We start from the raw sequence: 56,764 nt of genomic DNA, 5'->3' as shown, positions 1-56,764 counted from the left end.
TTGATCTCCTGCTCGCCCACGACGGTGAGCGGGCTGTTGCTGGTGAGGTCCGGGCGCTGGATACGCGTTCCGGTAACGGTGATCGAGCCCGTGTCGGCTTCGTCCGGCGGCGCCGTCTCGGCGACCGTCGGTCCGATGGTCTGCGCATTCGCGTACGACGCAGCCGTCAGCCCCGACGCGATGGCGATGATCGAGACGTACCTCGTGAAAACCTTGTGGCGCATGATCGTGTCCCCTCCAGGCGATATCGGCAGACGCCAAAAAGGCCGGAAACGAAAGCGTATGTCAAATACGTTATACGATTATGTGCTTAGGATGAGCTTTTCCGAGCGACTGTTGCGCTGGTGTTACAGGCTGTGCGGGGGAAGAGGCGCCTCGTCAGGTGTTGCGGGTGATGAGAAAACCGAGCCCGACCAAGGCGAACCCGCCGAGTTCGGTGGCACCGATGCGCTCGTGCAGCAGCGGCACGGCGAGCAGCGTGCCGAACACCGGCATCAGGTAGAAGAACACCGCCGCACGGGCGGAGCCGACCAGTTCGACTCCGCGGTTGAACAGGAAGAAGGCGAGGATCGACGGCCCGACCGCCAGATACAACAGGGCGGCCATGCCGCGCGCGTCCGCGACCGGCAGCGGCGTGCCGGGGGCGATCTGGAACGGCAGCAGCAGCAATGCGGCAAGGGCGAAGGTCGCGAACAGGAAGCTGGTGGGATGGAGGGTCGGGCGTTCGCGCAGCAGCGCCGCGTACAGCGCCTGGGCGAGCATCGCCGCGCCGGCGAGGAGCGTCCCGCCGTTGAGCGCGCCGCCCGCGCCGGGCTTTGCCAGGATCACGCAAAGCACCCCGGCGGTGGCGAGCAGCATCGCCCCGACCTGTCGCAGCCGCGGTCGCTCACCGAAGAGCAGCAGCCCGAACAGCAGGATCGCCATCGGCAGCGCCGACTGCACCAGCAGGGCCGAGGTGGCGGTGGTGGCGCGCAACGCCATGTAGGCGAGGGTGTTGCTGCCGGCGAGCCCTGCGGCGGCGAGCGCAGCGAGAAGCGGCAGGCTGCGGCGGATGGCGGGCCAATCGCGGCGCAGGTGCGGCGCCGCCATCGGCAACACGAACGGCAACGCGAGAACCCAGCGCCAGAAGCACAGGCTGATCGGCGCGATCCCGGCGGGGAGCGCGCGACCGAGCAGGAAGTTGCTCGCCCACAGCAGCGCGGCGGCGGTGAGCAGCAGATACGGCCGCTGCCACAGCCCGCGCTGCTGCGGCGGGGCTACCGGGACAACGGAGCCGCACGTTACTGCGGTCATGCCACTCCCGCGTGATCGAGCGCGGCGAGCGCCTCGCCGAAGCGGGCGATGCCGGCCTCGTCGAACCCGGCAATGTTGATGCGGCCCGACGCCGCCATGTAGACGGCGTGCTGCTCGCGCAGCCAAGCCACCTGCGTGCGCGAGAGGGGCAGCGTCGCGAACATGCCCTTGCCCCGCGCGATCGGCGCGAGATCAATCCGGCCGATGGTACCGAGCGCACTCAGCGTCTGGCGCAGCGTCCGGAGGCGCTGGCGCATCGCGTCGAGTTCCCGCTGCCAGTCGGCGGCGAGTGCCGGGTCCTGGAGCACGATGCGCGCGGCAGCGGCGCCGTGGTCGGGCGGCATCGACCAGTTGGCCCGCGCGAGCGCCAGCAGGTTGGAATAGAGGATCGCGCTTGCCGGCGCGTCGGGCGCGACGGTCCACAGCGCGCCGGTGCGCTCGCGATAGAGCGCGAAGTTCTTGTCGCAGGAATAGGCGAGCAGCCCGTAGCGGCAGCCTGCCAGCACCGTGCGCGCGCCGGCGGCATCCGCGTCCCAGCCGTCGCCCAGCCCCTGATAGGCGAGATCGACGAAGGGTACGAGTCCGCGTGCCTCGATCCGTTCGGCGATCGCCGTCCAGAGCGCCGCGTCGGGGTCGATCCCGGTCGGGTTGTGGCAGCAGCCGTGGAGGAGCACCGCATCGCCCGGCGCTGCTCGGTCGAGCGCCGCGAGCAAGGCGTCGCCGTCGAGCCGCTGGTCCGCCACGTCATAGGCGTCGAACGGCTGCGGTGACAGCCCGGCGGCGGTGAAGATCGGTGCGTGGTTGGGCCAACTCGGCGTCGCGATCCAGATCCGCGTGACGCCTGCCTGCGCGAGCAGTTCGGCGCCGAGCCGGAGGGCGCCGGTGCCGCCCGGCGTCTGCACGCCGGCGACCCGCTCGGCGGCTACCGCGCCGCCCAGCACCAGCGGCGCCAGCGCGGCGACGAAACCGGCGTCACCCTCCGGTCCGAGGTAGGATTTGCTGTCCTGGCTGCCGAGCAGGCGTTCCTCCGCCGCTTTCACCGCCCGCACCACCGGCGTGCCGCCGGTCGCATCGCGAAACACCCCGACGCCGAGGTCGAGCTTCGAGGGTCGCGGGTCGTCGCGATAGGCGCCGATCAGCGCGAGCAGCGGGTCGGCGGGAAGCAGCGTAAGCGTTTCGAAGGTCATGGGCTCGTCGGCAGCGGGAGGTTGCCGCAAGCATACGCCGTGACCGGCCCAAAGTCCGTGCGTAGCGGGAGCGGTCATCGCCGACGCCGCAACCGCAGTGCGCTGTATTTGCGAACAATGCACAGATCGTGCGATGGGAGCAACCATGGCGCAGCAACGCGAACTCGACAGCTACGATCTCCGCATCCTCGCGGCATGGCAGCAACAGGGCGACATGGGGCCGGTGGAGATGAGCCGCCACGCGAACCTCTCGCCTTCGCAATGCTCGCGCCGGATGCAGCAGCTGCGCAGCGCCGGCTATGTTGCCAAGGTGGCGGCGGTGCTCGACGCGCAGAAGCTCGGCGTCGGCGTGAGCGGCTATGTGCTCATCACGCTGCGGTCGCACGAAGTCAGCTGGCTCGACGCCTTCCACAACCGCATCGCCGCGATGGACGAGGTGCTCGAATGTCAGGCGCTGACCGGCGCGGACGACATCCTCCTCAAGGTCGCGACCCGCGATCTGGCCTCCTTCAACACGCTGCTGCGCGAGCTGCTGGTGGCGCCGGAGGTGGCGACGTCGCGGTCGAGCATCGTGCTGGAGACCCTCAAGAGCACCACCAATCTGCCGACGCGCTTCGCCAACGGCTGAAGCCGGTGCAGCCAAGCCGAGGGACCGGCGTTGGAGCGGCCTAGCAGGAGAGCCGAATGATTACCGTCCACCATCTCGAGAACAGCCGGTCGCAGCGCGTGCTCTGGCTGCTGGAGGAACTGGAGCTGCCCTACGAGGTACGCCGCTACGAGCGGAACAAGGCGACCATGCTCGCCCCGCCCGAGCTGCGCCGCGTTCATCCGCTCGGCAAGGCGCCGGTGATCGAGGACGCGGCCTCGGCCGGCGGCACGCCGGTGGTGGTGGCGGAAACCGGCGCGATCCTCGAATATCTGGTAGAAAAGGCCGACGGGAAGCTCGGCGCGCCGGCGCACCGCGAGTCGGCGCTGCGCTACCGCCACTTCCTCCACTATGCCGAGGGTTCGCTGATGCCGCCCTTGCTGGTGAAGCTGGTGCTCGGCCGCGTCCCGCTGCTCGGTAAGGCGGCGCAGCGCCGTATCCAGCCAATGATCGACGTCCATCTCGATTATGTCGAGGCCGAGCTGTCGCGGCGGCCGTGGTTCGCCGGCGACGACTTCACCGCCGCCGACGTGATCATGAGCTTCCCGCTAGAGGCGGCACGCGACCGGGCGGGGCTCGACGGATCGCGGCCGGCGACGATCGACTGGCTGGAACGCATCCATGCGCGCCCGGCTTATGGGGCCGCGCTGGCGAAGGGCGGGCCCTACGCCTACGCGTGAGGGGGCCAGCCAGACCTCGTCATGCTGACGAAAGTCAGCATCCATTCGCACTCCGCTCGCGCTTCCTGCCGGTGCGGCAATGGATCCTGACTGCCGTCAGGGTGACGGGGGCAATCTCAGCCGATCTCCCGGAAGCTGTCCGGCGCGTCGGCGCGGGGGTGCCCCGACGGCGCGTGCGGCGGCTCGATCTCGGGCGCTTCGGGTGCGTCGAACCCGCCCTCCCACTTCGCCACCACCGTCGCGGCGATGGCATTGCCGATGACGTTGGTGGCGGTGCGGCCCATGTCGAGGAAGTGGTCCACCGCCAGGATTAGCAGCAGCCCCGCTTCGGGAATCTTGAACATCGAAAGCGTCGCGGCGATCACCACCAGGCTGGCGCGCGGCACGCCGGCAATCCCCTTCGACGTTACCATCAGCACCAGCAGCATCGTGATCTGCTGGCCGAGCGACAGGTCGACGCCATAGGCCTGGGCGATGAACAGCGACGCGAACGTCATGTACATCATCGATCCGTCGAGGTTGAACGAATAGCCGAGCGGCAGCACGAAGCTGGCGATGCGCGGCGGCACGCCGAAGCGGTCGAGCGCCTCCAGCGTGCGCGGGAAGGCGGCTTCGGACGATGCGGTCGAGAAGCCGACCAGGATCGGCTCGCGCAGGTAGCGGATCAGCTGGCCGACCTTCGGTCCGATCACCAGGAAGGCGATGCCGAACAGCAGCAGCCACAGTGAGGCGAGCCCGGCGTAGACGCTGCCCATGAAGAAGGCGAGGTCGCCGATCACGCCCGGCCCCTGCTCGGCGAGCGTGCCCGCGACCGCCGCGAACACCGCGATCGGCGCGAACCGCATCACGTAATCGGTGATCTGGAGCATCACCGCCACCAGTGCCTCGAGCGCGCGGGTGAGGGGGGCCGCCTTCTCGCCGACCGCGGTCATCGCCACGCCGACGAAGACCGAGAAGACGACGATCTGGAGGATCTCGTTGGTCGCCATCGCCTCGACCATCGAAGCGGGGACGATGTGGCTGATGAAGTCCTTGAGGTTGAACGACGCCTTGGCGAGCCCGGCCGACGCATCCGCCGGCGGCATCGGCAGCCCCAGGCCGACGCCCGGCTGGAGCAGGTTGACCAGGATCAGCCCGACGGTGAGCGACAGGAGGCTCGCCCCGACGAACCAGCCGAACGCGCGCAGGCCGACGCGGCCGAGCGCAGCGGTGTCGCCCATGTGCGTAATGCCGACCACCAGGGTCGAGAAGACCAGCGGCGCGATGATCATCTTGATCAGCCGCAGGAACAGCGCCGTCACGATCGAGAAATAGCCGGCGATCTCCTGGAGCCGCGCGGTGCCGGCACCACCGCCGTCGTCGATCGCCGCGTTCAGTCCCCAGCCGAGAACCAGGCCTGCGACGAGGCCGATGAGAATATACACGGTAAGGCGCTTGGCCATTCAGAAACCCCCGGGGAACAAGTCGCGCAACCAAGGGGAATGCGCCGCCCGGGTCAAGGCGAATGTCCCCGGCGGCCCGGCGCTCCTCGGCCGTGCGCCTTTTTTCCGCCCCGCCGGGAACCTTTTGAAAAGACCCGCAGGCATTGCGCCGGATCGCTTGGCAAGGCAGCGGCTTGGCCCTAATCAGCGCGCATGATCTCGACCAACGATGTTCGCCGCTCGTTCCTCGACTATTTCGAGAAGGAGGGGCACGCGCGCGTCCCGTCCGCGCCGCTGGTGCCGCAGAACGATCCGACGCTGATGTTCGTGAACGCCGGCATGGTCCCGTTCAAGAACGTCTTCACCGGGCTGGAGACGCGCCCCTACAGCACCGCGACCTCGTCGCAGAAGTGCGTCCGCGCCGGCGGCAAGCACAACGACCTCGACAACGTCGGCTACACCGCGCGCCACCACACCTTCTTCGAGATGCTCGGCAACTTTTCGTTCGGCGACTATTTCAAGGATCGCGCGATCGAGCTCGCCTGGAACCTGATCACCCGCGAGTGGGGGATCGCCAAGGACCGGCTGCTCGTCACCGTCTATCACACCGACGATCAGGCGGCCGAGCTGTGGAAGAAGGTCGCCGGCCTGTCCGACGACCGCATCATCCGCATCGCCACCAAGGACAATTTCTGGGCGATGGGCGACGACGGCCCCTGCGGGCCGTGCTCGGAAATCTTCTTCGACCACGGCGATCATATTGCCGGCGGCCCGCCGGGATCGCCCGACGAGGACGGCGATCGGTTCGTCGAGATCTGGAACCTCGTGTTCATGCAGTATCTGCAGGCGTCGAACGAGATCGTCGGCGAACTGCCGCGACCGTCGATCGATACCGGCATGGGGCTGGAGCGCGTGGCGGCGGTGCTGCAGGGCGTCCACGACAACTACGACACCGACACCTTCCGCGCGCTGATCGACGAATCGGGTGCGCTGACCGGCGCGGCCATCGATGGCCCGATGCAGGCGAGCCACCGCATCATCGCCGACCATCTGCGCGCCTCGGGCTTCCTCGTCGCCGACGGGGTGCTGCCGGCCAACGAGGGCCGCGGCTATGTCCTCCGCCGCATCATGCGCCGCGCGATGCGCCACGCCCATCTGCTCGGCGCCAAGCAGCCGCTGGTGCATCGCATGGTGCCGTCGCTGGTCGCCGAGATGGGCGCCGCCTATCCCGATCTCGTCCGCGCCCAGCCGCTGATCGAGGCGACGCTGCTCCAGGAGGAGACGCGCTTCCGCCAGACGCTCGACAAGGGCCTGCGCCTGCTCGACGAGGCGACCGCCGGCATGGCCGCGGGCGACACGCTCGCCGGCGAGACCGCGTTCAAGCTCTACGACACCTTCGGCTTCCCCTACGACCTGACCGAGGACGCGCTGCGCGGCCAGGGGCTGGGCGTCGACCGCGCCGGCTTCGAGGCGGCGATGGCCGAGCAGAAGCGTGCCGCGCGCGCCGCCTGGAAGGGATCGGGCGCCAAGGCCTCGGACGAGGTCTGGTTCGACATCGTCGAGCAGAACGGCGCGACCGAGTTCACCGGCTATGCGACCGCCGAAGGGCAGGGTGAGGTGATCGCGCTGGTCGGCGACGGCGCCCGTGTCGACGCCGCCGAGCCGGGCGAGGAAGTCTTCGTCGTCACCAACCAGACGCCCTTTTATGCCGAAAGCGGCGGTCAGGTCGGCGACAGCGGCACGATCACCACCGACAAGGGCCTGTCGGCGACCGTGCTCGACACGTCCAAGCAGCTCGGCAAGCTCCACGTCCATCGCGCGCGCGTCGATGCCGGCACGCTTGCCGTCGGCGACAGTGTCCATCTGGCGATCGACACCGAGCGTCGCGGGCAGATCCGCGCCAATCACTCGGCCACCCATCTGCTGCACGAGGCGCTGCGCCAGCGGCTTGGCACCCATGTCGCGCAGAAGGGAAGCCTGGTCGCGCCCGAGCGGCTGCGCTTCGACTTCTCGCAGCCGACGCCGGTCACCTCCGACGACCTCGCCGAGGTGGAGACGCGGGTGAACGCGCAGGTGCGCGGCAACGGCAGCGTCACCACCCGGCTGATGACCCCCGACGACGCGATCGCGATGGGCGCGATGGCGCTGTTCGGCGAGAAATACGGCGACGAGGTCCGCGTCGTCTCGATGGGCGAGGATGCCGACGGCACCTATTCGATCGAGCTGTGCGGCGGCACCCACGTCGGTGCGCTGGGCGAAATCGGCGTGTTCAAGATCGTCGGCGAAGGCGCCGTGTCGAGCGGCGTCCGCCGCGTCGAGGCGCTGACCGGCGAGGCGGCGCGTCAGTGGCTCGCCGGCCGTGACGAGAAGCTGCGCGAGGCCGCGGCGGTGCTCAAGGCGACCCCCGACGAAGTGCCGGCGCGAGTCGCGGGGCTGGTCGAGGACCGCCGTCGCCTCGAGCGCGAACTGGCCGAGGCGAAGAAGCCGCGGTGGCTGGCCGGTGGTGCTCCCGTTGCAGTTGGTTATGCAAGCGGCCCCGTCCCCGAGAAGATCGGTGAAATCCAGTTCCTGGGGCACGTCATTGACGGGCTCGACGCCAAGGCACTGCGCGGCGCGGTCGACGAGGCCAAGCAGCGCATCGGTTCGGGCGTGGTCGCGCTGGTCGCGGTCAACGACGGCCGCGCTTCGGTCGCGGTCGGTGTCACCGCCGATCTGGTCGGCAGCCGCAGCGCGGTCGATCTGGTGAAGGCGGCCGTGGCCGCGCTCGGCGGACAGGGCGGCGGCGGCCGTCAAGACATGGCGCAGGGCGGCGGTCCGGATGGCGACAAGGGCGACGCGGCGATCGCCGCGGTCCGCGACGCGCTGGCGCAGGAGCCGGTCGCGGGCTGATCAGTTCCGGTGCTCCCGCGCAGGCGGAAGCCCAGGGTTGGGGGGCCGCCACGGCGGTCGCTTTGCTTGTTCCTGGGTTCCCGCCTGCGCGGGAACACCGCGCGGGCTTGAGCGCAGCTTCCTTTCCGTCCTTGTCTGTCCGACCGACGGGGCGGGGTGGCGACGAGGTAAGGCGCCTTCCATCCCAAACCCGTCATGCCAGCGAAAGCTGGCATCCATTCGCGCTCCGCTCGCGCTTCATGCCGGAGCGGCAATGGATCCTGACTTCCGTCAGGATGACGAAGGACGGGCTCGCTACCCCGCTACGCTGCTAACCCGCCACTTCGCTGCGCCGGGTCCGGCGCAGCCGCGGCTCGCGCTCTAGGCCGGCGCCTTCGCGGATTTCGCGGCGCAGGTCGTCGCGCTTCTCGTGGATCGAGGCGATCACCGGGCCCATCGCCACGCCCATCTCGACCAGCACCGCTTCCGACAGCTGCAGCGAACTCTCGAGCGTCTCCGGCACTGCCTCGGTCGCGCCGGCGGCGTAGAGTTCGGCGGCATGGGTGGCATCGCGGGCGCGCGCGACGATGGTGAGGTCGGGCACCCAGCCGCGGACCCGGCGGACGATCCGCACCGACAGTACCGGCTCGTCCATCGTCAGGATCAGCGCGGTGGCGCGACCGAGGTTAAGGCGGTCGACCAGCTCGGGCCGGACCACGTCGCCGAACAGCACCGGATAGCCGTCGCGCCGCGCGGCGGCGACCGTGTCGATGTTGGACTCCACCGCGATGAAGGGCTTGTCGTGGGCGCGCAGCATGTCGGCGACCATGTGGCCGACGCGGCCGAAGCCGATGATGACCGCGCCGGGACCTTCTGCGGTCGGCTGCGGTTCCTCGACCCCGCTCGACAGGTCGATCTTGCGAGCGGCACGCTTGCCGACCATCGCCAGCAACGGCGTGATCGTCAGCCCGATCGCGGTCACCGTCTGCCAAAAGGCGGCGGTCGAGGGCTGGATCAGCTGCGCCTGCGCGGCGGTGGCGAGCACGATCAGCGTCGTTTCCGAAGGGCTCGCCATCAGCAGGCTGGTCTCGGCAGCGACGCCGCGGCGCACCCGCGCGACGCGGAGCATCGCGCCGGTCACCAGCGCCTTGACGGTCACGACGCCGCCGACCGCGGCCGCCAGCGACAGCCAGTTCTCGGCGATCGAGCGCAGGTCCAGGCTCATGCCGACGGTGATCAGGAACACGCCGAGCGCCAGCCCCTTGAAGGGCGCGGTCATGACCTCAACTTCGGTGTGGTACTCGGTCTCTGCGATCAGCAGCCCGGCGAGCAGCGCCCCGACGATCGGCGAGAGCCCTGCGGCGGTCGTCACCAGGCTGGCGACGATCACCACAAGCAGGCTGGCGGACAGGAACAGCTCCGGACTCTTGGTTCGCGCCGCCTGCGCGAACAGCCGCGGCAGCACCAGCCGCCCGCCGACGAAGAGCCCGGCGACCGCCACCGTGCCCCAGATGAGCGTGTGGATCAGCCCGCTCCATCCGGCGTCCTGCGCGTTGGGGGCGAGTGCGCCGAGCGCGAAGATGATCGGCACCAGCGCCAGATCCTCGAACAGCAGCATCGCAAAGGCATTGCGGCCGACGACACTGGTGGTCCCCGCCATCGGCAGCACCAGCGCCGTCGACGACAGCGCCAGCGCCAGCCCGAGCCCCAGCGCCCCGGCCGATGCCTGGCCTAGCAGGAACAGCGCGCCGCCGATGATCACCCCAGACGCCAGCAGTTCGGCCGCCCCCAGCCCAAACACCTGCCCGCGCATCGCCCACAATCGTCGGAACGACAGCTCCAGGCCGATCGAGAACAGCAGCAGGATGATGCCGAACTCGGCGATGGGATCGATCGAATGCCGGTCGCTGATCGTGACGTAGAACAGCCACGGGAAGCGGTCGACGAGCGCACCGAGGCCACCCGGGCCGACCAGCACGCCGACCAGGATGAAGCCGATCACCGGATTGACGCGGAACCGCGCGAAGGCGGGGATGACGAGCCCCGCCGCCCCCAGAATGACGAGGGAATCGCTAAACGGCGCCGAATCGATCGGAAGAGGCATGGCCCCTTTGTTGCGGATGGCGCGGCCGATGCCAACGCCGCGGCGGCAGCTTTCCGTAGATCGGCGCCGCGATCGACAAGCCCGGACGGGGAAAGCGCCATGAAAAAGGGCCGGCGGATCGCTCCGCCGGCCCTTTCGCTGTCGTCCGATCCGAAGATCAGGCGCCGATGGCACCCATCTTGGTTTCCAGGTTGACGCGGATCGCCTCGAAGAACTGCTCCGTGGTCATCCACGGCTGATCCGGGCCGATCAGGATCGCGAGATCCTTGGTCATCTGGCCGTTCTCGACCGTCTCGATGCAGACGCGCTCCAGCGTCTCGGCGAACTGCGTCACCTCGGGCGTGCCGTCGAACTTGCCGCGGTACTTGAGGCCGCCGGTCCACGCGAAGATCGACGCGATCGGGTTGGTCGAGGTCGCCTTGCCCTGCTCGTGCTGGCGATAGTGGCGGGTGACGGTGCCGTGCGCCGCTTCCGCCTCGATCGTCTTGCCGTCCGGGGTCATCAGCACCGAGGTCATTAGGCCCAGCGAGCCGAAGCCCTGCGCCACCTGGTCCGACTGCACGTCGCCGTCGTAGTTCTTGCAGGCCCAGACGAACTCGCCGTTCCACTTGAGCGCGGAGGCAACCATGTCGTCGATCAGGCGGTGCTGGTAGACGATGCCGGCGGCCTGGAACTGATCCTTGAACTCGGTCGCGAACACTTCCTCGAAGATGTCCTTGAACCGGCCGTCATAGGCCTTGAGGATGGTGTTCTTGGTCGACAGGTACACCGGCCAGCCGCGGCCCAGGCCATAGTTCATCGACGCGCGCGCGAAGTCGCGGATCGATTCGTCGAGGTTGTACATGCCCATCGCGACGCCGGCGGCCGGGAAGTCGAACACTTCCTCCTCGATGGTCTCGCCGTTCTCGCCTTCCCACTTCATGGTCAGCTTGCCCTTGCCGGGCACCTTGAAGTCGGTGGCCTTGTACTGGTCGCCGAACGCGTGACGGCCGACGACGATCGGGTGCGTCCAGCCCGGGATCAGCCGCGGCACGTTGCTGATGACGATCGGCTCGCGGAAGACCACGCCGCCCAGGATGTTGCGGATCGTGCCGTTGGGCGAACGCCACATCTTCTTGAGGCCGAATTCCTCGACGCGCGCCTCGTCCGGGGTGATCGTGGCGCACTTCACGCCGACGCCGTACTTCTGGATCGCCTTGGCCGAATCGACCGTGATCTTGTCGTCGGTCTCGTCGCGCTTCTGGATGCCCAGGTCGTAATATTCGAGGTCGATGTCGAGGTAGGGGAGGATCAGCCGCTCGCGGATCCAAGCCCAGATGATGCGGGTCATTTCGTCGCCGTCGATCTCCACGACGGGCGTCTTCACCTTGATCTTGGCCATGATCTCGCTTTCCGTGTTAGCTGGCAGGAAGGGATGGCCCTGCGTCTAGGAGCAAGCCGGGCGGCGATCAACCGGGGCGGCGCGCCGGAGCCGCGGCTTGTTGTCAGGCGCAGGGCACGCGGGTACACCCGCCCGCATGGCATCTCTTGAAAAGCCGCCGATCGTGACGACGACGGTGAAATGGCGCTGGCCCTCGATCCATCCCGAGGGGCGCAAATATGTGGCGATCTCCGCGGTCGTCGCCGCGATCTTCCTGTTCTTCGTGTGGGACGAACTCGGCTTCGCGCTGGTCGGCTTCACCATCTGGGTGGCGGCGTTCTTCCGCGATCCCGTTCGCGTGACGCCGCAGGGCGCCGACCTGATCGTGGCGCCGGCCGACGGCCTCGTGACGATGATCGAGCGCGTGCCGCTGCCGCCCGAGCTGCGCGGGCCCAACGGGCTCGGCGAAGCGCCGCTGGTACGCGTGTCGATCTTCATGAGCGTGTTCGACGTCCACATCAACCGATCGCCGATCGCCGGCACGGTGCGCCAGGTGGTCTATATCTCGGGCAAGTTCCTCAACGCCGACCTCAACAAGTCAAGCGACGAGAACGAGCGCCAGCACATCGTAGTCGAGGACATGTACGGCCGCCGCATCGGCTTCACCCAGATCGCCGGCCTCGTCGCGCGTCGCATCGTCGGCTTCGTCAAGCCCGGCGACATCATCGCCGCCGGCCAGCGCGTCGGCCTGATCCGCTTCGGCAGCCGCGTCGATGTGTTTCTTCCCGACGGCATCGAGCCGCAGGTGATCCTGGGCCAGCGCACCATCGCCGGCGAAACCATTCTCGGCCGCCCCGCGGTGCCGGCGCCCGCCGGCGTGGCGCAGTAAGCCGATGCGTCCGCTCCGTCCCGCGCGCGGCATCCCGCTGCGCGCCGTCGCGCCCAACGCGGTCACCGCGCTGGCGCTGTGCTCGGGCCTCACCGGCATCCGCTTCGCCATTTCGGGCGAGTGGGAACGTGCGATCATCATGATCCTGATCGCCGGCGTCCTTGATGGCCTCGACGGCCGCATCGCGCGTCTCGTTCGCGGCCAGAGCCGCTTCGGGGCCGAGCTCGACTCGCTTTCCGACGCGATCTCGTTCGGCGTGTCGCCGGCACTGATCCTCTATCTCTGGTCGCTCGGGTCGGCGCCGCGGGTCGGATGGCTGTGCGCGCTGGTCTATGCCGTGTTCTGCGCGCTCCGCCTCGCGCGGTTCAACGCCCAGATCGACGTGGTCGAGCAACCGCACAAATCGGCGGGGTTCCTCACCGGCATTCCCGCGCCGGCCGGGGCCGGGATGGCGATGCTGCCGATCTACGTCTGGCTGTGGTCGGGCGAGGCGCTGTTCCGCTCGCCGTGGGTGGTGGCGCCGTGGGTCGCGTTCGTCGCCTTCCTAATGGTGTCGAGCCTCGCGACCTACAGCTGGTCGTCGCTCAAGCTGCGTCGCAACATCCGCTTCGAGGCGATCGGCGGGGTGGTGATCGTCGCCGCGGCGCTCGTCTCGGCACCGTGGCAGACGCTCACCGTCGTGTGCCTGGGCTATCTCACCACGCTGCCGTTCAGCATCCGCAGCTACCGCCGGGTCAGGCGGCTGCGCGAAGCGTCCGAGCCGTCGCCCGCTGGCGGATGAGGTTGCGGCGCGAGGTCAGCCGCACCGCCGGCAGGCGTTCCCTCGGCACCTCGGGCCCGTAGCGCAGCAGCCGGACGATCCGTTCCCACTGCGGGGCGACGGTGGCGACGATGGTGGAGATCGCCACAGAGAAGGTGAGGGCGAAGAGCAGCGAAGCAAGCATACTGGCCATGAACAACCTCCGGGCGCTTGTCGGAACGCGGTAACGCCCTGTTAACAAAGGAGCGAGGTGCCGCGTTTGTTCCGAAATCCTGTTGTGACCACCGTATGTTCCACTTCCGTTCCTTGTGTCAACCATTGATCTCTTGAAGGGGCTGGGCTAAGCGCGCCGCCTCAACCCCGCATGGGAAGCGCACATACCGGTGTCCGCACGGCCTGAGGCCAATCGGATTCCTGCTTCCCAGAGGCTCAACCGGAAGGAGTTATCCCTATGGCGGCACCTGTCGTCTCCATGCAGCAGCTGCTCGAATCGGGCGCGCACTTCGGTCACCAGACCCACCGCTGGAACCCGAAGATGAAGCCGTACATCTTCGGCGACCGCAACGGTGTCCACATCCTCGACCTCTCGCAGACCGTGCCGCTGTTCGCGCGCGCGCTCGAGTTCGTGTCGTCGACCGTCGCTTCGGGCGGCAAGGTCCTGTTCGTCGGTACCAAGCGCCAGGCGCAGGAGCCGATCGCCGACGCCGCGCGCAAGGCGGGCCAGCACTTCGTCAACCACCGCTGGCTGGGCGGCATGCTCACCAACTGGAAGACGATCTCGCAGTCGATCAAGCGCCTCAAGACCCTGGAAGAGCAGCTGTCGGGCGACACGCACGGCCTCACCAAGAAGGAAGTGCTGCAGCTGACCCGCGAGCGCGACAAGCTCGAGCTGTCGCTGGGCGGCATCCGCGACCTGGGCGGCATCCCGGACATCATGTTCGTGATCGACGCCAACAAGGAAGAGCTGGCGATCAAGGAAGCCAACACGCTCGGCATCCCCGTCGTCGCGATCCTCGATTCGAACGTGTCGCCGGACGGCATCGCCTTCCCGGTGCCGGCGAACGACGACGCGAGCCGCGCGATCCGCCTCTACTGCGAAGCGGTGGCGATCGCCGCGACCCGCGGTGGCCAGCAGCAGATGCAGCAGGCCGATTTCGACGTCGGCGCGATGGAAGAGCCGCCGGTCGAGGAAGCGCTGAACACGGCCGATCCGGAGCATCCTGCTGCCGCCAACGAGCCGGCCACGGCCGCCGAGGGCGAGCGCCAGCTCGACGCCTGATCGACATCGATCGACGATATCCGGGCGGGGCGGGGCGCGAAGCCATGCCTCGCCCGTAGTTTTAGCTGAGACAGAAGGAGCCACCACATGGCAGAGATCACCGCCGCCGCCGTCAAGGAACTGCGCGAGCGTTCGGGCGCGGGCATGATGGATTGCAAGAAGGCGCTGTCCGAGAACGGCGGCGACATGGAAGCCGCGGTCGACTGGCTGCGCACCAAGGGCCTCGCCGCCGCCGCCAAGAAGTCCAGCCGCACCGCGGCCGAGGGTCTGGTCGGCGTCGCCGTCGCGGGCACCAAGGGTGCCGCGGTCGAGGTCAACTCGGAGACCGATTTCGTCGCCAAGAACGACCAGTTCCAGGCGTTTGTTCGCGAAGTGACCCAGGTCGCACTCTCGGTCGGCGACGATGTCGAGGCGATCAAGACGGCGGCGATGCCGTCGGGCACCACCGTCGGTGACGTGCTGACCCACAACATCGCCACCATCGGCGAGAACCAGTCGATCCGTCGCGCCAAGCGCCTCGAAGTCGCCCAGGGCGCGATCGTTCCCTACGTCCACAACGCCGCCTCGGCCGGCCTGGGCAAGATCGGCGTGCTGGTCGCGCTGGAGAGCGATGCGGGCGCCGACGTGCTCGAGCCGCTGGGCAAGCAGATCGCGATGCACATCGCGGCCGCCTTCCCGCTGGCGTTGGACGAGAACGGCCTCGATCAGGACGTGCTGGAGCGCGAGCGCCAGATCGCGACCGAGAAGGCTGCGGAGTCGGGCAAGCCGGCCGAGATCATCGCCAAGATGGTCGACGGCTCGGTGAAGAAGTTCGCCAAGGAGAACGCGCTTCTCTCGCAGCTGTTCGTGATGGACAACAAGACCCCGATCGCGGACGTGGTCGCCAAGGCGGGCAAGGACGCCGGCACCACGATCGTGCTGAAGGACTATGTCCGCTTCCAGCTCGGCGAAGGCATCGAGAAGGAAGAGAGCGACTTCGCAGCCGAAGTGGCGGCGACCGCCGGCATCTCGAAGTAACGCGCGAAACCGCGTGTGAAGGGCGGGCGCGGCCACTCCGGTGGCCGCGCCCGTCGTCGCATTCACGGGATCTGCACGGCATCTGCGCTTGGCATCGCAGGCGCCCCGGCCTAAGGTTCGCGCCGCTTCCCGAACCCCTCACGTACAAGGTGTCATGACCCTGCCTCGCTTCGATCGCATCCTTCTGAAACTCTCGGGCGAGGTCCTGATGGGACCGGGACAGTTCGGTATCGACCCCGCCACCTGCGACCGCGTCGCGCGCGAGGTGAAGGCGGCCCGCGACGAGGGGCACGAACTGTGTCTGGTCGTCGGCGGCGGCAACATCTTCCGCGGCCTGGCAGGCGCGGCGCAGGGCTTCGACCGCGCCAGCGCCGATTACATGGGCATGCTGGCCACCGTGATGAACGCGCTGGCGATGCAGAACGCGCTGGAGCGGATCGGCGTCGAGACCCGCGTCCAGTCGGCGATCCCGATGGCGTCAGTGTGCGAGCCGTACATCCGCCGCCGCGCCGTGCGGCACATGGAAAAGGGCCGGGTGGTGATCTTCGCCGCCGGCACCGGCAGCCCGTTCTTCACCACCGACACCACCGCCGCGCTTCGCGCGGCCGAAATGGGCTGCAGCGCGCTCTTCAAGGGCACCAGCGTCGACGGCGTCTATGATGCCGATCCCAAGAAGGTGCCGGACGCCAAGCGCTACGATACGCTGAGCTTCGGCCGCGTGCTTGCCGACGACCTGAAGGTCATGGACGCGAGCGCCGTCGCGCTGTGCCGCGACAACGATATCCCGATCGTCGTGTTCAACATCCGCGACGAAGGAAACCTGGCCGCCGTGCTGCGCGGCGAGGGGACCGCGACGGTCGTCCAGAACCAGAACAACGCTTGAACAGGAGCCGGATTGATGGCTGCATATGACAAGGCCGACCTCGAACGCCGCATGGCCGGCGCGGTCGAGGCGCTGAAGGGCGATCTGTCGGGTCTGCGGACCGGCCGCGCCTCCACCTCGCTGCTCGATCCGGTGACGGTCGAGGTGTACGGCGCGCACATGCCGCTCAACCAGGTCGCGACTGTTTCGGCGCCCGAGCCGCGGATGCTGTCGGTGCAGGTGTGGGACAAGTCGAACGTCGGCCCGGCCGACAAGGCGATCCGCTCGGCAGGACTGGGCCTCAACCCGATCGTCGACGGCCAGACGCTACGCCTGCCGATCCCCGACCTGACCGAGGAGCGCCGCAAGGAGCTCGCCAAGCTTGCCGGCCAATATGCCGAAAAGGCGCGGATCGCGGTGCGCAACGTCCGCCGCGACGGCATGGACAGCCTGAAGGCCGACGAGAAGAAGGGCGTCCTGTCCGAGGACGAGCGCAAGCGCCACGAGACCGAGGTGCAGAAGCTCACCGACGCGACGGTCGCCGACATCGATGCCACCGCCGACGCCAAGGAAAAGGAAATCCTGGGCAAGTGAGGTCGCTGGCAGCCCCGCTGCCGGCGTCGGGGGGGACGGGCGCGGCGATCCCGCGTCACGTCGCGATCATCATGGACGGGAACGGTCGCTGGGCGAAGGCCCGGCGGCTGCCGCGCATCGCCGGCCACCGTCAGGGGGTCGAGGCGGTGCGGCGCACCGCACGCGCCGCACGCGAGCTCGGCATCGAGGCGCTCACCCTCTACGCCTTCTCGTCGGAGAACTGGCGCCGGCCCGAGGAAGAGGTCGGCGACCTCATGGGGCTGCTGCGCCACTTCCTGCGCAGCGAGATCGACGAACTCGCGCGCGAGAATGTCCGGCTGCACATCCTGGGGGACTGGCAGCGTCTGTCTCCCGATCTCGTCCGGCTGATCGAGGATGCGATCGCCCGCACCGCGCACAACACCGGCAGCCAGTTGGCGATCGCCCTGAACTATGGCGCGCAGGCGGAGATCGCCGCGGCAGCGCGAACGCTCGCCCGCCGGGTGCGCGACGGCGAGATGGCGGTCGAGGCGATCGACGAGGCTGCGATCGAGCGCCAGCTCACCACCCGCGAGCTGCCGCCGCTCGACCTGATGATCCGCACCTCGGGCGAAGTGCGCCTGTCGAACTTCCTGCTGTGGCAGGCGGCCTATGCCGAGCTGCTGTTCGTCGACACGCTGTGGCCCGACTTCGGCGCCGACGCGCTCGCCGACGCCATCGGGCGCTTCGGCCAGCGGCAGCGCCGCTTCGGTGGCCTGTGACCGACCAGCCGCCGCCGCCGCGGCGCTCCGATCTGGGTATCCGCGCGGTCGCCGGGGTCGCGATGATCGCCATCGCTGGCGTCGCGCTGTGGGCGGGCGGGTTCGTCTACTGGCTGCTGATCGCGGTCGCTGCGCTGTTCATGATGGCCGAATGGGCGGACCTGCACCACGTCGCTTATAACGACAAGCGGCTCGCCCAGTTCGCGCTGTTCGTGCCGGTCTCGATCATGGCGCCGATCGCCGCCGGGCCGGGGTTCCTGGCGCTCGGCATGATCGCGGGCGCGGCGTTCTTCACCGTCATCATCACCCGCCGCCCGGGGCTGGCGCACGGCCTCCTCTATGTCGGACTGCCGGTGCTGGCGCTGCTGCTGCTGCGCGGTCAGCCGGACGGGCTGCTGCTGAGCTTCTGGGCGATGGCGCTGGTCTGGGCGTGCGACATCGGCGCCTATTTCGCCGGCCGCAGCATCGGTGGACCCAAGCTCGCGCCGACGATCAGCCCCAACAAGACCTGGGCCGGGCTGATCGGCGGCGTGCTGGCCGCGACCGTGTTCGGCGCGGCCCTTCAATATGCAGGGTTGCCGCTCCACCTGGTGCTGGCGACGCCGCTGCTCGCGGTGCTCGCGCAGATGGGCGATCTCTACGAGAGCCAGCTCAAGCGCCGGGCGGGGGTCAAGGACTCTGGCAACGTCCTGCCGGGGCATGGCGGCGTTCTGGACCGGCTCGATGGGCTGGTCCCGGTCGCGTCGGCCGCCGCGCTGATGGTCGAGCTCGCAAAGATCACGCCATGAAACGCGTCACCATATTGGGGGCGACGGGGTCGATCGGCACCTCGACGCTCGACCTGATCGTCCGTGCGCCCGACCAGTTCGAGGTGCTGGCGCTTACCGCCCATCGCGACGTGAAGGGGCTGGCGGAGGCTGCGCTCCGGACTCGCGCCCGTCGCGCCGTGGTCGCCGATCCCGCGTGCTTCGATGCGCTGCGCGACGCGCTCGCCGGTAGCGAGGTCGAGGCGGCGGCGGGCGCGGAGGCGGTTGCCGAGGCCGCGGCGATGCGCGCCGACTGGACGATGGCGGCGATCGTCGGCACCGCGGGGCTCCGCCCGGTGATGGCCGCGCTCGAAGCCGGCGGCACCGTCGCGCTTGCCAACAAGGAGGCGCTGGTGTCCGCCGGCGACGTCGCCACCGCCGCTGCGCGCACCCACGGCGCGACGCTGCTGCCCGTCGATTCCGAGCACAACGCGATCTTCCAGTGCTTCGACTTCGCCGCGCCCGAGCGGGTGCGCCGCGTCGTGCTCACCGCCAGCGGCGGGCCGTTCCGCGAATGGCCGGCCGAGGCGATGCGCGCGATCACGCCCGAGCAGGCGGTGGCGCATCCCAACTGGTCGATGGGCGCGAAGATCTCGGTCGATTCCGCGACGATGATGAACAAGGGGCTGGAGCTGATCGAGGCGTACCACCTCTTCCCGGTCGCGGCCGAGCAGCTCGACGTCATCGTCCATCGCCAGTCGGTGGTGCATTCGATGGTCGAATATGTCGACGGATCGGTGCTGGCGCAGATGGGCACGCCGGACATGCGTACGCCGATCGCCCACACGCTCGCCTGGCCGGACCGGATGGCGACGCCGTGCGCGCCGCTCGACCTCGCGGCGATCGGCCGGCTCGACTTCGAGCCCGCCGACTTCGCGCGCTTCCCGGCGCTGGCGCTGGCGCGCGCCGCGCTTGCTGCCGGCGGCGCCCGCCCGGCCATCCTCAACGCCGCCAACGAGGTTGCGGTCGCCGCCTTCCTGCAGGGACAAATCGGGTTCCTCGAAATTGCCGCAATCGTCAGCGATACGCTGGAGCGCTACGACCCGGCCGCGCCGGAGACGCTCGACGCGGTGTTCGCCGTCGACGGCGAGGCGCGGCGATTGGCGGGAGAGCGTGTGAAGGATCGCGTGATTTGATCGAGAGCCCGGGCTTTCTGCTGAGCGTGCTCGCCTTCCTGCTGGTGCTGGGACCGCTCGTCTTCGTCCACGAACTCGGCCACTATCTCGCGGGCCGGCGGTTCGGGGTGAAGGTGGAAGCCTTTTCGATCGGTTTCGGCCGCGAGATCGGCGGCTTCACCGACCGGCACGGTACCCGCTGGAAATTCGGATGGCTGCCGCTGGGCGGCTATGTCCGCTTCGCCGGGGACATGAACCCCGCCGGCCAGCCCGACGCCGAGTGGCTGTCGCTGCCCGCAGCCGAGCGCAGCCGCACCTTTCAGGCCAAGCCGTTGTGGCAGCGCGCGATCATCGTCGCGGCGGGCCCCCTCATCAACTTCGCCGTCGCGATCCTGATCCTCGCCGGCTTCGCGCTCGCCTATGGCCAGAGCCGCACGCCGCCGACGATCGGACTGGTTGCACCGGGCAGCGCCGCGGCGACCGCCGGGCTGCAGCCGGGCGACCGCATCCTGTCGATGGGCGGACGCGGCGTCGACACCTTCGACGACATCGCCCGCTATACCCGCATCCGTCCGGGGGCGGTCAGCAGCGTTCGTCTGGAGCGCGATGGCGAGACCCGCGCGGTCGAGGTGACCCTGGGCACGACGATCGAGAAGGATCGGTTCGGCCACGTCTTCAAGCTCGGGCAGCTCGGGATCGGCCCCGCCGGTCGCGTCGTAGAGCCCGTCGGCGTATTTGAGGCGCCGGTCGTGGCGGTGCGGCAGACCGGGCAGATGCTCGGCATGATGGTCGACACGCTCTGGCAGATCGTCAGCGGTCGGCGCTCGGTGTCGGAGCTCGGCGGGCCGATCAGCATCGCGCGCGCTTCGGGCGAGCAGTTCGTGCTGGGGCCGCAGGCGTTCGTCTTCCTCATCGCGCTGATCTCGATTAATCTGGGATTCATCAACCTCTTGCCAGTTCCGATGCTGGATGGCGGCCATCTCCTGTTCTACGCGATCGAGGCGGTGCGTCGGCGGCCGACCGACCCGCGGGTGGTGGAATGGGCGTTCCGTGGCGGGGTGATGGCGATTCTGGCATTGATGCTTCTGGTGACGGCGAACGATCTCGGGTCGCTGGGATTGTGGCGCGGCTTGATCGGGTGAACGGGTTAGGGCAGGGCGGACGCGATCCGCATGCCGTGTGTTGTACGGCTTACCGACTGGGGTGGGATGTGACGAAGGTTTCCAACTACGGCGTGCGCGCGACCGTACTGATGGCAGGGACGATGCTGTCGGGTGTTGCGATGGCGCAGACGACGCCGGCTGCTCCCGGTCGTGCTCCGGCAGCGCAGGCCCCGCAGGCCGCGCCCGCGGGCTCTCCCCCGGTCGTGGTGGCGGCGCCGGTGCGCACCATCCGCACGCTCACCGTCCGCGGTTCGCAGCGCATCGAGCCGGACACGGTGCTTTCCTACACGAAGCTGCGCGTGGGTCAGCCCTACACGACCGAAAGCCTCGACCAGGCGATCGTCGACCTGCTCGCCTCGGACCTGCTCGCCGACGCGCAGATCGAGGGCGTCGAGACCGGCGACATCGTTGTCGTGGTGCGCGAGAACCCGATCATCAACCGCGTGGTGCTGGAGGGCAACAAGCGGCTGAAGGACGACAAGATCACCAAGGAGATCAAGCTCGCGCCGCGGCAGATCTTCACCCGCACCGCCGTTCGCGCCGACGTGGCGCGCATCGTCGAGCTGTATCGCCGCCAGGGCCGCTTCGCCGCCTCGGTTGAGCCGCAGATGGTCATGCTCGACCAGAACCGCGTCGACGTGGTGTTCGAGATCAACGAGGGACCCAAAAGCAAGGTCCGTCAGATCAACATCATCGGCAATGAGGAATATTCGGACGACGATCTCCGCAAGGAGATGTACACCAAGCAGTCGCGTCTGTTCCGCATCTTCAGCTCGAACACCAGCTACGACCAGGACCGGCTCGCCGCCGACCAGCAGAAGCTGCGCCAGTTCTATCTGACCGAGGGTTATGCCGATTTCCGCGTGATCTCCGCGGTGGCCGAGCTTACCCCGGACAAGCGCGACTTCATCATCACCTACGTGGTCGAGGAAGGTCCGCGCTACAAGTTCGGCGACGTGACCGTCGACAGCGCGATCCGCGACTTCGACGGTGAGAAGCTCGCCAAGACGCTGCCGATGAAGAAGGGCGACTGGTACAACGCCAAGCTGGTCGAGGATTCGATCGACAGCCTGAGCGAATATACCGGCCTCTACGGCTACGCCTTCACCGACGTTCGCCCCGAGTTCCAGCGCGACCGCGAAGCGCTGACGATGGGGATCAACTTCTTCGTCGGCGAAGCGAACCGGACCTATGTCGAGCGCATCGACATCACCGGCAACACGCAGACGCAGGACAAGGTGATCCGGCGCGAGATGCGCGTCGCCGAGGGCGATGCGTTCAACGCCTTCCTGGTCAAGCGCTCGCAGGATCGCATCAACTCGCTGGGCTATTTCCAGGACAAGTTCGAGATCAAGCAGCAGCAGGGCTCGACCCCCGACCGGATCGTGCTTGCCGCGAACGTCGAGGAGAAGTCGACGGGCGAGCTGTCGCTGTCGGCAGGCTTCTCCAGCCTGGAGCGCTTCATCCTTCAGGCATCGATCCGGCAGAACAACTTCCGCGGCAAGGGGCAGACGCTCCAGGCCAGCGCGCAATATTCGAGCTATTCGAAGTCGATCGAGCTGGGCTTCACCGAGCCCTATCTGTTCGACAAGAACATCGCGCTGGGCGGCACGCTGTTCCGCCGCGACTACAACTCGTTCAACTACTACAACAGCGATCGCAACACGACCTACTCGAACGTGTCGACGGGCGGTACGCTGGTCATGGGCGTGCCCCTGACCGAATATTGGCAGCTGTCCGGCCGCTACACGCTGTCGCAGGACGACGTGTCGCTGGACGAGGGCACGTTCTTCACCAACGGCGCCTGCGATCCGTTGAAGGCGGGCCGCTACCTCTGCGAAGCGATCGGCAATCGCCTGACCTCCTCGGTCGGCGTGTCGCTGATCTACGACAGCCTCAACAGCCGGCTGCGTCCGACGCGCGGCAGCCGCCTGGTGCTCGGCGGCGACTTCGCCGGTCTCGGCGGCGACGTGCGCTACATCCGCGGCCGCTTCGACGGCGACAAATACTGGAATTTCGGCGGCTGGGTGCTCTCGGCAGGGCTTGAGGGCGGCTACATCCACGCGCTGCAGAAGAGCCCGGGCGAAGGCATCGATGCGATCCGCATCACCGATCGCTTCCTGCTCGGTCAGCCGCAGTTCCGCGGCTTCGACATCCGCGGCGTCGGTCCGCGCGTGCGGCGTACCTATCTGACCGGCGATGTCGGCTCGGGCACCCAGATGATGGATACCGAGAACCGCTACGACGACGCGCTGGGCGGCAAGGCCTATTACCTCGGCAAGCTCGAGCTCGAGCCGCCGCTCGGCTCGGGTATCTCCGAGCTCGGCCTGCGGCCGTCGATCTTCATGCAGTTCGGTGCGCTGTTCGACCTCAAGCGGCCGCGCCCGACCGCAGAGTTCGAACAGGCGACCGACGCGAGCGGAAACCTGCTGTTCAACAAGGACGGCTCGCCGTCGCTGCTGCCGCTGGCGCAGCCGATCAAGACCAACGACGGACAGCAGTTGTACCTCAACAGCTTCACCAACTCGTCGGGTCAGCTCGCGACGCGGTACACGACCTGCTCGACCGGCTATTCGGCCACCTATGGCGGGGCCTGCGCCGGCGGCGACACCAACACGATCGCGGTCAACCCCATCTCGCCGTTCATCGAGGAGTATCTCGGAGACTCGTGGAAGCCGCGCCTGTCCGTGGGCGTCGGCGTCAACTGGAACTCGCCGTTCGGCCCGCTGCGGATCGACGTGGCCAAGGCGTTGCTCAAGGAGAAGGGCGACGACGCCCGGCTCATCACCTTCAACGTAGGGACTCAATTCTGATGCGTAGCTTCACCAAGGCGGCGCTCGCCGCACTCGTCACCGTGTCCGCCACCTCGGTCGCCTCGCCCGCGTTCGCGCAGGTTCAGGGCCTCGGCGTCGTCGATCTGCAGGAAGCGGTGCGCCGCTCCAACGCCTTCACGACGGCGATGACGCAGATCCAGACCACCTACAAGGCGCAGATCGACCAGGCGAACACCCGCCGCACCGCGATCCAGAACGAGCTGAAGCCCCAGGTCGACGCGTTCGAGGCCGCGCGCCGCGCCCCCAATGCCAACCAGCAGGCGCTGCAGACTCAGTATCAGGGCATCCAGCAGCGCGAGCAGACCGCGCAGCAGGAGCTGGGCCGCATCCTCGAGCCCGTCCAGCGCGCCCAGGCCTATGTCAACGAGCAGATCGTCCGCCAGCTCGAGCCGGCGCTCGACCGCGTGATGACCAAGCGTCGCCTGTCGGTGATCCTGCCCCCCGACGCGACCGTGAAGTCGCTTCCGGCCGCTCAGGTGACCAACGACCTGATCGCCGAGCTCAACAGCTCGGTGCCGAGCGTGCAGATCACCCCGCCGGCCGGCTGGCAGCCGGGTGGCCAGCAGGCGGCACCGGCAGCCGCCGCAGCCCCGGCGGCTGCGCCCGCGACGACGAAGCCGCGGGGCCGCTGATCGTGGCGGCAGAGGGCGTCATGACCGAGCCGTACGACGTCAAGCGGGTCATGGCGGCACTGCCGCACCGCTATCCGATGCTGCTGGTCGACCGGGTCGAGGAACTCGTCCTCGACCAGCGCATCACTGCCGTTAAGGCGGTGTCGATCAACGAGGAGTTCTTCCAGGGGCACTTCCCCGGCCGGCCGATCATGCCGGGCGTGCTCCAGGTCGAAGCGCTGGCGCAGGCCGCCGGCGTCCTCGCGGTCGAGAGCCTCGGCCTCGCCGGCTCGGGCAAGCTGGTCTACTTCATGTCGATCGACGGCGTGAAGTTCCGCAAGCCCGTGGAGCCGGGCGTGCTGCTCAAGCTCGAGGTCGAATTCGTCCAGAAGCGTTCGCGCGTCTGCAAGTTCGCGGGCAAGGCGCTGCTCGATGGCGAAGTCGCGACCGAGTGCGAGTTCACCGCGATGATCGCGGACCCGCCCAAGGCATAACCTTTCCGGCACCTTCCGCACGATCGGCGGCGCGCTGCTTGCGGCGGGCCGCCCCTCCGTGTAGGGGCGCCCTTCGTTCCGGCTGGTCGGAAACCAGCCATTCACAGGAGCTCGACGATGAAGAAAGAAATCCACCCCGACTATCACACCATCAAGGTGCAGATGACCGACGGCACCGTGTTCGAAACCCGCTCCACCTGGGGCAAGGAAGGCGACACGATGCAGCTCGACATCGACCCGCTGGCGCACCCGGCGTGGACCGGCGGCAACCAGCGCCTGCTCGACGCCGGTGGCCAGGTCGCGCGCTTCAACAAGCGCTTCGGCGGCCTCACGCTCGGCAAGAAGTAAGCGACGGCGGGACACGGTCCCGCCTTCGGCTGCTACGACGCCCGTCCGCTTCCGAGCGGGCGGGCGTTCGGTTGTCCGGGCCACCGCGCTCGCCGATATCGTAACGGATGCGGAACCGCCGCCGTTCGGCGCGGTTCTGCTGTCCAATGACGCGCGCGGTTCCTCGCCGGCTCGCGATCGGTGCGACCGCGCTCACCGCCGGATCCGTGCTGCTCGTCGGAGCGCTCCCGGTGCAGTTCGCACGCGACCTCGTCGCCGATCGCCTCAGCGCCGACCTCGGCCGGCCGGTGACGATCGGCAGCCTCGGCCGCGCCGAGGTCTTCTCCTTCACCCCTACCATCCTCGTGCGCGACATTCGAATCCCGCAGGCGGCGTGGGCTGGATCGGGAACGCTGGCGTCGGTGCGGGAAGCGCGCGTACGCCTTCCCGTGCTGCCGCTGCTCGTCGGCCGGGTGTCGCCGCGGTCTATCGTGCTCGACGGCGGGCGGATCACGCTGGTTCGCGCCGCAGACGGCCGCGAGAGCTGGTCCAACGGCGCCGGGGGGAACGACAGCGGCGGCGGGGGGCTGCGGCTGGAGCAGCTCGAAGTCCGCGACACCCAGGTGACCTATCGCGACGCCAAGCAGGACCGCAGCATCACGCTTCGGGTGGAGGCGCGCCCGAACAGCGGGGTCATCGCCCGCGGGAAGGGGCGCATCCACGGCGCCGAGGTGGACGCGAGCCTCTGCGGCGCGGCGATCGTTCCGGGAAAGCCCTGGGCGTTCGCGGCGCTGCTCGACGGTCCGGCGCTCCGCTTCGAGGCCAAGGGGAGCATGGCGCACGCCTTCGACACCTCGGACATGCGGGCGCATGTCGAGACGCGGGCGGCGGACCTGCGGCTGGTCGATGCGATCATCGAGGCGGGATTGTTCGGCAGCCAGCCGGTGCGCCTGTCGGCCGACGTTCGCCACGTCGACGATCGCTGGGAGGTGCCGAAGATCGGCGGCACGATCGGTCGTTCGCGCTTCACCGGCAAGGTGACCGTGTCCGATGACGGCGATCGCAAGCGTCTCGACGGGGAGGTGACTGCCGCCCGCCTCGACTTCGACGATCTCTCCTCGGACGCCGGCCAGGCCGAGGCAGCGGCCAAGCGGAAGCGCATCGGTTCGCGATTGATCCCCGACAGCCGGATCGACCTGTCGAAGATGCAGCAGCTCGACGGCGAACTGCGCTTCCGCGTCGAGCGGCTGCTGTGGAAGTCGCCGACGCCGTTCCGTTCGGCGAGCGGTACGCTGACGCTGGATCACGGACGGCTGACGCTTTCGCCGGTAGAGGTCGCGCTGGTGCGCGGGCGGATGGGCGGGCGGTTGGTCGTCGACCAGCGCGACGGCGCGCGGGTGCCGACCTTCACCGCGGATCTCCGCGTCGATCGCAGCACGCTCAAGAGCTTCGTGCCCGACGCGCCGATGGACGGCGCGCTCACCGCGCGGGCGGAGTTGCGCGGCCCAGGCATCACGGTCCGCCAGGCGATCGCCCGTTCCGATGGCCAGGTCGGGATGGTAGCGCGCGACGGGGCGATCCCGGCGCGGCTCGCGTCGTTCCTGGGGCTGGATGTCGGGCGGGGGGCGCTGGCCGACGAAGCGAGCCAGGCGACCCTGCGCTGCGTCGTGATGCGGCTCGACGTCCACAACGGGCTCGGCCGCGCGAACCCCATCGTGATCGACACCTCACGCAGCCGCAGCGACGTCACCGGGACGGTGCGCTTCGGGCCCGAGACGCTGGCGATGCAGGTCGCCGGCGCCCCCAAGCACAAGAGCCTGCTGCGGCTCGAAACGCCGGTGCGCGTCGCGGGAACGATCAAGAGCCCGGAGATCGACATCCCGCCGCGCGTCAAGACCGTCGGCAACGTCTTCAAGATGCTGGGCCGCGCGATCGGCGGCAAGCAGGCGCCGCTGGCGCAGGATGCCGATTGCAATATCCTCGCAAAGCGCGCGCTTGCCGTCGGATCAACGCGTTAGAAGCGGAAGCTGACCCACCCGGCGAAGAAGTCCGAATCCGTATAGCCGGCGCGGGCGAGCACCGGGCCGGTGTCGAGATGCTCGTAGCGGCCGGTGAACGACAGCCGCGGCGAGACGCTGTACACCGCCTGCAGTCGGGCGACGTCGCCAATCTTGTGGCCGTCCGCCAGCTCGGTCCCGGCAAAACCGGTGCCGTTGGCGCGGTAGACACTGTCGCTCTCGCTGTCGCGCCAGCTGAACTGATATTCTGCCGTCACTCGCAGCTTCTTGAGCGGCGTCACCGTGACGTTCGGCGCGAGGGCAACGAGGTTGGTGGGGGTCAGCGACAGCTGGTAGCTGTAGTAGATGTTGTTGCCGTAGGGCGCCGCGGCGTTGTGCAGCGTGCCGTCGCCATAGGCGCCGCCGCCGCTGGCATAATCGGCGTGGAGGCCGATCCGCGGCGCCGTGCTGGCGGCACCCAGGCGATAGGTCTGGGCGAGAAACAGCTGCCACGCATCGATGTTGCGGTTGCCGAAGCTGCCGCCCTGATGGTTGACCGTCCAGTCCAGCGTCAGTCGATCGACATCGCCCCAGAAGTGCACGCCCTGATAGTGGCGCTCCTCGCGCGCGGTGACGCCCCCCCAGCTCGCCGCGTCGCTGCGCAGCCGCCAGAGGAAGGGATCGACGTAGAGCTTGCTCCCCTCGGCCACCGGCGGCAGCACGAACCCCGCGGTCACGCCGGAGAAGCGCCGCGTGTCGTCGACGCGATCGTCCCCGGTGCCTTCGGTGCCGTAGCGGGTGAACTTGAAGTCGAACACGTCGCCGCGCACCCGGCTGCCGCGCGCCCAGCCGCGGATGCCGTTGAGCACGAAGCGGATGGTGTTGTTGTCGCGCTGCGAGATCAGCAGGTTGGCACCGTCGGTGAACTCCTGGCGGCCGTAGCGGGCGCCCACCGCGACGTCGCCGATCGTGGCGTTTCCTTCGACGAACGCCTGCTGGACGATCAGGTCGTTGCGCAGCGTCGCGGCCGGGGTGCCGAGGTTTCGCCCGGCGATGCCGCCGTGGGCGACTTCGCCATAGGCGCGGAAGTGCGGGCCGACGTGCAGGTCGGCACCGGCAACGATGCGGTTGATGTCCTGCCGTTGCGCTGGGCTCTCGCGCAGGTTGGGGTTGGTGGTCTCGTTGACGCGCAGTCGCAGCTCGCCCGACAGCGTCAGGTAGACGTCGCCGTCGCTGTCGATCGGGAGATATTTGAGCCGGTCGAGCGGATCGTCGCGCTTGGCGGGATCGCGGTAGGCGCGCCAATCCTCGGCCCAGCGCGACAGGTTGTAGCCCGCCGTCGTGGGGCCGTCGCCGGCCGCGGCGGAGGGGTAGGCGGTGACGGTCGGCGTCGCCGGATTGCGGGTCTCCCCCGCCTCGACCGGCGCGACGCTGGTCTGTGCCTGGGCGGCGGTGGAGAGCAGGGCGAGGATGGCCGCGCAGGTCGCGTGCCGCAGCAACAGGGTCATGGGCGGAGTTCCGGAAAGCAGGAGAGGCGGGCGGAGCATGGGCCCCGCCCGGCGTGTCATTGGGCGGGGATGGCTTCGGGATCGACCTGGTCGACCCGCGGTGCCTCGCCACGCAGCGCCGCATCGAAACGCTCGCGGTCGAGCGCGCCTTCCCAGCGCGACACCACGACGGTGGCGACCGCGTTGCCGATGAAGTTGGTGAGGCTGCGGCACTCGCTCATGAAGCGATCGACGCCCAGGATCAGCGCCATGCCCGCGACCGGCACCGACGGCACGATGGACAGCGTTGCGGCGAGCGTGATGAAGCCCGCGCCGGTCACGCCTGCCGCGCCCTTCGACGAGAGCATCGCCACGCCCAGCAGCAACAACTGCTCGCCCAGCGACAGGTGCACGCCGGTCGCCTGCGCGATGAACAGCGCCGCCAGCGTCATGTAGATGTTGGTGCCGTCGAGGTTGAACGAGTAGCCGGTGGGGACGACCAGGCCGACGACCGACTTCGGGCAGCCGGCGCGCTCCATCTTCTCGATCAGCGCGGGCAGCGCGCTCTCGGACGACGACGTGCCGAGCACCAGCAGCAACTCGGTCTTGAGATAGCCGATCAGCCGCAGGATGGAGAAGCCGCACAGCCGTGCAACCAGGCCCAGCACGCCGACGACGAACAGGATCGAGGTCAGGTAGAAAGTGCCGACCAGCATCGCCAGGTTGGCGAGGGTGCCGACGCCATAGGCGCCGATGGTGAACGCCATCGCACCGAACGCACCGATCGGCGCCGCCTTCATCACCAGCGCGACCAGCTTGAAGAAGGCGGTCGAGAACTGGTTGAGCAGATCGAGGATGCCCTCGCCGCGCTCGCCGATCATCGCCAGGCTGACGCCGAACAGGATGGCGACGAACAGCACCTGCAGGATGTTGCCCTGCGTCATCGCCGAAAACACCGTGTCGGGGATGATGCCGACGAGGAAGCCGGTCAGCGTGCTCTCGTGTGCCTTGGCGGCATAGCCGGCGACCTTGGACGTATCGAGCGTCGACGGATCGATGTTGAGCCCGGCGCCCGGCTGGACGACGTTGGCGACGATCATCCCGACGATCAGCGCCAGGGTCGAGAAGAACAGGAAATAGGCAAAGGCCTTTCCGGCGACCCGTCCGACCGAGGCGAGGTCGCGCATCCCGGCGATGCCGGTGACGATGGTGAGGAAGATCACCGGCGCGATGACCATCTTCACCAGCTTGATGAAGGCGTCGCCGACCGGTTTGAGCGCCTCGCCCGTCTCCGGGTAGAAGTGGCCGAGCAGCACGCCCGCGAAGATCGCGATCAGCACCTGCACGTAGAGGTGCTTGTACCAGGGCTTGTGCACGACAGGCGGCGTTTCGCCCGGAGCCGTAAGTGGCAGCATGATCGACCTTTCATCCTCTTGCCGCGGCCGCATCTGCTGGTGCGGTCCACAGCCATGCGGAGTCGCACGAACCTTGATCCGCAACAAGGAAAGGCGGAACTGCCAATGAAGCGGCGCCAAGACAGGCGGTTACGGTCTGTAGTGACAATCTGACATCAATTACGCCGGGCTGGTTTATGGACAACCGAAACGGCCGTTGTGTCACTTCTTGCCCATTGGAGTGGCGGTCCGTAGATTTCGGGCATGGCTCACCGCTTCCGAACGTTCGGCTGGCTGCTCGCCGCGCTGCTTCTTCCGGCGCTCGCCGCGTGGGCGGTGGGGGCGGTGGCGCAGCGTCGTGCGTGGGAGCGGCTTCGCCACGACGCCGCCATCGCCGCGCAGCTCCGGCAGGCCTTGCTGACCAGCGAGCTGCAGCGCTTCCAGCTGCTGCCGCTCGCGCTGTCCGACGACGCACTGCTGCCCGCGGCGATGCGGCGCGACCCGGCCGCCTTGCGGGCGCTAGACGAGAAGCTGGAGGTGCTGGCGACGGAAGCCGGCGCGGCGACCATCTATGTGCTCGCCCCCGGCGGGGTCGCGATCGCGGCGAGCAACTGGCGGACGCGGGAGAGCTTCGTCGGCCAGGATTACGGCTTCCGGGACTATTACCGCGAGGCGGTCCGCCGGGGCGTCTACCGCCAGTTTGCGCTGGGGACGGTGAGCCGGACTCCTGGCCTCTACCTTTCGCGCCGGATCACGGGCGGCGGCGTGGTGGTCGTGAAGGTGGCTTTCGACGGACTCGAGCGCGGCTGGGCGCAGGCCGGCGGCATCACCTTCGTCACCGACCCGCGCGGGATCGTGCTCATCACCAGCCGGCCGGCCTGGCGCTTTGCGGCCGCCCGCCCGCTCGACGCGGCGGCGATCGCGCAGGAGCGAGCCGCGATGCAGCTCGATACCCAGACGCTGGCGCCGCTGCCGATCGCTGCGGCGCGTCCTCACGAGGCTTCGCTGGTGACGGTCGAGGGTGCCCGGATGCTGGCGACGACACTGCCACCGGGACGCGACGGCTGGGCGCTGTCGCTGCTGCTGCCGACGTCGGAGGTCGGGACGGAGACGCGCAGCGCGCAGCTGGCCGCCTGGTCTGCGGCGCTGATGCTGGTCGCGCTGGGCTGGATCCTGCGCGAGCGCGGCCGTCGTCGCGCGCAGGCGGCCGGCGTGGCCAAGGCGCGTGCTGCCGAACTCTCGGAGCTCGTCGAGCAGCGCACCGCCGCGCTCCGCCGCGAGATGGACGAGCGTGCAGAGACCGAGGCGCAGGCGGACGTGCTGCGCGAGGAACTGCGCCAGGCCAACCGCCTCGCAACGCTCGGCCAGGTCACCGCCAGCGTCGCACACGAGACGGCGCAGCCGATCGCCGCGATCCGCAACTATGCCCGCGCCGGCAAGACGTTGCTCGACCGCGGTCGGCTGGAGGAGGTCGGCGGCAACCTCTCGGCGATCGAGCGGCTGACCGACCGCGTCGGCGCGGTCACTGCCGAGCTCCGCGGCTTCGCGCGAAAGGGCAGCCACCCGGTGGCGCCGATGCCGCTTGCCGCCCCGGTCGACGGCGCGATGCTGATCCTGCGCGAACGGCTGTCGCGGGTCGCGCTGGCCCGGCCGGAGATCCCGTCGTCGCTACAGGTGCTGGGCGATCCGGTGCGGGTCGAACAGGTGCTCATCAACCTGCTCCAGAACGCGCTCGACGCCACCGCCGAGCAGGACGCGCCGACGATCGAAGTGGCGCTGACGATCGAGGAGACGCAGGTGCGGATCGACGTGCGCGACAACGGCCCCGGGGTCGATCCGGCCATCGCCGAGCGCATCTTTACCCCCTTCGTCACCAGCCGCCCCGCCGGGCTCGGGCTGGGGCTGGTCATCGCACAGGACATCATGATCGATATGGGCGGCAGCTTGCGACTGGTGCCGAGCGCGCGCGGCGCGTGGTTCGAAGTCGTGCTGAGGCGCGCGTCGTGAGCACGGATACCGTCGGTCTCGTCGCGCTCGTGGAGGACGACGCCGATCTTCGCGCCTCCATCGCGCAGGTGCTCGACCTCGCCGGCTACGATGTCCGAACCTTCGCTGCGGCCGAACCTGCGCTGCCGGCGATCACGGCCGAGTTCGCCGGCGTGGTGGTGAGCGACGTGCGCATGCCGCGGATGTCGGGGATCGAGCTGTTCCACCAGCTGCGGGCCCGCGACGCGATGCTGCCGGTGATCCTGATGACCGGCCACGGCGACGTGGACATGGCGGTCGATGCGCTCAAGCATGGGGCGTGGGATTTCCTCACCAAGCCGTTCGATCCCGACGCGCTGGTGGCGGCCGTCGGGCGTGCGGCGTCCTCGCGCAGCCTCGCGCTGGAGAACCGGTGGCTGCGAGCCCTGGTGGCGGCGCCGGAAGCATCGCCGCTGATCGGCCGCTCGCCCGCGATCGCGCGGCTGCGCGACACCATCGCCGCGCTCGCCAACGCCCCGATCGACGTGTTCGTGGAGGGCGAGACCGGCACCGGCAAGGAACTGGTCGCGCGGCTGCTCCATTCGAGCGGCGCCCGGGCGCGGCATCGCTTCGTCTCGGTTGCGTGCGCGGCGCTGCCCGACGCGCTGGTCGAAAGCGAGCTGGTCGGCGACGGCGGCGGCGAGGGGCGGGTGATCGCAGCGGATCGCGGCACGCTGCTGCTCGACGACGTCGACCGCGCGTCGCCGCTGCTCCAGGCGCGGCTGACCCAGATCGCCGAGGAGCGGCAGGTCCGCCCGGCCGGGGCGCGTGCGCCGATCCCGGTCGACGTCCGCATCGTCGCGACCGGCGGCGACGGGGCGGGGCCGGGGGCGATCGACCCCGCGCTGTTCTACCGCCTCGCCGGTGTCCAGCTGCGCGTGCCGCCGCTGCGCGAGCGGCTGGAGGACGTGCCCCTGCTGTTCGCGCATCTGCTCGACGCGGCGGCGGCGCGACTGCGCGTGCCGGCACCGCCGCTCACTGCCGAGGTCCGCCGCCACCTCGCCGAGCATCGCTGGCCCGGCAACGTGCGCGAGCTGGCGCATTTCGCCGATCGCTGCCTGATGGGCCTGGATGGTTCGAGCGATACCGAACCCTCGGCGGACGGGACGCTGCCCGAGCGCGTGGCGGCGTTCGAACGGCGGGTGATCTGCGACGTGCTCACCGAAACCCGGGGCGAGGTCGCCCGCGCGATCGAGCAGCTCGGGCTGCCGCGCAAGACCTTCTACTACAAGGTGCAGCGCCACGGCATCGACCTCGCCCGCTTCCGGCGAGCATCCGCTTGAGCCGCTTTTGCTCGGGCCAAGCATCCGCTTGAGCCGGTGGCCCTTCCGCGGCTAGGCACGGCTTCCTATTTCGACAGGTGAATCGATGCCCGGTGGACTGGTAGCCCTTCTCGACGATGTTGCCGGCCTCACCAAATTGGCGGCGGCCTCCCTCGACGACGTTGGCGCCGCTGCGGGCAAGGCGGGAACGAAGGCCATCGGCGTAGTGGTCGACGACGCCGCGGTGACGCCGCGCTACGTGACCGGCCTCACGCCCGAGCGCGAGCTGCCGATCATCGCCAAGATCGCGTTGGGGTCGGTCCGCAACAAGCTGTTGATCCTGCTTCCAGCCGCGCTGCTGCTGAGCGCCTTCGCCGATTGGGCGATCACGCCGCTGCTGATGCTCGGCGGCGCGTTCCTGTGCTTCGAGGGGGCCGAAAAGGTGCTCGGCGCCCTGAAGGGCGAGCATCACGAAGCGACGCCGGTGGACGAAGGCTTCGCCGACGCCGCTGCGCTGGAGAAGGCCAAGATCGGCGACGCGGTCCGCACCGATCTGATCCTGTCGGCCGAGATCATGGCGATCGCGCTGTCCGATGTCGCCGAGTCGCCGATCCTCACCCAGGCGCTGGTGCTGGCGGTGGTCGGGCTCGGCATCACCATCGGCGTCTATGGCGTGGTGGGGCTGATCGTGAAGCTCGACGACATCGGATTGCACCTCGCGCAGCGCCCGTCCGCCGGCGTGCGCGCGCTCGGCCGGGGCATGGTCAAGAGCATGCCGGTGATCATGCAGGTGCTGGCGGTGGTCGGCACCGCGGCGATGCTGTGGGTCGGCGGCGGCATCCTGCTGCACGGCGCCGAGGTCCTGGGCTTCGCCGCGCCCGCGCACTTCGTCCATCACCTGGCCGAGGCCGGGCACCACCTGCCGCTCGGCGGGGTCGTGAGCTGGGCGATCGGCGCGCTGCTGTCGGGCGTGCTCGGCGTCGCAATCGGCGCGGTGATCGCCACCGCGCTCCACAAGATCCGCCACTGAGCAGGCGCGGCCCGCCGATCAGCGGGCCGGCGTCGCCGCGGTAGACCAGCCGAGCCCCAGCGCCTTCTGCAAGGCGACATAGTCGGTGGTGAGGCCGGCGGTGGCGACCGACAGCTGCTGCTCGGCAGAGACACGCTGGCGCTCGACGTCGAGCGTGTCGATCAGCGTCGCCGCACCCGCGCGGAAGCGCTGCTGCATCAGCGCGGACGAGCGATCGGCAGACGCCTTCGCGCGCACCAGGCTGGCGAGCGTCTGCCGGCGGGCGCCGAAGCGGGCGAGCGCATCCTCCGCGTCGCGCAGCGCGCCGAGCACCGCCTGGCGATAGTTCGCCTCCGCCTCGTCGCGTTCGCCCTGCGCCTGTTCGACGCGGGCGCGGCCGCGGCCGAAGTCGAGGAAGTTCCAGCGCAGCATCGGCGTCGCCAGCGCGACTAGATTGTCCGGGTCCACCACCGCGTCGATCGAGGTGCCGCCGAGCCCGAGCATGCCCATCAGGCTGAGGCTGGGGAAGCGCGCCGCTTCCGCGGCACCGATACGGGCGGTCCGCGACGCCAGCTGGCGCTCGGCCGCGCGGATGTCCGGCCGGCGCTGGAGCAGCGCGGCGGGATCACCCACCGCGACCTGCGCCGGCACCAGCGGCACCGGGGCGGGCGGCTGGAGCTCGGCATCGAGCGCCCCGGGCGCCTCGCCGACCAGCACCGCCAGTGCGTTGAGGTAGCTCGCCACCTCGGCATTGAGCGGCACCAGCTCGGCGTCGGTATTCTCGACCTGCAGGCGCAGCCGCTCGACGTCGAGGGCCGAGACGGTGCCCTGCGCATAGCGCTGCTCGGTGAGCGCCAGGATGCGCCGCTGCATCTCCGACGAGCGCTGCGACAGCGCGACGCGGGCCTGACGGTCGCGCAACGCGACATAGGCCTGAGCGACTTCGGCGGTGAGCTGGACCTGCGCGTCGGCGAGGCTCGCCTCCGCCCCCTCGGCGGCGGCGCGCGCCGCCTCGATGGTGCGGTGCTGGCGGCCGAACAGGTCGACCTCCCAGCTCGCGTCGAACCCCAGGTTGAAGAAATCGACCCCGGTGCCGCCGCCGTCCCCGCCGCCGCTCTGCTCGCCGCCGCCGTCGCCACCCTCTTCGGAGCCACCGGTCAGCGAGCCGAGATCGATGCCGGGCAGCTCCGCGTGGAGATAGCTGCCGCTGGCGTTGGCGCTCGGCAGCCGGTTGGCGCGCTCTAGCCGCAGCGCGCTGCGCGCCTGGCGGACCCGCGCCTGCGCGACCGCGATCGACGGATTGGCCGCGAGCGCACGCTGCTCGAGCGAGTCGAGCCGCGCATCGCCGAGCGTCGTCCACCAGTCGGCGACGCTGGGCGCGACCGGCAGCGCGGCGTCGCCGGCGCGGACGAACCCCGCGCCAGGTCGGGTCGAGAGCGTCGCCGGCGGGCCCGCGTAGTCGGGGCCCATCGTGCAGGCCGCAAGCGACAGGGGAAGGGCGAGGAGGGGCAGGGTGCGCATCAGCGAGCCTCTAGTGACCGGCGGCAAGGGAGACGTCCTTGGGAAGCGGACGGAGGAACAGGACCAGCGGCAGCACGCACAGGATGCCGACCGCCAGCAGCCAGAACAGGTCGTTGTAGGTCATGACGAAAGCGTCGCGCTGGATCGTCTGCGCGACCAGCCGCAGGGCCAGGTCCGGGCCGCCCAGCGCCTGTCCCAGCCCGGCGAGGTAGCTCTGCACGTCGACCGAGTTGGCGCGGAACGTCTCTTCGATCCGGCGCATGTGGAAATAGCTGCGCTGGTCCTGGAGCGTCGCGATTGCGGCGAGCGCCAGCGACCCGCCGATGTTGCGCGCGGCGTTGAAGATGCCCGCTGCGTCGCCGGCGTATCTCGGCGCGACCGACGACACCGCCGCCTGGTTCAGGAACAGAAAGCCCAGGATCGTGCCGACCCCGCGCAGCAGCTGCGAGTCGACGAACGCGCCGCCGGTGGATTGCGCGGTGAGCTCGGTGTCGATCCAGCAGCTCGTCGCCAGAATCGCGAGCCCCGCCGCCACCGCGATACGGATGTCGACGTGCCGGATGAGCAGCGGCGTGAACGGCATCAGGAGCAGGCTCGGGATGCCCGACAGCAGCACGACCTTGCCCGCCTGCAGCGCGTTATAGTCGGCGACCGTCGCGAGGAACTGCGGGATGACGTAGGAGGTGCCATAGATCACCATCCCGATCACAACGCCCATCAGCGCAACGCTGCCGAACTGGCGATCGAGCAGCAGCCGCAGCCGGATCACCGGACGGTGGGAGAAGAACTGGCCGGCGAACAGCAGGCCGAAGCCGAAGACCGAGAGCGCGGTGAGCTGGAGGATCTCGCTCGACTGGAACCACTGCTCGCGCTGTCCTTCCTCCAGCACGACCGTCATGCCGCCGAGCCCGAGTGCGAGCCCGGCGATGCCGAACCAGTCGGCGCGCAGCAGGTCGCTCAGCTGCGCCTTCTGGTGCGGCAGCCCGATCAGCAGCAGCGTGATCAGCAGCGCGCCCACCGGCAGGTTGAGGAAGAAGGCATAGTGCCAGCTGATGCTCTCCGTCAGCCACCCGCCGATCAGCGGTCCGAGCACCGGCCCCAAGATGGCGGTGACGCCGAACATCGCGGTACCGATCGGCTGCTGGTGCGGCGGCAGGCGCGTCGCGATGATCGTCATCGCGGTCGGGATCAGCGCGCCCCCGGTGATGCCCTGGCCCGCGCGGCCGATGATCATCATCGTGAGGTTGGTCGAGATGCCGCACAGCATCGAGAAGGCGGTGAACAGCGTCGCCGCGATCAGCAGCAGCGTGCGCAGGCCGAGCACCCGCTCCAGCCAGGCCGACAGTGGGATGATGATGATCTCGGCGACGAGATAGGAGGTCGCGATCCAGGTCCCCTCGGTGCCGCTGGCGCCGATCTCGCCCTGGATCGTCGGCAGCGCCGAATTGACGATGGAGATGTCCAGCGTCGCCATCAGCGCGCCGAGGCTGCCGGCGAACACCGCCAGCCATGCGGCCGTATCGGCTTTCGCCGGTCGCCCGCCGCCGTTCCCGGCGCTGGCCTCAGTCATGGCCCCGCTGCTCGTTGTAGCGCTCCTGCTCCTGCCGGATCCGCTCGCGCGCGTCGCGGGCGCCGCGGGTGTCGACGGTCGGGCTGACCGACATGCCCGGCACCAGCAGCTTGAGCGTCTCCGGGCCCGCGTCGATGGCGATGCGCACCGGCACGCGCTGGACGATCTTGGTGAAGTTGCCCGTCGCGTTCTGCGGCGGCAGCACCGAGAATTGCGCGCCGGTTCCCGGCGACACGCTCTCCACCCGGCCGTGGATCTCGACCCCCGGCAGTGCATCGACCTCCAGCTCGACCGGCTGGCCAACGCGCATCAGCCCGAGCTGAGTCTCCTTGAAGTTCGCCTCCACATAGAGCTGCGTCGTCGGGACGATCGACATGGTGCGGGTGGCCGGCTGGAGATACTGGCCGACGCGCACCGTCTTGTCGCCGATGCGGCCGGCGATGCTGGCGCGGATCAGCGTCGAGCCGACGTCGCTCTGCGCGGTTGCGAGCTGGGCCTCGGCGCCCTTGCCTTGCGCCAGCGCCTGATCGACCTGCGCCTCCAGCGTGCCGACACGGCGGCGTGCGCTGGTCACCGCCGCATTGGCGCTCGCCACCTGAGCGTTCGCCTGCCGCGCTTCGTTCTCCAGCTGCGCTAGCCGCTCGCGGCTCTCGGCGCCGCTCGCGGCGAGCGGGCGGTAGCGGGCGACCTCTGCATTGGCGAAGGCGGCACGGCTGCGCGCGGTGGCGAGTTCGGCCTCCGCCCGCGTGATCGCCGCCTGCTGCTCGCGGATCTGGGCGCGCACCCCCTCGGCATTGGCCTGGGCGACGGCGATCTGCGCGCGATACTGCTCGGCCCGCGCGCGATAGTCGCCCGGATCGATCTGCAGCAGCGGCTGGCCCACGCGGACCTGCTGGTTGTCGGCGACGAACACGCGCTCGACATAGCCCGCCACCTTGGGCGACACGACGACCGCATCCGCCTGAACATAGGCGTCGTCGGTGGTCTGCATGTAGCGGCCGGTGTTGCGGTAATGAATGAACCACAGCAACCCGCCGACCAGGATGATCGCGCCGACGACGATCAGGACGATGCGGATCGTCCTTTTCCTGGCGGGCGACATCGGCTTGGAGCCGTTCTTCTCCTCCTCGCGCTCCGCGTCTTGCTGCTCGTCGGTCGGCTGCTCGGGTCGATCGGCCATATACCTGCCTTCGATATTCGGTGTTTGCGGCGCCACTGCTCGCACTTGCAGCGTAATGCAAGGCAAATTAGGAGGGCCCTCACCAAATGCCCGTGACAGAGAGCCTCCTCAACGACTTCGGTCGCCTGTTCCTTCGCCTGCGCCGCATCGCCGATGCGGAGCTGGCGCGGGAAGGGGCGTCGCTCGCCCGCATGAAGCTGCTGATGTACGTCCAGAGCCAGCATCCCAGCGTGCGGGCGGCCGACATCGCCAGCTATTTCGGCCATTCGCCGCGCACGGTGAGCGAGGCGATTGAGGGGTTGGAACGCGACGGGATGATCCGCCGCACGCCGGACCCGAGCGACGGCCGGGTCAAGCGGATCGCGCTGACGCCGGCGGGCGAAGCGGTGATCGCGTCTGCCGAACCGCTGCGGACCCGGCTCAACGAAGCGATTTTCGGCGTGCTCGCGCCGGAGGATCGCCAGCGGCTGCGCGAAACGCTCGCGCAGCTGGATGCGGCCGCCGACGCGCTGGAGCAGCAGGGCGGCCTGGGCGCCGAGCCACCGCCGCCCGGGGACGGCGGCGGCTGACGCAGTCGCTCAGTCGAGCGAGTCCTCGCGCATCGGCTGGCGCGCGATGGTCAGCGGATCGGCGGTGACGTGCAGCGTGCGGGTGGGGAAGGCGATCCCCAGGCCGGCCGCCTCCAGCCGCTCCATGATGGTGAGCATCAGCTCCTGCCGGATGCCCAGCGACTCCACGAAGTCCGACGCGAGGATGTAGGAGAACACCTCCACGTCGAGCGAGCTTTCCCCGAAGGTCGTGAACCGGGCGCGCGCGCCCTCGTGGTCGATCGCGGCGTGTTCCTTCAGCGTCCCTTCGATGATCGCCACGCCTTCGCGCATCTTGTCGGCCGAGATGCCGTATTCCAGGCCGATCACCGGGTTGAACAGGAAGCGATCGCGCTTGGAGTAGTTCTCGATCTGCAGCGACGAGAAGGCGCCGTTGGGGATGGTGACGACGGTGCGGTCATTCGTGCGGATGCGGGTGGAGCGCATGCCGACGTCCTCGACGGTGCCGAGCACGTCGCCGACCTTGCAGAAGTCGCCGACCTGCACGGGCCGGTCGACGATGACGGTGACGCTGCCGACGAGGTTCTCGATCGTCTTCTGTGCGCCCAGCGCCAGCGCGATACCGCCGATGCCGAGGGCGGCGATGCCGGTGGTGACGTCGATGCCCAGCGTATCGAGGATCGCCACGATCACGAACGCCAGCAGCAGCACCTTGGCCGAGCGGCGCAGCAGCGTGATCACCGACACCGCCTGGCGCCGCTGCGAACGCTGCATCCGCGCGATGATCAGCCGGCTGATCGAGTCGACCAGACGCAGGGCGAACCACGCCAGCGCGATCCACAGGACGATCGCGGCGTAGCGCAGCAGCGTCTGTCGCGCGACGATCGAGACCGGCAGGGCGTCGGCGTAGACGTAGAAGCCGATGACCGCGAGGAACAGGCTGAGCGGCGGCAGCGCGGCGTGCGAGAAACGATAGGTCGGGCTCTGCTCGGGGTCGCGCACCACGCGTCCGATCGCGAAGAGCGCCATTGCGGCGAGCACCCGCAGCGCGACGAAGCTCGCCGCGGCAAGCCCCAGCAGCAGAGCCCAGTCGAGCACCGGCGCGCCGGCGATGTTGGTCGCGGCGATGCCGCCTTGCTCGGTGGCCTCTTCTGGTGCGGGGGCGTGGGCGCGCAGCAGCTTGATCGTCTGGCTGGAGATCCGCCACAGCTGCTTGCCCTCGTCGCCTTCGCCTCGGACGAGCAGGATCGGTTCGTCCTGATCGTCCAGTCGGAGCGTGCCGACCTGCTCCTGCTCGGGCGGCAGGCTGTCGTCGATGCGGCCGGTCGCCTCGTTGGAGAGGCCGGCGAACGGGATCAGCGATCCGCCCGCGTCGAGCGCGGCCTGCAGGCGCTTGGCGAGATCGCCGGCCGCCTGAGCGGCCCGCGGCGAGCTCGGCGGCGCGAGGTCGAAATAGTTGGCCGCGCGGGTATAGTCCTGCTCGCCGAGTGCCTGGACGAGACCGGTCACCGCCGAGCGGGGGGTTTCCCGGCCGTAGGTGTCGGCGAGGACGGCGGGCGCCGCCTCGTTTCCGGCGGCCGCGTCCTGCGCCTGCGCGGGCGCGACCACCGCCATCGTCAGCAATATCGCCGTCAGAATCCGTTTCACTGCCCGCATCGACAACCCTTTTTCGTCATCCCGGACCGGGACTTAACGTGCGATGCCCCGCGGGAACACCCTCAGCGCGGTCAGAGGAGCCACTCGATCGGCAGCTTGGCCACGGCCGCCAGCGAGAGCCGAGGGAGCAGCCCCATGCCCGGCTCCTCGCGGTGGATGCACTCGCCGCTGCCGTCGCGCTCGACCCATTCGAGGTCGCCGTCGGCATCGAGCCGAACCTCATAGGCGAGGTCGACCACTTGTTCGGCGAACATGTCGGCGACCTGCGCCGCGAGCGACGGGCTTTCGATGAGGAAGCCGAGCTCGGTGTTGAGCGCGATCGAGCGCGGGTCGAGGTTGAACGAGCCGATGAACAGCCGCTCGCGATCTACCGTGAACGTCTTGGCGTGGAGCGTCGACGCGCCCGAGCGAAGCGCCGCGGTCGAGCCGGTGCCCGAACCGCGGAAGTTGCTCGCGACACCCAGCCGCACGCCGCGGCGGCGCTCGCGCCGCTGCTCGCGGCCGCGGCGGGGTACGTCGCGCGCATCGCGGCGCATCTCGAACAGCCGCACGCCCGCCTCCAGCAACGGCTTGCGATACGGCGCGTAGCCGGCGTGGACGATGCCGACGTCGGTCGCCTCATAGGCGTTGGTGAGGACCGACACCGACACGCCGTCGCGCGCCAGCCCGCCGAACTGCGCGCAGCCGCGGCGCCCCGGCACGAAGTAGCTGGAGATCAGCCCGAGTTCGCGATCGGGACGTCCGAGCGCCTCCTGGAGCTTGCCGGCGAGCAGCGACTGCTCGTGCGCCTTGCCCAGCGCCTTGGCCGGATCGTCGCTGATCATGCGGATCTGGGTCCATTCGAGCGGCAGCTGCCCCTCGATCAGCTGATGGACCAGCGGCAGCTTGCGAAGCGCCTGAACATATCGCTTGGCCGAGGGATCGCGCTCGACGATCGACGCCCGCCGGTGCAGGCGCCGCCGCTGGCGCTCGCGGACGATCGGCAGGATGGCGGAGGCGGGATAGGCGGAGCCGCACGACCAGTAGCGGTCGAAATCGGCGGAGACGTCGGCGACGATCGGGCCGATCGCCAGCGCGTCGAGATCGGCGAACAGCCCACCGTCGGCCGCGCCGAAATACTCGTCGCCGATGTTGCGCCCGCCGACGATGGTGACGCTATTGTCGGCGGTGAAGCTCTTGTTGTGCATCCGCCGGTTGAGGCGGTGGAAGTCGGTCAGATAGCCGATCGGCTTGGGCCAGCGGATGCGGAAGGGATTGAACAGCCGAACTTCGATGTTGGGATGCGCGTCGAGCGCGGCGAGCACCGCGTCCAGGCCGGAAATGCCGTTGTCGTCGAGCAACAGCCGCACGCGCACGCCGCGCTCGGCGGCGGCATGCACCGCCTCCAGCAGCAGCGTGCCCGAGCGGTCGCCGTGCCAGATGTAATATTGCAGGTCGAGGCTGCGCTCGGCGGCGCGGGCCAGGGCGGCGCGCGCAGCGAACGCCTCGTGCGCGTCGGCGAGCAGTTGCACGCCGGACAGGCCGGGATGCGCGGCGCTCTCGCGGGCGGCGCCGCGACCCAGCGGGGTTTCGCCGCCGTCGGGGATCACCCGCGATTGCGGTCGGTCGCAGTTGGCGGGCAGCCGAGTGAGCCACCACAGGCCGAGAGTCGCCGCCGCAGCCCCCGCGGCGATCCACGCGCGCTTGTTCCTGCTCATCACCGCGGCCCTCCCGGATACGGGGAAGCCAACGGTTTCGCGCTCCAGACGATCCGCTCAGTCAAGGTCGCAGGCTTCGGCGATGGCGGCATAGACGCGGTCGAGGTCCGCCTCCTCGATGCTATAAGGCGGCATGACGTAGACGGTGTTGCCGAGCGGGCGGAGCAGCAGGTCGCGGTCGCGGAAATGCGCCAGCAGCCGCGGTGCGAGCGTCGAGAGGTAGCCGTCGACGCCGCCGATCTCCAGCGCGGCGATCGTGCCGAGCCGCCGGGCGTTGCGCACGCGCGGGTGTGTGGCAAGCGCGTCGAGCCGCGCCTGCTGGCGTTGCCCGAGCGTCGCGATCCCCTCGCGCACCGGCTCGTCGCGCCAGATCGCCAGATTGGCGTTGGCGGCCGCGCAGGCGATCGGGTTGGCGGTGTAGCTCGACGAATGGAAGAACATGCGCTCGCGCTCGGGCCCGTAATGCGCGGCAAAGATCGGCTCGCTCGCCATCGTCACCGCCAGCGGGATCGCGCCACCGGTGAGCCCCTTCGACAGGCACAGGATGTCGGGCACAACGTCTGCGTGCTCGCAGGCCAGCAGCGTGCCGGTGCGGCCCCAGCCGGTCATCACCTCGTCCGCAAGGAACAGCACGCCGTGGCGCGCGCAGATCGCCCGCATCTCGCGCAGCACATGCGCCGAGTAGAAGTGCATGCCGCCCGCGCCGAGCGCGAGCGGCTCGACCAGAAACGCGGCGGCCCCGGCGGCGCAGGCCTGCTCCAGCGCGTCGAGGGTCGCCTGCTCGCGACCGGCGACGGGGAAGGGGATGGTGCCGACGTCGAACAGCAGCGGCTCGTACGCACGGTTGAACACGCCGCGCGCGCCGACCGACATCGCCCCGATCGTGTCGCCGTGATAGCCGTGTTCGAGCACCAGGATGCGGTGCCGCGCCGGATCGTGCGCGCGCCAATAGCCGAGCGCCATCTTGATCGCGACCTCGACGCTGGTCGAGCCGGAGTCGGAGAAGAACACCCGCGTCAGTTCGGCCGGCATCAGTGCGCGCAGGCCGCGGGCGAGGTCCTCGGCCGGCTGGTGGGTCCAGCCGGCGAAGATAATCTGGTCGAGCGTCTCCGCCTGCTCGCGGATCGCCGCGACGATGCGCGGGTGCGAATGCCCGTGGGTGGTCACCCACCAGGAGGAGATCGCATCGACGATCCGGCGGCCGTCCGAGGTGTGGAGGATGGCGCCTTCGGCACGGTTGACGAGCGGGATCGGCTCGCCGAGGCCGTGCTGGGTGAAGGGGTGCCAGACGGGAGAGGTCACGCGAAATCCTCGAGATCGAAATGGGTGTGGAAGGCCGCGGCGAGCGTCTCCGCGTCGAGCGGATCGAGCCGCGGCAGCCGGCCGAGCCGGCGGACGCATCCGAGTTCGGCGACGATCGCCTCGCTGTCCTCGACGGCATCGCCGACGAAGGCGACGCCGAGGATCGGCACGCCGCGTGCCCGCAGCGCCTCGATCGAGAGTAGGCTGTGGTTGATCGTGCCGAGGCCGGTGCGCGCGACCAACACCACCGGCAGATCCCAGCGCGCGAACAGATCGGCGAACAGCAGCGTGCGGGTGACGGGCACCAGCACGCCGCCGGCGCCCTCGATCACCAGCGGCCCTTCGCCGGACGGCGGCGTCAAGAGGTCCGGGTCGATCGTCACGCCATCGATTTCCGCCGCCAGATGCGGCGAGCAGGGCGTGGCGAGGCGATAGGCCTCGGGAAGGATGTGCTCGGCCGGCACGCCGAGCGCCGCGACCCGTGCCGCATCGGTGCCGTCGGCAAGTCCGGACTGGACCGGCTTCCAGTAGCGCGCGCCCAGCGCGGCGGCGAGACCGGCGGCGAAGACGGTCTTGCCGATGTCGGTATCGGTGCCGGTCACGACGATGCTCATGCGAGCACCTCGTGCAGCAGCGTTGCCAGCCGGTCGACGTCGGCCGCGGTCGCGTTGAGCGTCAGCGAGATCCGCAACCGCGACGTACCGCGCGGGACGGTCGGCGGGCGGATCCCGCGCACATCGAAGCCCGCCGCCTGCACGGCGTCGGCCACGCGCATCGTCTCCGCGTCGTCGCCGATCACCAGCGGAAGGATCTGCGATCCCGTCGCCCGAACGCCGACCGGCGCCAGCGCCTGCTCGGCATGAGCGAGCAGCGCGTGGAGCCGTTGGCGCCGCTCTGGCTCGTCGGCAAGGATCCGCAGGCTCTCACGCACCGCGCGCGCCATCAGCGGGGAAGGGGCGGTGGAGAAGATGAAGCCGCGGCCGCGGTTGACCAGAAAGTCGTGCACGACCTGCGGCCCGCAGATCAGCGCGCCCTCGCATCCCAACGCCTTGCCGCAGGTGCGCAGCGTCACGACGTTGTCGCGTCTGTCGAGCGCCTCGGCGAGCCCGCGCCCGTCGTGGCCGAACACGCCCGTCGCGTGCGCCTCGTCGATCAGCAGGATCGCGTCGTGGCGGTCGGCGATGGCGGCCAGCTCGGCAAGCGGGGCGCGGTCGCCGTCCATGCTGTAGAGGCTCTCAACCGCGATCCACGGCGTTCCGGTGCCGCCCTTGCTGCGCCAGCGGCGGATCGCATCCTCGAACGCGCCCGCATCGTTGTGGGCGGCGGCAAGGCAGGTCGCGCGGCCGAGCCGCATGCCCTCATGGGCGCTGGCGTGGATCAGCGCGTCGTACACCACGAGGTCGCCGCGCTGGGGCAGGGTCGCGAACAGCGCTGCATTGGCGGCAAAGCCGCTGGAGAAGAACAGCGCCGCCTCGCTGCCGAAGAAGGCGGCAGCCGCCGCCTCCAGCGCCTCATGCTCGTCGCCGTTGCCGCGCAGCAGCCGCGACCCGCCCGAACCGACCGCGACACCCTCGGCGAGCGCCGCCGCGACGGCATCGCGCAGCCGCGGCGCCGAGGCGAGCGCCAGATAATCGTTGGAGGCGAAGTCGACGCCGCGGCGCGGCTGAAGCCGGCGGGCGCGGTGCTGCTCCGCCAGCTGCGCCAGATCGGCGCGATGGGCTTCGAAACTCGGCATGGCGGGGGCTGTAGCGGCATCGCGCGACGATGCCGACCCCCGCCATGCGCAAGCCTCAAGTCCGATCGACACTCAGCTCAGGCACACACTCCCTATCCGTTCGCCTCGAGTAGCTGTCGAGCTTGTCGAGACGGCGTATCGAGAGGTCGCTCGCGTAGGCTCTCTCGATACGGGCTCTCGACAAGCTCGATCCCTACTCGAGACGAACGGCTGGGAATGGAGGTGGATCGGCTCTAGTGGTTGTCGCGCGGCAGGCCCTGGGTCTGAGCGATGCGCTGGTACTTCTCCGAGCCTTCGAGGATTGCGCCGGTGTTCATCTGGCCGACCACCGAACGCTGGATCTCCTGCCACGGCGTCTGCGAGGCGGGGTATCGGTAGCCACCTTCGGCCTCCAGCTTGGTCCGGCGCTCGGAAAGCTCTTCATCGGAGATCAGCACGTCGGCGGTCCCCTTGTTGAGGTCGATGCGGACGCGGTCGCCGGTCCGGATCAGCGCCAGGCCGCCCATCGCCGCCGCCTCGGGCGAGGCGTTGAGGATCGAGGGGCTGCCGCTGGTGCCCGACTGGCGGCCGTCGCCGATGCAGGGGAGGGCGTGGACGCCTTCGCGGATCAGATAGGCCGGCGGACGCATGTTCACCACCTCGGCCGCGCCGGGGTAGCCGATCGGGCCGGCTCCGCGCATGAACATCAGCGTCTCGGGCGTGATCTTGAGCGACGCATCGTCGATGCGGTGGTGATAGTCCTCCGGTCCGTCGAACACGATCGCCGGCCCTTCGAAGGCGTTGGGATCATTGGGGTTGGAGAGATAGCGCGCGCGGAATTCCTCGCTGATGACGCTGGTCTTCATGATCGCGGCGTCGAACAAATTGCCCGACAGCACGATGAAGCCGGCCTCTTCCTTCAGCGGCTGGTCGTACGGGCGGATGACCTTCTCGTCCTCGATGGCGACATCGCGGCAGTTCTCGCCCATCGTCTTGCCGTTGGCGGTCATCACGTCCTCGTGGATCAGCCCCTGACCCATCAGCTGCGACACCACGGCGGGAACCCCGCCGGCGCGGTAGTAATCCTCGCCGAGATATTCGCCGGCCGGCTGGAGGTTGACCAGCAGCGGCACCTTATGGCCGTGCTCCTGCCAGTCGCGGATGTCGAGTTCGACGCCCATGTGGCGCGCCAGCGCGGCGAGGTGGATCGGCGCGTTGGTCGAGCCGCCGATCGCCGAGTTCACGACGATCGCGTTGAGGAACGCCTCCCGCGTCATGATGTCGGACGGCTTGAGGTCCTCGCGGACCATCTCGACGATGCGCTTGCCGGTCTCGTAGGCGACTTCCTGGCGATCGCGATACGGGGCGGGGATCGCGGCCGATCCCGGCAGCTGCATGCCCAGCGCCTCGGCGAGCGAGTTCATCGTCGTCGCGGTGCCCATCGTGTTGCAATAGCCCGTCGACGGCGCCGACGAGGCGACCAGCTTGACGAAGCCCGCGTCGTCGATCTCGCCGGCCGCCAGCATCTCGCGCGCCTTCCACACGATCGTGCCCGATCCGGTGCGCTCGCCCTTGTGCCAGCCGTTGAGCATCGGCCCGACCGACAGCGCGATCGACGGGATGTTCACCGTCGCCGCCGCCATCAGGCAGGCCGGCGTGGTCTTGTCGCAGCCGATCGTCAGAACGACGCCGTCGAGCGGATAGCCGTAGAGCACCTCGACCAGCGCCATATAGGCGAGGTTGCGGTCGAGCCCGGCGGTCGGGCGCTTGCCGGTTTCCTGGATCGGGTGGACCGGGAATTCGAGCACGATGCCGCCGGCTTCGCGGATGCCTTCGCGCAGCCGCTCGGCCAGCACCAGGTGGTGGCGGTTGCAGGGGCTGAGGTCGCTGCCGGTCTGGGCGATGCCGATGATCGGCTTGCCCGATTGAAGCTCCGCCTGGCTCAGGCCGAAGTTCATGTAGCGCTCGATGTAGAGCGCGGTCATGTCGATGTTCTCGGGGTTGTCGAACCAGGCGCGCGAACGAAGCTTGTTGGCAGGCGTAGCAGTCATGGGGAGTTTCCCGTCAGCGGGTCGTGGAAAGGCGATAGACCATGACATGCCGATAGGGCGTGTCCGGATCGATACGGGCGGAAACGAAGTCGGGGCGGTTGGGCGAATCGGGGAATTTCTGCGGTTCCAGCGCGATGCCGTCGCCCATGCGGTAGAGATGTCCTTTCTTTCCCGGACGGGTCCCGTCGAGATAGTTGCCGGTGTAGAGCTGGATGCCCGGCTCGGTGGTCAGCACGTCCAGGACGCGCCCCGAGGACGGGTCCTCCACGCGCGCGGCCGGTTCTGGCGCCGCCGTATGCCCCTTGTCGAGCGCGAAATTGTGATCGTAGCCGCGGCCGTAGCGGATCTGCGCGTCCCGGCCGTCGCGGATCGCGTCGGCGACGACGCGCGGGCTGCGGAAGTCGAAGGCGGTGCCCGCGACCGGGCGGCACTCGCCGGTCGGAATGCGGGTCGGGTCGACGGGGGTATAGGCGGCCGCGGGAATCGTCAGCCGGTGCCCGGAGGTTCCCGCCGCAGCGCCTTCGCCCGACAGGTTGAACACCGCATGGTTGGTCAGGTTGACCATCGTCGGCTTCGTCGTGCGCGCCTCGAACGCGATCGTGAGCGCGCCCTCGTCGTCGAGCGCATAGCAGACGGTGACGTCCAGTTCTCCGGGATAACCCGAATCGCCGTCGGGGCTGCGATGTGCCAGCACGACCCGCGCCGGCGGGCCGTCCTCGACCGCCTCGATCCGCCAGACCTGCTTGTCGAAGCCGCGATCGCCGCCGTGCAGCGAATGGTCGCCGTCGTTGCGCGGCACTTCGTAGCGGACGCCGTCGAGCGTGAAGCCGCTTCCGCCGATGCGGTTGGCGACCCGGCCGACCGTGACGCCGAAATAGTTGGGACAGCCGACATATCCGGCGGCGTCGTCATAGCCGAGCACGACATCGGCGGGCTGCCCGTCGCGATCGGGCGCGATCAGCGACTGGAGCGTGGCGCCATAGGTGAGGATCCGCGCCGAAACGCCATTCGCCGCCGTCAGCGTCACCGACTCGATGGCCGTGCCGTCCGGCAGCGATCCCGCTGGCGCGCGCGTTGCCCCGGCCGAGCGGGCCGATACGAGCTTTGCCGCTGCCGTGGTCATGCGCGCGAGTCCTTCGGCTCCACCTTCCGCAACCCCTCGTCCTTGTGTATCGACGCCGTTGACGCGCCGTTGGGGCGCATATAGTCAGACAATATCCATCAGGGCAAGCCGCGCGTCAGATGCTGGCCAACAGCGCGATCGTCACGGCTTCCATTCAGGAGACAGGATGCATGGCGTTGCCGCCAACCTCTTCCGTCGGGTCGCCCGCCGGCCATCACGCGCCCAGCGGTAGCTACAAGCCGGCGCTGACGCTGCTCGCCAGCCTCTTCTTCATGTGGGGCTTCATCACCGTCATCAACAACACGCTGCTGCCGCATCTGCGCAGCGTGTTCGAGCTGGACTATACGCAGACGACGCTGATCGAGTCCGTGTGGTTCATCGCCTATTTCGTCGCCTCCATCCCGTCGGCCAAGCTGATCGAGCGGATCGGCTATCAGAAGTCGATCGTGACCGGCCTGTCGATCATGGCGGCGGGCGCGCTGCTGATGATTCCGGCCGCCAAGCTGCCGTCCTACGGCGTCGTGCTCACCGCGCTGTTCATCGTCGCGAGCGGCATCACGCTGCTGCAGGTCGCCGCCAACCCCTATGTCGCGGTGATCGGCCCGCCGGAGACGGGCTCGTCGCGGCTCAACCTGATGCAGGCGTTCAACTCGCTCGGTACCACGCTGGCGCCGCTGTTCGCGGGCTATCTGATCCTGGGTCGGTCGAAGGGCGGCACGGCGGAAGCCGGCGTCACGCTGACGGCGGCGGAGCGCTATGCCGACGCGCAGTCGGTGATCCTGCCCTATCTGATCGTCGCCGTCGTGCTGGTGGCGATCGCCGTCGTGATCGCCCGCTTCCCGCTGCCGGCAATCGGTCAGTCGACGCAGCGCGTGTCGCGCGAGGAACGTCGCGGCCTGTCGCTGTGGAGCCACCGCAACCTCGTGTGGGGCGTGCCGGCGATCTTCATCTACCTGATCGCCGAGATCGGTGTCGCCAACCTGTTCATCAACTTCGTGTCGCAGCCCGACATCGCCGCGATCACCCATGCGGAGGCGTCGCGTTATCTCGCGCTGCTGTGGGGCGGGATGATGGTCGGCCGCTTCGCCGGCAGCTTCATCATGCAGAAGGTGCCGGCCGAAAAGGTGCTGGCCGGCTTCGCGATCGGTGCGTTCATCGTCATGCTGCTCGCGACCTTCACCACCGGCCCTGCCGCGATGTGGTCGCTGATCGCGGTGGGTCTGTTCCACTCGATCATGTTCCCGACCATCTTCACGCTGGGCATCAAGGGCCTGGGGCCGCTCACCGAGGAAGGCTCGGGGCTGCTGATCATGGCGATCGCCGGCGGCGCGCTGGTGGTGGTGCAGGGATGGCTGGCCGATACCGTCGGCCTCCAGAACTCGTTCCTGCTGACCGCAGTCTGCGAGCTCTACATCCTGTTCTACGCACTGTGGGGTTCGAAGCCGACCCATGCGCTGCCGGATCCGGAAGTGGCGCAGTAACGCCGCTTCCGTCCGACGCGTTCGGGCGCTCCTGCCGACGGGTGGGAGCGCCCTTTTTTATTGCCCCATCGCGCCGCGGGTGTCCTCCAGCGCCAGATCGACCAGCGCCCGCATCGCAGCGCCAGCCTCGTCAGGGTTGCCGGCAGCGATGCCGTCGTAGACTCGGACGTGATCGGGGACGGGATCGCGCGGCAGCGCGCGCGAGCGCTGCTTGAACTGGGTGGTCCAGTTGACCGCCGCGCCAATGCTGGCGCTCAGCACCACCAGCGCATCGTTGCGCGTCGCGCGCAGGATCGCGTCGTGGAACTCGCGATCGGCAGCAAGCCCGGCTTCGTTGGCGAGCGTATGTCGCCGCATCGACGCGAGCGCGTCGCGCATCGCCTTCAGGTCTGCACGCTCGCGGCGTTCGGCCGCCAGCCGCGCCGCCGCCGGCTCGACGATCGCGCGCAATTCGAACAGGCTGCGGACCAGTTGCAGATCGGGTTCGCCGGCGAAGGCCCAGGCCACCACGTCGGGATCGAGCAGGTTCCAGCGGTCGCGCGGCAGCACGCGGGTGCCGGCCTTCGGTCGGCTCTCGACGAGCCCCTTGGCGGTCAGCACCTGGACGGCTTCGCGATAGGCGCTGCGCGACACGTCGAGCGCTTCCGAAAAGGCGATCTCGCCGGACAGCGTGTCGCCGGGCGCATATTCGCCCGAAACGATCGCCAGCCCCAGCTTGTGCGCGATCGCGCCGCGCAGCCGTCGGCCGGTCCCGCGCGGCGGACGGGTCGCGGTAGCGGTCGGAAGTTTGCTTTCGGGCTCGCCCTTGCCGCCGGTCATCCCTATCTCCCCCTCGAACTTCTGTTTCCTGATGAATGCCGACGGAGCAGGCGATTGCCAAGCGGGCATGGCTTCCATATGTCGGAGTAAATAGCGAGGTGCACTCATGACGAACAACACCGCAACTCTCGATCGGGCGAACGACGCCGGCTTTCGCGCGATCGCAGCAGACACTGCCGAGCCGTTCGGCGAGGCGTTCGACGTGCATGGCCCGGCCGATGTCGAGGCCGCCTGCGCCGCTGCCGAAGCCGCGTTCGACACCTATCGCGCGACCGACCGCGAGACCCGCGCCGCGTTCCTGGAGAAGATTGGCGACGAGATCCTGGCGATCGGCGACGACCTGATCGTCGCGGCGATGCGCGAGAGCGGTCTGCCGCGCGCCCGCCTCGAGGGTGAGCGCGGCCGCACTGTCGGCCAGCTCAAGATGTTCGCGGGCGTGGTGCGCAAGGGCGGCTGGCTCGGCCTGCGCATCGACCCGGCGCTGCCCGAGCGTCAGCCGCTGCCGCGTCCGGACCTGCGCCTGCGCATGATCCCGCTCGGCCCCGTCGCGGTGTTCGGCGCGTCCAACTTCCCGCTCGCCTTCTCGACCGCCGGCGGCGATACCGCCTCGGCGCTCGCCGCCGGCTGCCCGGTGGTGGTGAAGGGCCATCCCGCGCATCCGCACACCGGCGCGCTGGTCGTAGAGGCGATCCGCCGCGCGGTCGCCGCTTCGGGGCTGCCCGAGGGCGTGTTCTCGCATCTCGTCGGGCCGGGCAACGAACTCGGTTCGCAGCTGGTGCAGGATCCGCGCATCGCCGCGGTCGGCTTCACCGGCTCGCGTGCCGGCGGTCTCGCGCTGATGAAGCTCGCGCAGGCGCGGGAAGTTCCGATCCCGGTCTATGCCGAGATGTCGAGCATCAACCCCGTGCTGCTGATGCCGGAAGCGCTGAAGGCGCGCGGTGCGGCGCTCGGCACCGCCTTCGTCGCGTCGCTGACGATGGGGGCTGGCCAGTTCTGCACCAACCCCGGCCTGCTCCTGGCGATCGAGGGCGAGGGGCTCGACGCGTTCGTCGACGCCGCCAAGACCGCGCTCACCGAAGCCGGCGCGAGCACGATGCTCACCCCGGGCATTCACAAGGCGTATCAGGCCGGTGTCGAGGACCTCGCCGGCCACGACAAGGTCGAGACGATCGCACGCGGCAAGGTGGGCGAGGGCGTGACCCAGGGCCAGGCGGCGCTGTTCTCGACCACCGCGGAAGCGTTCCTCGCCGACCAGGCGCTGGGCCACGAGGTGTTCGGCGCGTCGTCGATCCTGGTGCGCTGCCGCGACGAGGAGGAACTGCGCAAGGTGCTGGTGGCGGCCGAGGGGCAGCTCACCGCGACGCTGCACATGGACGCGGGCGACACCGCGCTCGCCGCACGCATGGTGCCGGTACTCGAGCGCAAGGCGGGCCGCATCCTTGCCAACGGCTGGCCGACCGGCGTCGAGGTGACCCACGCGATGGTCCACGGCGGGCCGTTCCCGTCGACCTCCGACGGTCGCACGACCTCGGTCGGCAGCCTGGCGATCGACCGCTTCCTGCGGCCGGTGTCGTACCAGAACCTGGCGGCCGAGCTGCTGCCGGAGGAACTGCGCGACGGCGGTCAGGCGGGCCTGCCGCGGCTGGTCGACGGTCAGCTCCACAACGATTGATCAATCCCGGCGACCGCAACCGCGGCGTTTGACGAGGGGAGGAAATGATGACGTTGCGTTTGTTGCAGCATCGGGCGCCGGACGGCACGCGATCGGTAGTCGCGGCTGAAGGCGACCGGGCTGCGGTCGTTCCGGGGATCGACAGCGTGCGGGCGCTCGCCGCCCGCGCGATCGCCGAGGGCATCGGCCTCGCCGAGGCGGTGGCGGCGTGCGGTGAGGGAGCTTCGGTCGATCTCGCCGCCGAGTTCGCCGCCGGCCGCTTCGTGGCGCCGATCGACCACGACGATCCGGCGCACGTCGTGATGACCGGCACCGGCCTTACCCATCTCGGCTCGGCCGAGGGGCGCGACAAGATGCACCGCGAGGCGGCGGCTGCCGAGAAGCAGACCGATTCGATGCGGATGTTCCTGGAAGGCGTCGAGGGCGGCAAGCCCGCCGCCGGCCAGACCGGCCAGCAGCCCGAGTGGTTCTACAAGGGCGACGGGTCGCAGCTGGTCGGCCCTGGCGCACCGCTGGCGATGCCGGCGTTTGCGCAGGATGGCGGCGAGGAGCCGGAGCTCGCGGGCATCTATCTGATCGGTCCGGACGGCACGCCGCACCGGCTGGGGCTGTGCCTCGCCAACGAGTTCAGCGATCACGTTACCGAGCGCCACAACTATCTTTGGCTGGCGCATTCCAAGCTGCGCCAGGCATCGCTCGGGCCGGAGATCGTCGTCGGCGCCGCGCCGGCCGACGTGCGCGGCACCAGCCGCATCGTCCGCGACGGCGAGACGCTGTGGGAAAAGCCGTTCCTGTCGGGCGAGGACAACATGTCGCACAGCCTCGCCAACCTGGAGGCGCATCACTTCAAATATGCGCTGTTCCGCCGTCCGGGCGACATCCACATCCACTTCTTCGGCACCGCGACGCTGTCGTTCAGCGACGGAGTGAAGACCGAAGTGGGCGACGTCTTCGAGATCGAGGCGGCACCTTTCACGCTGCCGCTGCGCAATCCGCTGGCGCGCGACGCCGAAGCGCCGGTCACGGTCCGCACCCTCTGATCCTGCGGCCCCGCGCGGCGTGCGCGGGGCCGTTTTTTCTTGGGCTTGCGGAGCGGCCGCGCAGCCGCGACGAGGGGGCCGGCGCGGCGATGGTCGCGTGTCCCAGCACAGGATCCCCGATGGCCGTCACCGACATCGCCACGCGCACCTACGACCATAATTTCCGGCTCGACCCGATCGTCCGCAGCCTGCTCGACACCGATTTCTACAAGCTGCTGATGCTGCAGATGATCCGGCACGTGCACCCGGACGTCGACGCGACCTTCTCCGTCATCAACCGCACCACCGCGGTGCGGCTCGCCGACGTGGTCGACGAAGGCGAGCTGCGCGCCCAGCTCGACCACGCCCGCACGCTGCGCTTCTCGAAGAAGGAGCTGATCTGGCTGGCCGGCAACAGCTTCTACGGCAAGGCGCGGATGTTCAGCCCGGACTTCATCGCCTGGCTCGCCGACTTCCGCCTGCCGCCCTACCGGCTGGAGCGGCAGGATGGCCAGTTCTCGCTCCAGTTCGAGGGGCCGTGGACCCACACGACGATGTGGGAGATCCCGGCGCTCACCATCCTCAACGAACTGCGCGCGCGTGCGGCGATGCGCGACAAGGGGCGGTTCGCCCTCGACGTGCTCTACGCGCGCGCAAAGGCGCGGCTGTGGCAGAAGGTCGAGCGGCTGCGGCTGCTGCCGGACCTGGTGCTGTCGGACTTCGGCACGCGCCGGCGCCACGGCTTCCTGTGGCAGCGCTGGTGCGTCGACGCGTTGAAGGAGGGGCTGGGCGATCGCTTCATCGGCACCTCCAACGTGCTGCTGGCGATGGACGCCGACCTGGAGGCGATCGGCACCAACGCCCACGAGCTGCCGATGGTCGAGGCGGCTCTGTCGGACAGCGACACCGAGCTCGCCGGCGCACCCTATCGCGTGCTCGAACAGTGGCGCCAGCATTATGGCGGCAACCTGCTGGTGGCGCTGCCCGACGCGTTCGGCACCACCGCCTTCCTCGCCAACGCGCCCGCCTGGGTCGCGGACTGGACCGGCTTCCGACCCGACAGCGCCCCGCCGATCGCCGCGGGCGAGCAGATCATCGCCTGGTGGCGCGAGCACGGCGTCGACCCGCGCACCAAGTTGCTGATCTTCTCCGACGGGATGGACGTCGACACGATCGAGCAGGTCTATCGCCACTTCCACGGCCGCGTACGGATGAGCTTCGGCTGGGGCACCAACCTCACCAACGACTTCCGCGACTGCGACCCCGATGGCGAGACCGGGCTCGAGCCGATCTCGCTGGTGTGCAAGGTAACGCGCGTCGACGGCCGCCCCGCCGTCAAACTCTCCGACAATCCCGCCAAGGCGACCGGCGACCCCGCCGAGATCGCCCGCTACCTGCGGGTGTTCGGGGGTGCGGATCGGGTGGCGACGGCGGTGGAGGTGTAAGGGGCGGGGAAGAATGATCTGTAAAACCCCCTCGCGAGGGGGTGTGGCCTGTTCAAGGCGGTCTGCTCGCCTTCTGTTGACCATCCAGGTCTTTGAGCATCCAAGTCGGTCAACACTTAACGGCTTGAAGACCTGATCGAGTGAAGTTGATTCGCTGGGTTGCCCTTTCTCCACCTCAGTGGTCAAACCCGGCGTTCGAAAGTATACATTGGCGATGAGCCGGTCGGATCCCTTCTCCATCCCTGAATGGAATGCATTGCACCGCGAAGCGTCGCTGGTTAGCCAGATACTTGGTTCGGGAGCCACCGCCCTAGGGCGCGCGACTTATGGCAGCGGTTTCGGCGAGTACTACACCGCGTTCTTCGGACTCTCAATTGGCATCGAGCGTTTAGCAAAACTCATATTGGTTGCTGACTACGCGCTTGATAACGCCGGCACGCTGCCCAATCAGCAGATGGTCCGGAAAAGTGGTCATCGATTAAAAAAGCTGATTGGGAAGGTGGATGAAATTGCGACGAAGCGTGCCATAGTAGTTCCTCATATCGGACCGGAAAACGCTATCTGTGCTGCGGTTATCGGCTGCCTAGACGCATTCTCGGATGCCTCCAAAGGGCGCTACGCCAACTTCGAAGCGATAGGTAATCCGTCGTTTGACCCTGCGAACGAGCCTGTCACTAAATGGTGGACAGAAGTGGTCGAGTTAATACTGGATACTGATTATCGCGGTACCAAAAGGGAAGTTGGTGTTAAAAGTCGTGCCGCCTTGTTCGAAGCGATCGTTGGGCGCGTCACGCTCGTGCGGTTCCGGGATGAGTCTGGTAACAGAATGACAGACGTCGCGACTGCCTCCGAACGCACTGGGCAGTCGGAGTGGGCGCAGAAATATGGGCGGTTCTACTCGCTCGCTGTAGTTAGATGGCTCGCCCATATTTTCGATGAAATGACCCACGCGGCTGGATACCAGCCTGGTCTAGAAAGCCTGTTTGGCCACTATGAGTACTTCCAGACCTACACGGTAGATGATCGGCTGTTGCTGACACGCAAGATTTGGCCCCTTACGTAACGGGAGCGAACACCGTGACCTCACCGTCAGACTCGTCGCCCCGCCTGTTGCCGGTGCACAGAAGCTGGCGGAAAGGGTGGGATTCGAACCCACGGTGAGCGTGAACCCACGGCGGTTTTCAAGACCGCTGCCTTAAACCACTCGGCCACCTTTCCTTCGGCGCCCGCTTACGGCGGCTGGTCGGGTTTGTGCAAGCCTCTCGGCACTTGGGGGTTTCGCGCGGGCTCTCGGCTGTGGCACAGAGCCGGTTCACGTGCGGGAGCCGGGTATGCGTAGATGGGGCAAGGGGCTGCTGGCCCTTGCGGCGATGATGACGGTCAGCGGTTCGGCCGCGGCACAGGACGAAGCGGGCTTCCAGGATTATCTCCAGGGGGTGGCCGCCAAGGCGCGCGCCGGCGGGGTGAGCGAGCGGGCGATCGCTTCGGTGCTGAACGGGCTCACCTACAACCCGCGCGTGGTCGAGCTCGACCGTGGCCAGCCCGGCGGCGGTCCCGCTAGTACCAGCATCCCGGCGTTCGCGCCCTACAAGGCGAAGCACGTCGACGCGGCGCGGATCAGTCGCGGCCGCGACGCCTATCGCGCGCAGCGGCCCAAGCTGATGCGGATCGAGCAGGAGACCGGCGTCCCCGAGTCGATCATGGTGGCGATCTGGGGGCACGAGACCAACTACGGCGGCTAT

General features: G+C 69.0%; 48 protein-coding genes and 1 tRNA gene (2 of these 49 cut by a window edge). 28 read left to right on the top strand and 21 right to left on the bottom strand.

The window, feature by feature from the left end:
- The 3 genes from ACBY01_RS01265 to ACBY01_RS01255 all read right to left on the bottom strand — a co-directional run.
- Positions 1 to 224, bottom strand: the 5' end (the start) of a protein-coding gene (locus ACBY01_RS01265) for a TonB-dependent receptor domain-containing protein (protein WP_416458934.1). The gene continues 2,713 nt to the left of window position 1, outside the view; 224 of the gene's 2,937 nt are visible here — the first part of the coding sequence; it begins with the start codon at positions 222 to 224; the stop codon falls past the left edge of the window.
- Positions 225 to 378: 154 nt separating this feature from the next.
- Positions 379 to 1,293: a DMT family transporter gene (locus ACBY01_RS01260; RefSeq protein ID WP_416458933.1), complete on the bottom strand. Its 915-nt coding sequence runs from the start codon at positions 1,291 to 1,293 to the stop codon at positions 379 to 381.
- Positions 1,290 to 2,480 carry an amino acid aminotransferase gene (locus ACBY01_RS01255; RefSeq protein WP_416458932.1) on the bottom strand — a complete coding sequence of 397 codons (1,191 nt, stop codon included), beginning with the start codon at positions 2,478 to 2,480 and terminating at the stop codon, positions 1,290 to 1,292. Before ACBY01_RS01255 ends, ACBY01_RS01260 begins: the two co-directional genes overlap by 4 nt.
- A 145-nt stretch (positions 2,481 to 2,625) precedes the next feature.
- Here ACBY01_RS01255 and ACBY01_RS01250 point away from each other — a divergent pair, with 145 nt between their 5' ends.
- Positions 2,626 to 3,108, top strand: coding sequence for an Lrp/AsnC family transcriptional regulator (locus ACBY01_RS01250; RefSeq protein ID WP_416458931.1), 483 nt, complete (start codon positions 2,626 to 2,628; stop codon positions 3,106 to 3,108).
- Between the two features lie 56 nt (positions 3,109 to 3,164).
- Positions 3,165 to 3,806, top strand: a complete 642-nt coding sequence (locus ACBY01_RS01245) for a glutathione S-transferase family protein (protein WP_416458930.1) — start codon at positions 3,165 to 3,167, stop codon at positions 3,804 to 3,806.
- Between the two features lie 116 nt (positions 3,807 to 3,922).
- On the opposite strand, the gene ACBY01_RS01240 is transcribed toward ACBY01_RS01245, so the two are convergent.
- Positions 3,923 to 5,248: a dicarboxylate/amino acid:cation symporter gene (locus ACBY01_RS01240; RefSeq protein WP_416458929.1), complete on the bottom strand. Its 1,326-nt coding sequence runs from the start codon at positions 5,246 to 5,248 to the stop codon at positions 3,923 to 3,925.
- 192 nt (positions 5,249 to 5,440) lie between these two features.
- On the opposite strand from ACBY01_RS01240, the gene alaS reads away from it, so the two are divergent.
- A complete protein-coding gene (gene alaS, locus ACBY01_RS01235; protein WP_416458928.1) occupies positions 5,441 to 8,116 on the top strand; it encodes an alanine--tRNA ligase in 2,676 nt (891 codons plus the stop codon).
- A 310-nt stretch (positions 8,117 to 8,426) separates the two neighbouring features.
- Here alaS and ACBY01_RS01230 read toward each other — a convergent pair whose 3' ends face one another.
- Both ACBY01_RS01230 and ACBY01_RS01225 read right to left on the bottom strand, forming a co-directional pair.
- The gene (locus tag ACBY01_RS01230; RefSeq protein WP_416458927.1) at positions 8,427 to 10,199 is read right to left on the bottom strand and encodes a cation:proton antiporter domain-containing protein; all 1,773 of its coding nucleotides are present in this window, start codon (positions 10,197 to 10,199) and stop codon (positions 8,427 to 8,429) included.
- Positions 10,200 to 10,356: 157 nt separating this feature from the next.
- The gene (locus ACBY01_RS01225) at positions 10,357 to 11,580 is read right to left on the bottom strand and encodes an NADP-dependent isocitrate dehydrogenase (RefSeq protein WP_416458926.1); all 1,224 of its coding nucleotides are present in this window, start codon (positions 11,578 to 11,580) and stop codon (positions 10,357 to 10,359) included.
- A gap of 136 nt (positions 11,581 to 11,716) precedes the next feature.
- Here ACBY01_RS01225 and ACBY01_RS01220 point away from each other — a divergent pair, with 136 nt between their 5' ends.
- Both ACBY01_RS01220 and ACBY01_RS01215 read left to right on the top strand, forming a co-directional pair.
- Positions 11,717 to 12,448 carry a phosphatidylserine decarboxylase gene (locus ACBY01_RS01220; RefSeq protein WP_416458925.1) on the top strand — a complete coding sequence of 244 codons (732 nt, stop codon included), beginning with the start codon at positions 11,717 to 11,719 and terminating at the stop codon, positions 12,446 to 12,448.
- A gap of 4 nt (positions 12,449 to 12,452) precedes the next feature.
- Positions 12,453 to 13,229, top strand: a complete 777-nt coding sequence (locus ACBY01_RS01215; protein WP_416458924.1) for a CDP-alcohol phosphatidyltransferase family protein — start codon at positions 12,453 to 12,455, stop codon at positions 13,227 to 13,229.
- Here the strand turns inward: ACBY01_RS01215 and ACBY01_RS01210 are convergent.
- Positions 13,183 to 13,401, bottom strand: a complete 219-nt coding sequence (locus ACBY01_RS01210) for a hypothetical protein (protein ID WP_416458923.1) — start codon at positions 13,399 to 13,401, stop codon at positions 13,183 to 13,185. The two genes, ACBY01_RS01215 and ACBY01_RS01210, sit on opposite strands and share 47 nt — an antisense overlap.
- 258 nt (positions 13,402 to 13,659) lie before the next feature.
- Between ACBY01_RS01210 and rpsB the strand changes: the two genes are divergently transcribed.
- From rpsB to ACBY01_RS01145, 13 genes are all read left to right on the top strand, one after another.
- Positions 13,660 to 14,487, top strand: coding sequence for a 30S ribosomal protein S2 (rpsB, locus tag ACBY01_RS01205; protein ID WP_416458922.1), 828 nt, complete (start codon positions 13,660 to 13,662; stop codon positions 14,485 to 14,487).
- An 87-nt stretch (positions 14,488 to 14,574) separates the two neighbouring features.
- A complete protein-coding gene (gene tsf / locus ACBY01_RS01200) occupies positions 14,575 to 15,504 on the top strand; it encodes a translation elongation factor Ts (RefSeq protein ID WP_416458921.1) in 930 nt (309 codons plus the stop codon).
- A gap of 154 nt (positions 15,505 to 15,658) precedes the next feature.
- Positions 15,659 to 16,387: a UMP kinase gene (gene pyrH, locus ACBY01_RS01195; RefSeq protein WP_416458920.1), complete on the top strand. Its 729-nt coding sequence runs from the start codon at positions 15,659 to 15,661 to the stop codon at positions 16,385 to 16,387.
- A gap of 15 nt (positions 16,388 to 16,402) precedes the next feature.
- A complete protein-coding gene (gene frr / locus ACBY01_RS01190; RefSeq protein WP_416458919.1) occupies positions 16,403 to 16,960 on the top strand; it encodes a ribosome recycling factor in 558 nt (185 codons plus the stop codon).
- 5 nt (positions 16,961 to 16,965) lie between these two features.
- Positions 16,966 to 17,700 carry an isoprenyl transferase gene (locus tag ACBY01_RS01185; RefSeq protein WP_416458952.1) on the top strand — a complete coding sequence of 245 codons (735 nt, stop codon included), beginning with the start codon at positions 16,966 to 16,968 and terminating at the stop codon, positions 17,698 to 17,700.
- A complete protein-coding gene (locus ACBY01_RS01180; protein ID WP_416458918.1) occupies positions 17,697 to 18,488 on the top strand; it encodes a phosphatidate cytidylyltransferase in 792 nt (263 codons plus the stop codon). Before ACBY01_RS01185 ends, ACBY01_RS01180 begins: the two co-directional genes overlap by 4 nt.
- Positions 18,485 to 19,642: a 1-deoxy-D-xylulose-5-phosphate reductoisomerase gene (locus ACBY01_RS01175; protein WP_416458917.1), complete on the top strand. Its 1,158-nt coding sequence runs from the start codon at positions 18,485 to 18,487 to the stop codon at positions 19,640 to 19,642. The genes ACBY01_RS01180 and ACBY01_RS01175 overlap by 4 nt, the downstream gene beginning before the upstream one ends.
- Positions 19,639 to 20,763 (top strand): M50 family metallopeptidase, encoded by a 1,125-nt coding sequence (locus ACBY01_RS01170; RefSeq protein ID WP_416458916.1) that lies wholly within the window; start codon positions 19,639 to 19,641, stop codon positions 20,761 to 20,763. The genes ACBY01_RS01175 and ACBY01_RS01170 overlap by 4 nt, the downstream gene beginning before the upstream one ends.
- A 110-nt stretch (positions 20,764 to 20,873) precedes the next feature.
- On the top strand, positions 20,874 to 23,597 hold the full coding sequence (gene bamA / locus ACBY01_RS01165; RefSeq protein WP_416458951.1) for an outer membrane protein assembly factor BamA: 2,724 nt from the start codon (positions 20,874 to 20,876) through the stop codon (positions 23,595 to 23,597).
- Positions 23,597 to 24,250, top strand: a complete 654-nt coding sequence (locus ACBY01_RS01160; RefSeq protein ID WP_416458915.1) for an OmpH/Skp family outer membrane protein — start codon at positions 23,597 to 23,599, stop codon at positions 24,248 to 24,250. Before bamA ends, ACBY01_RS01160 begins: the two co-directional genes overlap by 1 nt.
- Positions 24,251 to 24,270: 20 nt before the next feature.
- Positions 24,271 to 24,723, top strand: coding sequence for a 3-hydroxyacyl-ACP dehydratase FabZ (fabZ, locus tag ACBY01_RS01155; protein ID WP_416458914.1), 453 nt, complete (start codon positions 24,271 to 24,273; stop codon positions 24,721 to 24,723).
- A 117-nt stretch (positions 24,724 to 24,840) separates the two neighbouring features.
- On the top strand, positions 24,841 to 25,071 hold the full coding sequence (gene rpmE / locus ACBY01_RS01150; RefSeq protein WP_416458913.1) for a 50S ribosomal protein L31: 231 nt from the start codon (positions 24,841 to 24,843) through the stop codon (positions 25,069 to 25,071).
- A gap of 107 nt (positions 25,072 to 25,178) precedes the next feature.
- Positions 25,179 to 27,068 carry an AsmA family protein gene (locus ACBY01_RS01145; protein WP_416458912.1) on the top strand — a complete coding sequence of 630 codons (1,890 nt, stop codon included), beginning with the start codon at positions 25,179 to 25,181 and terminating at the stop codon, positions 27,066 to 27,068.
- Here ACBY01_RS01145 and ACBY01_RS01140 read toward each other — a convergent pair.
- A complete protein-coding gene (locus ACBY01_RS01140) occupies positions 27,065 to 28,555 on the bottom strand; it encodes an alginate export family protein (RefSeq protein ID WP_416458911.1) in 1,491 nt (496 codons plus the stop codon). The two genes, ACBY01_RS01145 and ACBY01_RS01140, sit on opposite strands and share 4 nt — an antisense overlap.
- 56 nt (positions 28,556 to 28,611) lie before the next feature.
- Complete coding sequence (locus ACBY01_RS01135; RefSeq protein ID WP_416458910.1) at positions 28,612 to 29,949, bottom strand: dicarboxylate/amino acid:cation symporter; 1,338 nt, start codon at positions 29,947 to 29,949, stop codon at positions 28,612 to 28,614.
- Between the two features lie 243 nt (positions 29,950 to 30,192).
- On the opposite strand from ACBY01_RS01135, the gene ACBY01_RS01130 reads away from it, so the two are divergent.
- From ACBY01_RS01130 to ACBY01_RS01120, 3 genes are all read left to right on the top strand, one after another.
- Entirely contained in the window at positions 30,193 to 31,935 is a 1,743-nt protein-coding gene (locus tag ACBY01_RS01130) for a sensor histidine kinase (RefSeq protein ID WP_416458909.1), read from the top strand.
- On the top strand, positions 31,932 to 33,236 hold the full coding sequence (locus ACBY01_RS01125; RefSeq protein WP_416458908.1) for a sigma-54-dependent transcriptional regulator: 1,305 nt from the start codon (positions 31,932 to 31,934) through the stop codon (positions 33,234 to 33,236). Before ACBY01_RS01130 ends, ACBY01_RS01125 begins: the two co-directional genes overlap by 4 nt.
- An 85-nt stretch (positions 33,237 to 33,321) precedes the next feature.
- Positions 33,322 to 34,245 carry a DUF808 domain-containing protein gene (locus tag ACBY01_RS01120; protein WP_416458907.1) on the top strand — a complete coding sequence of 308 codons (924 nt, stop codon included), beginning with the start codon at positions 33,322 to 33,324 and terminating at the stop codon, positions 34,243 to 34,245.
- 18 nt (positions 34,246 to 34,263) lie between these two features.
- Here ACBY01_RS01120 and ACBY01_RS01115 read toward each other — a convergent pair whose 3' ends face one another.
- Genes ACBY01_RS01115 through ACBY01_RS01105 form a run of 3 tightly spaced genes read right to left on the bottom strand, consistent with a single transcriptional unit; the run spans position 34,264 to position 38,495 of the window.
- On the bottom strand, positions 34,264 to 35,745 hold the full coding sequence (locus ACBY01_RS01115; RefSeq protein WP_416458906.1) for an efflux transporter outer membrane subunit: 1,482 nt from the start codon (positions 35,743 to 35,745) through the stop codon (positions 34,264 to 34,266).
- A gap of 10 nt (positions 35,746 to 35,755) precedes the next feature.
- Positions 35,756 to 37,315 carry an MDR family MFS transporter gene (locus ACBY01_RS01110; RefSeq protein ID WP_416458905.1) on the bottom strand — a complete coding sequence of 520 codons (1,560 nt, stop codon included), beginning with the start codon at positions 37,313 to 37,315 and terminating at the stop codon, positions 35,756 to 35,758.
- Entirely contained in the window at positions 37,308 to 38,495 is a 1,188-nt protein-coding gene (locus tag ACBY01_RS01105) for an HlyD family secretion protein (protein WP_416458904.1), read from the bottom strand. Before ACBY01_RS01105 ends, ACBY01_RS01110 begins: the two co-directional genes overlap by 8 nt.
- Before the next feature lie 92 nt (positions 38,496 to 38,587).
- Here ACBY01_RS01105 and ACBY01_RS01100 point away from each other — a divergent pair, with 92 nt between their 5' ends.
- Positions 38,588 to 39,064, top strand: a complete 477-nt coding sequence (locus tag ACBY01_RS01100) for a MarR family winged helix-turn-helix transcriptional regulator (protein ID WP_416458903.1) — start codon at positions 38,588 to 38,590, stop codon at positions 39,062 to 39,064.
- A gap of 9 nt (positions 39,065 to 39,073) precedes the next feature.
- Here the strand turns inward: ACBY01_RS01100 and ACBY01_RS01095 are convergent, their stop codons facing one another.
- From ACBY01_RS01095 to ACBY01_RS01065, 7 genes are all read right to left on the bottom strand, one after another.
- Complete coding sequence (locus tag ACBY01_RS01095) at positions 39,074 to 40,699, bottom strand: mechanosensitive ion channel family protein (RefSeq protein ID WP_416458902.1); 1,626 nt, start codon at positions 40,697 to 40,699, stop codon at positions 39,074 to 39,076.
- A 71-nt stretch (positions 40,700 to 40,770) separates the two neighbouring features.
- Positions 40,771 to 42,396 (bottom strand): phospholipase D family protein, encoded by a 1,626-nt coding sequence (locus tag ACBY01_RS01090; protein WP_416458901.1) that lies wholly within the window; start codon positions 42,394 to 42,396, stop codon positions 40,771 to 40,773.
- Between the two features lie 57 nt (positions 42,397 to 42,453).
- A complete protein-coding gene (locus ACBY01_RS01085) occupies positions 42,454 to 43,698 on the bottom strand; it encodes an adenosylmethionine--8-amino-7-oxononanoate transaminase (protein WP_416458900.1) in 1,245 nt (414 codons plus the stop codon).
- A complete protein-coding gene (gene bioD, locus ACBY01_RS01080; RefSeq protein ID WP_416458899.1) occupies positions 43,695 to 44,312 on the bottom strand; it encodes a dethiobiotin synthase in 618 nt (205 codons plus the stop codon). The genes ACBY01_RS01085 and bioD overlap by 4 nt, the downstream gene beginning before the upstream one ends.
- Entirely contained in the window at positions 44,309 to 45,433 is a 1,125-nt protein-coding gene (locus ACBY01_RS01075; protein WP_416458898.1) for an 8-amino-7-oxononanoate synthase, read from the bottom strand. The genes bioD and ACBY01_RS01075 overlap by 4 nt, the downstream gene beginning before the upstream one ends.
- A 233-nt stretch (positions 45,434 to 45,666) precedes the next feature.
- Positions 45,667 to 47,463: an IlvD/Edd family dehydratase gene (locus ACBY01_RS01070; protein WP_416458897.1), complete on the bottom strand. Its 1,797-nt coding sequence runs from the start codon at positions 47,461 to 47,463 to the stop codon at positions 45,667 to 45,669.
- A 13-nt stretch (positions 47,464 to 47,476) separates the two neighbouring features.
- Entirely contained in the window at positions 47,477 to 48,586 is a 1,110-nt protein-coding gene (locus ACBY01_RS01065) for an aldose epimerase family protein (RefSeq protein WP_416458896.1), read from the bottom strand.
- Positions 48,587 to 48,756: 170 nt separating this feature from the next.
- Here ACBY01_RS01065 and ACBY01_RS01060 point away from each other — a divergent pair, with 170 nt between their 5' ends.
- Positions 48,757 to 50,067 (top strand): sugar MFS transporter, encoded by a 1,311-nt coding sequence (locus tag ACBY01_RS01060; RefSeq protein ID WP_416458895.1) that lies wholly within the window; start codon positions 48,757 to 48,759, stop codon positions 50,065 to 50,067.
- A 57-nt stretch (positions 50,068 to 50,124) separates the two neighbouring features.
- Here ACBY01_RS01060 and ACBY01_RS01055 read toward each other — a convergent pair whose 3' ends face one another.
- Entirely contained in the window at positions 50,125 to 50,886 is a 762-nt protein-coding gene (locus tag ACBY01_RS01055; RefSeq protein ID WP_416458894.1) for a FadR/GntR family transcriptional regulator, read from the bottom strand.
- A gap of 106 nt (positions 50,887 to 50,992) precedes the next feature.
- Here ACBY01_RS01055 and ACBY01_RS01050 point away from each other — a divergent pair, with 106 nt between their 5' ends.
- The 4 genes from ACBY01_RS01050 to ACBY01_RS01035 all read left to right on the top strand — a co-directional run bounded on the left by ACBY01_RS01050 (position 50,993) and on the right by ACBY01_RS01035 (position 56,085).
- Positions 50,993 to 52,558, top strand: a complete 1,566-nt coding sequence (locus ACBY01_RS01050; RefSeq protein WP_416458893.1) for an aldehyde dehydrogenase (NADP(+)) — start codon at positions 50,993 to 50,995, stop codon at positions 52,556 to 52,558.
- 47 nt (positions 52,559 to 52,605) lie between these two features.
- A complete protein-coding gene (gene araD1 / locus ACBY01_RS01045; RefSeq protein WP_416458950.1) occupies positions 52,606 to 53,598 on the top strand; it encodes an AraD1 family protein in 993 nt (330 codons plus the stop codon).
- A gap of 119 nt (positions 53,599 to 53,717) precedes the next feature.
- Positions 53,718 to 55,022, top strand: a complete 1,305-nt coding sequence (gene pncB, locus ACBY01_RS01040; protein ID WP_416458892.1) for a nicotinate phosphoribosyltransferase — start codon at positions 53,718 to 53,720, stop codon at positions 55,020 to 55,022.
- Between the two features lie 214 nt (positions 55,023 to 55,236).
- A complete protein-coding gene (locus ACBY01_RS01035; protein ID WP_416458891.1) occupies positions 55,237 to 56,085 on the top strand; it encodes a hypothetical protein in 849 nt (282 codons plus the stop codon).
- Positions 56,086 to 56,150: 65 nt separating this feature from the next.
- On the opposite strand, the gene ACBY01_RS01030 is transcribed toward ACBY01_RS01035, so the two are convergent.
- A tRNA-Ser gene (locus ACBY01_RS01030) sits at positions 56,151 to 56,240 on the bottom strand.
- Positions 56,241 to 56,353: 113 nt separating this feature from the next.
- Between ACBY01_RS01030 and ACBY01_RS01025 the strand changes: the two genes are divergently transcribed.
- Positions 56,354 to 56,764: the beginning of a lytic murein transglycosylase gene (locus ACBY01_RS01025; protein ID WP_416458889.1), read on the top strand. The gene runs 618 nt beyond the window's last position; the window shows 411 of its 1,029 coding nt (coding positions 1-411); the start codon lies at positions 56,354 to 56,356; the stop codon falls past the right edge of the window.

It is taken from the genome of Sphingomonas mangrovi, assembly GCF_047975845.1.
Taxonomy (GTDB): domain Bacteria; phylum Pseudomonadota; class Alphaproteobacteria; order Sphingomonadales; family Sphingomonadaceae; genus Sphingomonas.
Note: the sequence above shows the minus strand (reverse complement) of the source record. Positions and strands in the feature narration are given on the sequence as shown.

Bases quoted from the DNA above. Each gene is read 5' to 3' on its own strand.
- araD1 (WP_416458950.1), top strand. From the start codon at position 52,606: ATGACGTTGCGTTTGTTGCAGCATCGGGCGCCGGACGGCACGCGATCG.
- fabZ (WP_416458914.1), top strand. From the start codon at position 24,271: ATGACCGAGCCGTACGACGTCAAGCGGGTCATGGCGGCACTGCCGCAC.
- pncB (WP_416458892.1), top strand. From the start codon at position 53,718: ATGGCCGTCACCGACATCGCCACGCGCACCTACGACCATAATTTCCGG.
- tsf (WP_416458921.1), top strand. From the start codon at position 14,575: ATGGCAGAGATCACCGCCGCCGCCGTCAAGGAACTGCGCGAGCGTTCG.
- rpsB (WP_416458922.1), top strand. From the start codon at position 13,660: ATGGCGGCACCTGTCGTCTCCATGCAGCAGCTGCTCGAATCGGGCGCG.
- alaS (WP_416458928.1), top strand. From the start codon at position 5,441: ATGATCTCGACCAACGATGTTCGCCGCTCGTTCCTCGACTATTTCGAG.
- ACBY01_RS01060 (WP_416458895.1), top strand. From the start codon at position 48,757: ATGGCGTTGCCGCCAACCTCTTCCGTCGGGTCGCCCGCCGGCCATCAC.
- ACBY01_RS01035 (WP_416458891.1), top strand. From the start codon at position 55,237: ATGAGCCGGTCGGATCCCTTCTCCATCCCTGAATGGAATGCATTGCAC.
- ACBY01_RS01210 (WP_416458923.1), bottom strand. From the start codon at position 13,401: ATGGCCAGTATGCTTGCTTCGCTGCTCTTCGCCCTCACCTTCTCTGTG.
- rpmE (WP_416458913.1), top strand. From the start codon at position 24,841: ATGAAGAAAGAAATCCACCCCGACTATCACACCATCAAGGTGCAGATG.
- ACBY01_RS01175 (WP_416458917.1), top strand. From the start codon at position 18,485: ATGAAACGCGTCACCATATTGGGGGCGACGGGGTCGATCGGCACCTCG.
- ACBY01_RS01250 (WP_416458931.1), top strand. From the start codon at position 2,626: ATGGCGCAGCAACGCGAACTCGACAGCTACGATCTCCGCATCCTCGCG.
- pyrH (WP_416458920.1), top strand. From the start codon at position 15,659: ATGACCCTGCCTCGCTTCGATCGCATCCTTCTGAAACTCTCGGGCGAG.
- ACBY01_RS01115 (WP_416458906.1), bottom strand. From the start codon at position 35,745: ATGCGCACCCTGCCCCTCCTCGCCCTTCCCCTGTCGCTTGCGGCCTGC.
- ACBY01_RS01215 (WP_416458924.1), top strand. From the start codon at position 12,453: ATGCGTCCGCTCCGTCCCGCGCGCGGCATCCCGCTGCGCGCCGTCGCG.
- ACBY01_RS01050 (WP_416458893.1), top strand. From the start codon at position 50,993: ATGACGAACAACACCGCAACTCTCGATCGGGCGAACGACGCCGGCTTT.
- ACBY01_RS01145 (WP_416458912.1), top strand. From the start codon at position 25,179: ATGCGGAACCGCCGCCGTTCGGCGCGGTTCTGCTGTCCAATGACGCGC.
- ACBY01_RS01130 (WP_416458909.1), top strand. From the start codon at position 30,193: ATGGCTCACCGCTTCCGAACGTTCGGCTGGCTGCTCGCCGCGCTGCTT.
- ACBY01_RS01260 (WP_416458933.1), bottom strand. From the start codon at position 1,293: ATGACCGCAGTAACGTGCGGCTCCGTTGTCCCGGTAGCCCCGCCGCAG.
- ACBY01_RS01095 (WP_416458902.1), bottom strand. From the start codon at position 40,699: ATGCGGGCAGTGAAACGGATTCTGACGGCGATATTGCTGACGATGGCG.
- ACBY01_RS01055 (WP_416458894.1), bottom strand. From the start codon at position 50,886: ATGACCGGCGGCAAGGGCGAGCCCGAAAGCAAACTTCCGACCGCTACC.
- ACBY01_RS01105 (WP_416458904.1), bottom strand. From the start codon at position 38,495: ATGGCCGATCGACCCGAGCAGCCGACCGACGAGCAGCAAGACGCGGAG.
- bioD (WP_416458899.1), bottom strand. From the start codon at position 44,312: ATGAGCATCGTCGTGACCGGCACCGATACCGACATCGGCAAGACCGTC.
- ACBY01_RS01230 (WP_416458927.1), bottom strand. From the start codon at position 10,199: ATGCCTCTTCCGATCGATTCGGCGCCGTTTAGCGATTCCCTCGTCATT.
- ACBY01_RS01075 (WP_416458898.1), bottom strand. From the start codon at position 45,433: ATGCCGAGTTTCGAAGCCCATCGCGCCGATCTGGCGCAGCTGGCGGAG.
- ACBY01_RS01160 (WP_416458915.1), top strand. From the start codon at position 23,597: ATGCGTAGCTTCACCAAGGCGGCGCTCGCCGCACTCGTCACCGTGTCC.
- ACBY01_RS01245 (WP_416458930.1), top strand. From the start codon at position 3,165: ATGATTACCGTCCACCATCTCGAGAACAGCCGGTCGCAGCGCGTGCTC.
- ACBY01_RS01090 (WP_416458901.1), bottom strand. From the start codon at position 42,396: ATGAGCAGGAACAAGCGCGCGTGGATCGCCGCGGGGGCTGCGGCGGCG.
- ACBY01_RS01110 (WP_416458905.1), bottom strand. From the start codon at position 37,315: ATGACTGAGGCCAGCGCCGGGAACGGCGGCGGGCGACCGGCGAAAGCC.
- ACBY01_RS01070 (WP_416458897.1), bottom strand. From the start codon at position 47,463: ATGACTGCTACGCCTGCCAACAAGCTTCGTTCGCGCGCCTGGTTCGAC.
- ACBY01_RS01140 (WP_416458911.1), bottom strand. From the start codon at position 28,555: ATGACCCTGTTGCTGCGGCACGCGACCTGCGCGGCCATCCTCGCCCTG.
- bamA (WP_416458951.1), top strand. From the start codon at position 20,874: ATGGCAGGGACGATGCTGTCGGGTGTTGCGATGGCGCAGACGACGCCG.
- frr (WP_416458919.1), top strand. From the start codon at position 16,403: ATGGCTGCATATGACAAGGCCGACCTCGAACGCCGCATGGCCGGCGCG.
- ACBY01_RS01225 (WP_416458926.1), bottom strand. From the start codon at position 11,580: ATGGCCAAGATCAAGGTGAAGACGCCCGTCGTGGAGATCGACGGCGAC.
- ACBY01_RS01220 (WP_416458925.1), top strand. From the start codon at position 11,717: ATGGCATCTCTTGAAAAGCCGCCGATCGTGACGACGACGGTGAAATGG.
- ACBY01_RS01120 (WP_416458907.1), top strand. From the start codon at position 33,322: ATGCCCGGTGGACTGGTAGCCCTTCTCGACGATGTTGCCGGCCTCACC.
- ACBY01_RS01065 (WP_416458896.1), bottom strand. From the start codon at position 48,586: ATGACCACGGCAGCGGCAAAGCTCGTATCGGCCCGCTCGGCCGGGGCA.
- ACBY01_RS01240 (WP_416458929.1), bottom strand. From the start codon at position 5,248: ATGGCCAAGCGCCTTACCGTGTATATTCTCATCGGCCTCGTCGCAGGC.
- ACBY01_RS01255 (WP_416458932.1), bottom strand. From the start codon at position 2,480: ATGACCTTCGAAACGCTTACGCTGCTTCCCGCCGACCCGCTGCTCGCG.
- ACBY01_RS01135 (WP_416458910.1), bottom strand. From the start codon at position 29,949: ATGCTGCCACTTACGGCTCCGGGCGAAACGCCGCCTGTCGTGCACAAG.